Here is a 49,046-nt window from a genome sequence, read left to right as displayed (position 1 = left end):
AAGGCGCTCGGGAGGGGGGCTCTCCGAGTCTCGGGGCTACGCACCACGCCGGCCGAGCCTCTTCCTCATTGGGGGTGGGTGGGGCGCGCCTGCGTCCCATCGTCGCGCGGAACGGGAGGGGTCGATCGAGCAGCTTGTTTCCAACGACGCTTCCGTCGCCGTGGGGCCGCTCGCGGGGAAGACGGTCGCGGTGGTTCACGCCGCCTGGCATTCCTGCGGCAGCTATCAGGTCAATGTCAGCCAGCTCGAGGCCTATCGCGCGCTCGGAGCGCGGACGATTTCCGTCGCTCTGATGGACACGCCGGCCCCGCGGCCGCCGCGTGGGCCGCGCTGGGAGGCCTATTTCGCCGCCTCCGCCGATCTGCCGGCCGACAAGCGCTATTTCTGCGGGCCGAGCCGGCTCGCCGCTCTCTCGCCGTCCTTTCTCGCCCATGCGTGGTGGCGGCTGATCCATGGCGATCAGGCGACCTGGCTCGTCGAGCTCGCCAAGCTCGTCGCTCTTCCTCCCGGCCTCGCAGACGAGAATGTCGATCTCGTGCATGCGAATCATTACTTCACGCTGCCCTTTGTTGCTCGACTGCTTCGTGGAAGAAATGCGCCGGTCATGGTCGAGACGCAGGACATACAAGCGCGACAATATATTCTGCGCAATCAGGGCGGCTTTTTCCTGCCGCCCTACGTGACCTATGACGATATGTTGTCGGTAGAGCTCGAGTGGATGCGCGCGGCGGATCTCTGCATACATCTCAATGAGGAGGAGCGGGCGGAGTTTGTCCGTCTGCTGCCGCAGGCGCGTCATCGCCTCGTCTATCCCGCCATTGCGCCGGTTCCCTGCGGGCCGGGCGGCGATCGCATCATCATCGTCGCCAGCGACAATTACGGAAATTTCGTCAGCCTGCGCTGGTTCCTGCGCGAGGTCGCGCCGCTCGCGCCTAGCGTCGAGGTGGAGATCTACGGCAATATCGATTCGGGCGTGAAGCGCCTCGACAAATCGCTCTACGAGTCTCACCGCGCGCTGTTCAAGGGGCGCATCGACGACATCGGCGCCGTCTATGCGCAGGCCGCCTGCGTGCTGCTGCCGACGATCGAAGGGCATGGCCTCTCGGTGAAGGCGGTGGAGGCGATGGCGAGCGGCGCGCCACTCATCGCCACGCGCCGGGCGTTTCGCGGCATGGCCATCGATCCCGAGCGGCTCGGCAATGTCATTCTCGCCGATGAGGCCGCCGATTTCGCCGCCGCCCTGCGCGAGATCGGCCAGCGTCGCGACGCGGGCGCGCGCGAAGTCTCCGACACGCGCCGCCTCTATGACGATATGTTCAGCCCTGCGGCCTATGCGCGCGCCTTGCACGAGACGGCCGCGCCGTTGCTCGTGCGATGAACGACGCTCACGCAATGAAAGACACTGCTTCTCTGCCGCTCGCCGGGCGTCATGTCGCCATTGTGCATCCGGCCTGGCACTCCTGCGGCACATATCGCGTCGTGCTGGGGCAGGTCGCGGCCTATCGCGCGCTCGGCGCCCGCGTCGCGCCGGTCGCCATATGCGATCTGCCCGGCTTCACGCCGGAACGCGCCTGGCGCTGGCGCGCTTTCGTCGAGGCGACGCCCGAGCTATCGCGAGGCGAACGCTGGTTCGGCGGCGCGTCTTTCCACGCTTTCGCGGCGCCGCGCTTTCTGCGCGATGTTCTGTGGCCCTTTCTCCATGGCGATCAGGCGGTCATTCGCGCCGGCGTCGCCGAGCGCGCGGAGCTGCCGCTGGGCCTCATGGATCGCCGCTTCGATCTCGTGCATTGCAATCATTTCTTCCTGATGTCGGTGGCGAAGCGCCTCGCGCGCGGCGCGCCCATAATGCTCGACAGCCATGATCTGCAAGCACGCCAATTCGCGCTGATGAACGAGCGTGCGCCCTTGCTGCCGCCGCGCGTGACCTATGAGCAAATGCTCGCCCGCGAGCTCGATCTGATGCGCGGCGCCGATCTTCTGCTGCATCTCAATGCGCAGGAATATGATGATTTCCGCGCGCTGCTGCCTCAGAAGCAGCATGCGCTGCTCTATCCGAGCGCGCCGGAAGCGCCGCTCGGCCCCGGCGGCGAGGATATTCTGCTCGTCGCCAGCAACAATAGCGCCAATGTCGATAGCGTCTGCTGGTTCCTGCGCGAGGTTCTCGGCGATACGAAAATTCCGCATTTGCGCATCGTCGGCAATGTCGACGCCGGCGTGAAGGCGCGCGATCCCGCGCTCTATGCGGCGCATCGCGCGTGTTTCGTCGGCCGCGTCGACGATCCGGGCGCCGCTTATGCGACGGCGCGGCTCGTGCTGCTGCCGACGATCAGCGGCCATGGCCTCTCCATCAAGACGGTGGAGGCGCTGGCGAGCGGCCTGCCGCTCGTCTCGACGACCCACGCCTTTCGCGGAATGCATGTCGATCTCGCGCGCTTTACCGATGTGACGATTGCCGACAGCGCGGAAGATTTTGCGCGCGCGTTGAAGGCCGCGGCGGTCGACGCGCGCGTTCCGAGCGAGACGCAGCGCGCGGCGAGCGAGATGCGCCGCTTCTATGACGCGCATTTCTCGCTCGACGCCTATCGCGCCAATCTCGCCGCTCTGGCGCCGACGCTCATCGGCGCGCGTCACACATAGTCCAGCATAGATGCGAGATCGAAGCTCGAGCGCTTCCCCAGCGCATCGCCATTGCGCTCGAGAAACTCCTCTGCGCGGCGTCTTCCTTCCTCGCGCAGCATCAGCAGGAAATCCCATTCGGCGATCAGCTTGGAGGAGGCCGACAGCTCCGCGGCCATGTCCGTCGCGATGGCGTGAATGCGCATGGAGGCCCAGCGCGCGCCCTCGCTATGGCCGGGATCGGCGACCTCGCGCAGCAGCGCGATCATGCGCAGCTCTTTGAGCAATGGCGAGTTGAAGGAAATCTCGTTCAGCCGGTTCAAAATATCGATCGCGCTGCGCGGCGTCTCCTTGCGCTCGATCGGATTGACCTGCACCAAAATCGTGTCCTGCGACGCGCATTCTCGCACCAGCGGCGTGATGGTCGGATTGCCGGCGTAGCCGCCGTCCCAATAGGCCTCGCCGTCGATTTCTATCGCCTGGAACATTGTCGGCAGGCAGGCGGAGGCGAGCAGCGCCTCGGCGCTGAGATCGGCGTTGCGGAAAACGCGCGCGCGGCCGGTGCGCACATTGGTCGCCGTCACGAAGAGCTTGATCGGCGAACGCGCCAGACGCTCGAAATCGATGGTCTCGCACAATATGTCGCGCAGCGGATTGGCGCCGGCGGGGTTGAGGTCATAGGGCGAGACCAGCCGCGAGGTCATGTCCATGGCGACGAAGGCCGGCGAATTGTCCAGCGTCCAGCGGCCGAGCGCCATATCCAGCGGGCTGCGCTGCAGCGGGCTGAAGCGGGCTGCGGCGGCGACGCGCCGCCAGAACTCCTCCATCGTCGCACGGGCGCCCTCGACGCCGCCCTGCGAGAATCCATGGATGAGCGCGGCCGCGTTCATCGCCCCGGCGGAAGTTCCGGAGACCCCGTCTATGCGCAGCCAAGGCTCCTCGATCAGCCGATCGAGCACGCCCCAGGTGAAGGCGCCATGCGCGCCGCCGCCCTGCAAAGCCAGATCGACGAGGATTTCGTCTCGCATCGCGCCTGTCCCGCCCACAACCATATCCAGGAAAGATAGGGCGTCGGCTTCGCTCGCCATCCCGCGCTGCTGGCATTATATGCCAATAGGGGTTAGGATTTGGAAAAAAGGGAGCCGTCCATGCCGACCCGCAATGTCGTCCTCACGGAGAGGCAGGAAAGCCTGATCGAGGCGCTCGTCCAGAGCGGGCGCTATCAGAATGCGAGCGAGGTGTTGCGGGAAGGCCTGCGCCTCGTCGAGAGCCGTGAGATCGAGGAAGCGCGCAAGCTCGAAGCCCTGCGCAGCGCGGCGAGAGAAGGCGCTTCGGCTTTCGACCGGGCCGAGTTCAAAGAATTCGCCGACGCCTCCTCGCTTCTCGCGCATCTAGACGCGCTCGCCGCCTCCGGGGCCTCGGAAAAGTGACCGAGACGTCTTGGCGCATCCGCCTCGGCGCCGAGGCGGAGCGCGATTTTCTGCGTATCCTGCAATATACGGCCGAAACCTTCGGGCCGCGCCAGACCGCAATCTACAAAGCGACGCTCATGGACGCCCTCGCCGAGCTGACGCAAGGGCCGAATGTGGCGGGTAGCAGGGCGCGGGACGAAATCCTCCCCGGTGTTCGCACGCTCCACCTCGCACGGCGCGGCCGCCGAGGACGGCATTTCATCATGTATCGCGCGGCGGAGGGGAAGGTCGTCGAAGTGCTGCGCATCCTGCATGACGCCATGGACCTCGCTCGGCATATTCCGCCCGATATCGGTTGACGCTGTGGCCAGCTCGGCGCGGAGCGCCTATCTGAAATCCCTTCGCTCCTTCACGCAGACCGGGCTTGCACGTAGACCGGGCTTGACCCGCGCCGCCGAGGCGCCATTCTTCCGTCATGATCCGCATGGGCCATCCGATACCTCCCGCCGGCGCGCAGAGCTTCGCCAATCTCGGCGACCGGCCGCGCGAAATCTTTCGCCAGATCGTCGACACCTATCTGTCGAGCGGCGATCCCGTCGGCTCGCGCCAGCTCTCGCGGCTGCTGCCCATGGCGCTGTCGCCGGCCTCGGTGCGCAATGTGATGCAGGATTTGGAGGAGCTCGGACTCGTCTATGCGCCGCACACCAGCGCCGGCCGCATGCCCACAGAGCTCGGCCTGCGCTTTTTCGTCGATTCTCTGCTGCAGATCGGCGACGTCGCCGAGGATGAGCGCGCGCAGATCGAGGCGCAGGTCGAGGCCGCCTCCAAGGACCATGACCTCGAGGGCGTGCTGGCCGAGGCCACGAGCATGCTCTCCGGCCTCACCCGCGGCGCCGCCGTGGTGGTGACGAGCAAGGACAATGCGCGGCTGAAGCAGATCGAGTTCGTGCGCCTCGAGCCCGAGCGCGCGCTCGCCATTCTCGTGGGGGAGGATGGCTCGGTCGAAAATCGCGTGCTGCAGGTGCCGCGCGATCTGCCCGCCTCCTCGCTGATCGAGGCGGCCAATTATCTCAACGCCCGCATTCGCGGCCTCACCCTCGGCCAGGTCCGCTCGGAAATAGAGGATGCGCGCAAGGCGGCGCAGAACGAGCTCGACGAATTGACCGCCCGGCTCGTCGACGCCGGGCTCGCCAGCTGGGGCGGGGCGGGGGCGGAACATCGCCAGCTGATCGTGCGCGGACAGGCCAATCTGCTCGAGGATCTGACCGCTATGGCCGATCTCGACCGCATCCGCCTGCTGTTCTCCGACCTCGAGACCAAGACCGAGGTCATCGATCTCCTCGAGCGCGCCGAGACCGGCGAGGGCGTGCGCATCTTCATCGGCTCGGAGAATCGGCTGTTCTCGCTCTCCGGCTCCTCGATGATCGCCGCGCCGCTGCGCGACGGCAATAAGCGCATCGTCGGCGCGCTGGGCATCATCGGCCCGACGCGGCTCAATTACGCGCGCATCGTGCCCATGGTGGATTATACCGCGAAAGTGGTGGCGCGGGTCGTGGGCGGTTAGCGCTCGCGCGCCGATTTCGGATAGGGAATTTTCATGTCACGGCCCGACGACGCATTCGACGCGGCGGCGCATTTCGACGAGGCTTCCGCGACGCGATACGATCGGCGCATTCGATCGTTCTGTCCGAGCTATGACGCGTTGCATCACATGACGACGGCTTGGCTCTCGCGCCTGCCGGAGCGCGCCGAATTTCTCTCCGCCGGCGCTGGAACGGGCGCCGAGATTCTCGCTCTCGGCAGCCGTTTTCCCCTCTGGCGCTTCACCGCGGTCGAAGTCTCGATCGATATGATGACGGCTTGCCGGAACCGTGTCGCCGCCGCGGGCATGGCGGAGCGCGTCGCCTATTTCCAGGGGCGTGTGCAGGAGTTTCGATCAGCGACGTCCTTCGACGCCGCTTCGTCTATCTTCGTGTCCCACTTCATCGCGGGGCGGGAGGAGAAGCTCGCCTATTTCCGCGCGATCTCGTCGCTGCTGAAGCCTGGAGGATCATTCATCCTCGCCGACCTTTTCGGTGACAGAGCGTCGAGCGAATTCGGCGCGCTGCTGGACGCATGGCTGGCGTCCTACGCGTCCCATGGAGTCGCTGCGCCGGAACTGGAGAAGGATCGCGCCCATATCGAGAATGACATCGCCTTCGTTTCCGAGAGTGAATTGCTCGAATTGCTGCACGAGGCGGGCTTCGACGCGCCCATCCGCTTCTATCAGACCTTCCTCTTCGGCGGCTGGATGATGACGAAACGAGTCTGAGAGCGGTCACGCGTGTCGGCTCTTGCAAACAAAAACGGCGCCCCGTGGGGCGCCGTTCTGCGTTTCGCGAGACGAAGGTCTCAGTAGTTGTAGGCGCGCTCGCCGTGCTCGGCGATGTCGAGGCCCTCGCGCTCCTGATCCGGAGCGACGCGCAGGCCGATCACCACATCGACGATCTTGTAGAGGATCGCCGAGCCGATGCCCGAGTAGAGGATCGTCGCGCCGACGGCCGTCGCCTGCGAGATCATCTGCTGCGCCATGTCGTATTTGCCGGCGAAATTCTCGCCGATGTTGGTGTAGTCGGTGATGCCGACGCCGCCGAGGTCCGGGCTCACCAGAATGCCCGTGGCCAGAGCGCCGGTGATCCCGCCTATGGCGTGCACGCCGAACACGTCGAGCGAGTCGTCATAGCCGAAGAGGTTCTTCACCTTGGAGACGAAGAACAGGCTGATCGGCGAGACGATGAAGCCGAGCGCGATGGAGCCGATCGGACCGGCGTAGCCGGAAGCCGGCGTCACCGCGACGAGGCCGGCCACGGCGCCCGAGATCAGGCCGAGCAGCGACGGCTTGCCCTTCAGCGCCCATTCCGCCAGCAGCCAGGAGAGCGCCGCCGCGGCGGTCGCCACCATGGTGTTGACGAAGGCGAGCGCCGTCGTGCCATTGGCCTCGAGGTTGGAGCCGGCGTTGAAGCCGAACCAGCCCACCCACAGCAGCGAGGCGCCGACCATGGACAGCGTCAGCGAGTGAGGCGGCAGCGCCTCCTTGCCGTAGCCGATGCGCTTGCCGAGGATCAGCGCGCCGACAAAGCCGGCGATGCCCGCGTTGATGTGGACGACGGTGCCGCCCGCAAAGTCCAGAGCGCCCGTGCCGTGCATCCAAGGAGCGAGGCCGCCGGCGATCCAGCCGACAGAGCCGATCAGCGTGTCGATCTCGCCTTGAGCGGCGGTCTTGGCTTCATCCGTCGTCGCGGCGGCGAGCTTGGTGGCCGCATCGACGATGGCGTTCGGATCGGCGACGCCCCACACCCAATGCGCGACCGGGAAATAGATGAGCGTCACCCACAGCAGCACGAAGACGAAGGCCGCCGAGAATTTGATGCGCTCGGCGAAAGCGCCGATGATGAGAGCCGGCGTGATCATGGCGAAGGTCATCTGGAACACGAAATACGCGTATTCCGGAATCACATGGCCGGGGGTGAAGGTCGGCGCGTTGGAGGAGGCGTCGACGCCCTTCATGAGCAGCTTGTTGAAGCCGCCGATATAGGCGTTGAGCGAGCCGCCGTCGCCGAAGGCGAGCGAATAGCCGTAGAGCGTCCAGACGACGCCGACCAGCGCGACGATCGCGAAGGTCTGCGTGAGCACGGACAACATGTTCTTCGAGCGCACCAGGCCGCCGTAGAACAGAGCGAGGCCCGGGACGGACATCATCAGCACCAGCGCCGAGGAAATGAGCACCCAGGCCGTGTCGCCGGGATTGGGAACAGGCGCGTTGCCGGCGGCGAGCGCGGGGTCGGCGAGGCCCACGGCGATCGCCGCGCCGACGAGAGTCGAAGCCGCAGACAGGCTCCGAGGCAGACGAAGTCTCATTTGGAACTCCTGGTGATTTTTCGTGAGTGGGTCAGAGCGCGTCGGCGTCGCGCTCGCCGGTGCGGATGCGGATCGTCTGCTCGAGGGGAAGGACGAAAATCTTGCCGTCGCCGATCTGCCCGGTATGGGCGGCGGTCGTGATCGCTTCGATGGCCTTGGCGACGAGCTCGGACGTCACGGCGACCTCGATTTTCAGCTTCGGCAGGAAGCTGACGGCGTATTCCGCGCCGCGGTAGATCTCGGTATGACCCTTCTGGCGCCCGTATCCCTTGACTTCCGTCACGGTGAGACCGTGGACGCCGATGTTCGTCAGCGCGTCACGGACCTCATCGAGCTTGAAGGGCTTGATGATCGCTGTCACGATTTTCATCTGCCTATCCTGTTGTTCTAGACCTTCATGGCGGTGACTGCTCGCCTTGCGAGACGGCGCCCAATGCGGCGATGGCCATGATGAGCACCGTTGTGCTCATGCCGCGAACCTTCAAATGCCGTGCCAGCTCTCGCGCCGCCGCGCGGGGAGACACGCATTGGAAAAGAACTGCGAAGCAAATCAAATCCGTGGCGAAGCGACGCAGGCGACAGGAAGCGCGCTGCGCAAAGGGTTTGCGCCCGCGACCGTGAGGTGCGGCGAGAGGGCGGGGGAAAGCGTAGGCGCCTGCAAAAAGGCAGCAGGCGCCTACTAAACAGTCAATCAGCTGCTCGAGTTTCGGATGAATGATCGCGGATCAAGCCTTCCTGCGCCACAGAGGCGACGAGCCGTCCGTCCGAGGAGAAAATCATTCCCCGTGTGAGCGTGCGCGCGCCGGCGGCGGTCGGGCTGTCCTGCGTGTAGAGCAGCCATTCATCGGCGCGGAACGGGCGATGGAACCATAAGGCGTGATCGAGGCTCGCGACCTGCAGCCGCTCGTCGAAAATGGAGCGGCCGTGCCGCGCCAGCGCCGTGTTGAGCAGCGTCATGTCGGAAAGATAGGCGAGCAGCGCTTGATGAACGGCAATCTCGTCGCCGATGCGCTCGGCGATCTTGAACCAGATGAATTGCCGAGCATCCGCCTCAGGATTGTTCAAAAAAAAGGCGCTCGGATCGACCACGCGTATATCGACCGACGGCGATCCGGCGATGCATTCCGAGGCGGCGAGCGGCAGAAAATCGGCGAAGCGCTCGGCCAGCGCGTTTTTCGTCGGCAGCGTCTCGGGCGCCGGCGCTTCTGGCGCGGGAAGGGCGTGCTCGAGGCCAGGCTCCTCGATATGGAACGAGGCCTCCATCGAGAAGATCGTCCGCCCGCGCTGCTTGGCCTCGCAGCGCCGCGTCGTGAAGCTCTTGCCGTCACGCAGTCGCGTGACGAAGAAGTCGATCGGCTCGCGCGGGTCGCCGGCGAGGATGAAATAGGCGTGCAGCGAATGGGCGGGGCGGTCGGCCGGCACGCTGCGCTGCGCGGCGACCAGCGCCTGGCCCACCACCTGACCGCCATAGACGCGCGCATTCTTGCACCGGCTGTAGCCACGGTAGGCGTCCGGGCCGATCGGCTCGAGATCGAGAAGCGCGAGCAGCTCGCGCGTGCTGTTGTGCGCGTCCATCAGTCGACGGGCCGGGCCTCCTCCGGCAGCATGATGGGAATGCCGTCGCGGATCGGATAGGCGAGCCGGGCGGAGCGGGAGATCAGCTCCTGGCGCTCGGAGTCATATTCGAGCGTCGATTTGGTGAGCGGGCAGACCAAAATCTCGAGAAGGCGCGGATCGACCTTCGTCGCCTCGGATGCGTCCTCGCCCTCACGCGCGGGCTTATCGGATTTGTCGCTCATCGTGACGCCTTTCTGCTCTGCGAGCCATAGGGCTTCGGGGAGATCTGGGCTTCGGGGAGATCGCTGCGCGCAGTCTCGGCCGCCTCCTGGTAAAACTATCTCGCTATATGCCGCAGCGGCGGAAAAAGTCTCTAATGGAATTGCGGCGGATCGTCGCTGTTCTGCGCCAGATCGAGCTCGGCCAGCGCGACCAGAATCTCGGCGCGCGAGCGCAGATCGACCGCCTCCAGCAGCGCCTGCTTCTCGCTGGCGCCGAAGGGGCTCATCATGGCGAGCGCATTGACCAGCGCCTCATTGGGGGCGGCGTCTATGCTCGTCCAGTCGACGTCGAGCTGGGAGCCGTCGGCGAACTCGCGCAGCATGCGGATCATTCCGGTGCGATCGACATTGTCCTCGCCGGCGCCGGGCTCGAGATCGACGAGGAAATCGTCATAGCTGACCCGGCAGCTGCGATAGGCCAGAGTCGTCGGCAGCTCTTCTTCTATGCGGAAGCGCGCTATGCCGGTGAGGGAGATGAGATAGCGGCCGTCGCCGGTCTCGGAGAAGCGCGTGATGCGGCCGGCGCAGCCGATCTTGTGCAGCGCGGGGGTCTGCTCGCGCTCGTCCTGGCCGGGCAGCGGCTGAATCATGCCGATGACGCGCTGCGAGGCGATGGCGTCATCGACCATGGCCAGATAGCGCGGCTCGAATATGTTGAGCGGCAGCTCGCCGCGCGGCAGCAGCAGCGCGCGCGTCAGCGGAAATACCGGAATGACGACGGGCAGGTCGCTCGTGTCTTTATAGGGATGATTGACGCTCATGTCGGTCAGCGGCGGTCGCCGCTACTCCTCGAGAAAACGCGCTCGCATCATGAGAACAGCAGCGACGACAGGCGTCGCCTGGCGCCTATGGTCGCTTTGTCGAGCGGTCCCCAGGCGTCGAAGAACTGGATGAGCTGCTTCCTCGCCCCGTCGTCGCTCCAACTACGGTCCTTTCGGATGATGTCAAGGAGCGCGGTTGCGGCCTCGTCGCGCTTGCCTTTGGCGTTGAGCGCGAGGGCGAGATCGAAGCGCGCCTGCAGATCGTCGGGATCGAAGGCGACGCGCTTGTGCAGCTCGTCGATCTCGCCGAGATCGGAGGCTGCGAGCGCATTCTCCAGCGACGCCGCCGCAGCGGCGACCAGAGAGTCGGCGCGGATCGGGGCGGGCAGGCCGTCGAGCAGCGCTTGCGCGTCGGCGAGGCGCTCCTGCTCGACATAGAGGCGGGCGAGCTCGGCCGCCGCTTTCGTGTAAGGGGGCTGGCGCGCGACGAGCTGCAGCAGGATCGCCTCGGCGGCCTCGAGCTGGCCCTCGCCGATCAGCGCCTCGGCGGTGAGGAAGTCGTCGGTTCCCTCGTCCTCGAGCGGGCCGGCGAGGCGCTCGATGAAGCCGCGCAGCTGCTTCTCCGGCAGCGCGCCGACAAAGCCGTCGGCCGGCCGGCCGCGCTGGAAGGCGACGACCGCGGGAATGGATTTGACGCCGAGCTGTCCGGCGACCTCTGGATGCTGGTCGATGTTCATCTTGACGAGCTTCACGCGCCCGCCGGCGGCCTTTACGGCGCGCTCGAGGGCGGGGGCCAGCTGCTTGCAGGGCTCGCACCAGGGAGCCCAAAAATCGACGAGCACGGGCTGGCGCAGCGACGCCTCGAGGACGTCGGCGCGGAAGCTCTCCGTCGTCGTTTCGGTCGTTCGGGCGTCGTCTTGCGCCGTCAGTTCCGCCGCCATCGCACCATCTCCCGCACCGCCTGCCAGACCTTCGATCGGAAATCGCTCTCGAGAATCATTCGCCGGAGCCAATTCGATCGATCGCGATTCCATTCGACCGGAACGCGCTCTAGGCGTCGCTCGCTCCGTCGCCACGCCGCATGAACGTCAGATAGACCGGTTTGCGTCCGGCCGCCATCGCTTTCGCCTCGTATTTCGTCTGCGTCCAGCCCTGCCAGGGCGTGAGCCAGTCCTTAGAGGCCGCCGCGGTCCATGCAAAATCCGTGGACTCTCGGACGCGCGCCAGCGTCCAGCCGGCATAATCGTCGATATCCGTGGCGAAACGCAATTCCCCGCCGGGGCGCAGCACATGGGCGAGCGCCTCCAATGTCTCCTTCGAGACGAAGCGGCGTTTGCGATGTCGGCGCTTGGGCCAGGGGTCGGGATAGAAGAGGTAGGTGCGGCCGAGGCTCGCCTTCGGCAGCCAGCCGATCACCTCCGCCGCATCGCCCTGGTGGAGGCGGATATTGGCGAGGCCCAGCGCGTCGATCCTCGCGAGCAGCTTGGCCATTCCGTTGACGAAGGGCTCGCAGCCGATGAAGCCGACGTCGGGCCGGGCGGCCGCGGCGGCTATCAGATGCTCGCCGCCGCCGAAGCCGATCTCGAGACGCACCTCCGCGACCGCGGTCGGAAACAGGCCAGCGGCGGAAGGGCAGGGCTGCGAGAGATCGAGCGTCAGCCGCGGCAGCAGATCCTGCAGCAGCCGCGCCTGGCCGGCGCGCAAGGCCTTGCCCTTGCTGCGGCCGTAGAGGCGGCGCGCCACATGGGCCGCGCCGCCGTCGATCGCTTCTTCCAGGTCGCCGTCTCGTTCCATGGCTCAGTCTTTGGCGTCTTTGTCGCCGAAGATCGCCTGCGTCAGGAGAACTGCGCCTTCAGCGCGTCGACGAGATCGGCGCGCTCCCAGGAGAAGCCGCCTTCCTCGTCCGGCGTGCGGCCGAAATGGCCATAGGCCGAGGTGCGGGCGTAGATCGGTTTGTTGAGCTGCAGATGCTCGCGAATGCCGCGCGGCGACAGGCGCATGATCTGCGGCAGAATGGCCTCGAGCTTGTCCTCGGGAACCTGGCCCGTGCCGTGCAGATCGACATAGATCGACAGCGGCTCGGCCACGCCGATGGCGTAGGAGAGCTGCAGCGTGGCGCGATCGGCGAGGCCCGCCGCCACGATGTTCTTGGCCAGATAGCGGGCGGCGTAGGCGGCCGAGCGGTCCACCTTGGTCGGGTCCTTGCCGGAGAAGGCGCCGCCGCCATGCGGAGCCGCTCCGCCATAGGTGTCCACGATGATCTTGCGGCCGGTGAGGCCAGCGTCGCCGTCCGGGCCGCCGATGTGGAACTTGCCGGTCGGATTGACGTGCCAAACCGTCTCCTTGGTGACGAAGCCCGCGGGCAGCGCCTCGAGGATATAGGGCTCGACGATGGCGCGAACGTCCTGCGGCGTCAGATTCTCGTCGGTGTGCTGATGCGAGAGCACGATCTGCGTGGCCTCGACCGGCTTGCCGTTCTCATAGCGCAGCGTGACCTGGCTCTTGGCGTCCGGGCCGAGGCCCTTTTCCTTGCCGGTGTGGCGGGCGTGGGCGAGCTTCTCGAGAATCTTGTGGGCGTAATAGATCGGCGCCGGCAGCAGATCGGGCGTCTCGCGCACGGCGTAGCCGAACATGATGCCCTGATCGCCCGCGCCCTCGTCCTTATTGCCGGCGGCGTCGACGCCTTGCGCGATATCGGCCGACTGGGCGTGCAGCAGCACCTCGACATCGGCGTTCTGCCAATGGAAGCCGGCCTGCTCATAGCCGATGGACTTGATCGCCTTGCGGGCGACGTCGACGATCTGCTCCTTGGAAATCGCGGGGCCGCGCACCTCGCCGGCGATCACGACGCGATTGGTGGTGGCGAGCGTCTCCGCGGCGACGCGGATCTGATAGGGGTCGACGCCGAACTTGGCGCCCTCGCGAAAAAACAGATCGACGATTTCGTCTGAAATGCGGTCGCAGACCTTGTCGGGATGGCCTTCCGAAACCGACTCGCTGGTGAAAAGATAGTTCTGTCGCGTCACATCCAATCTCCGTCAATCGCCGCTCCGCCGTTCTCCGGCGGACAGACCTGTCCATTCGCCCAAATCAGTACAGGCGTCGTTCGTTTCGTCAAGCCGTATGTGCCAAAATGTTCTTTATAGAGAACTCGGTCGGGGTGAGCCGAGCTTCGGCCTATTTGTCGGCCGTATCGCCTATGCCCGGCTCCCGCGCGACTTCGTCCTGCTCGGCCAGCGTCGAGATGAGGTCGATGACACGCTTGCGCACCTTGGGGTCCTTGATGCGGGCGAAGGCGCGATTGAGATGCAGGCCTTCCGCCGTCGAGAGGAAATCGACGACATATTGCGAGGAGGATTCCTCCGCGAAGCCGTCGCCGGAGGCGGGCTGGGAGTTGGGGGCGCCCTCGAAGAAGAAGGAGGGCGGCACGTTCAGCGTCTTGGAAATCTGCTGCAGCCGACTGGCGCCGATGCGGTTTGTGCCTTTTTCGTATTTCTGCACTTGTTGGAATGTGAGGCCGAGCGCCTCGCCGAGTTTCTCCTGACTCATCTTCATAAGGATGCGTTGCATGCGCACGCGACTTCCGACATGCTTGTCGATCGGATCGGGCGCTTTTTTCACTGCGAATGCTTCCTTTTGCTCATCAGGTGCCGCCTTTTGTTCGAAGATGCTGATCTACAGTGGATTTCGCCCTTTCGATCGCTGGCGCGGACGTGCTCGCCACTGTGTCGAGGAGCGTGTCATCGCGCGCCCACACGACCGGAAGTCGAACCCGCGAGGCCGCGAAAGCGTCCGAACAGGGCGAAAATTATTGTGAAGAACCAAAGCGTTGAAGTCCAGCGAAAAGGATGGGCGGCAAAGGGAGGCGCGTCGGTCGCGCGCGGCAGGCGCGCATCGATGACGCCTTCGACGCCGAGCGGCAGGCGGTGGAGAATGCGGCCATAAGGATCGACGACCGCGGAAACGCCGGTGTTGGCGACGCGCGCCAGCGGCAGCCCTTCCTCAATGCTGCGCAGACGCGCCTGGGCGAAATGCTGATAGGGTCCGCTGGTCATGCCGAACCAGCCGTCATTGGTCACATTCAGCAGCCATTGCGGCCGCTCGCCGGCGGGCTCGACCGTCTCCCCGGGGAAGATCGCCTCATAGCAGACGAGGGGGGCGGCCAGCGGCAATCCCGGCGCAGCGAACCGTCGCGGCCCGGTTCCTTCGTCCCATGTTCCGGGGACCAGCTGCGAGACGCCGAGCGGCGCGAGAAGCTTGGAGAGTGGCAGATATTCGCCGAAGGGCACGAGGTGCGTCTTGTCATAGGCGGCGACGATGCGGCCGCCCTGAACGGCGAGGATCGAATTGAAAATCTTGGTGTGGCGCTTGCCGTCCTCGCGCCGCGCATCCTCCTCCGCGCGCGCCGCGCCGGTCAGCAGCACGGCCCCGCGCATGGTCGCGGCGATGCGCGCGAGCGCCTCCGGATCGCGCGAGAGGATGAAGGGGAAGGCCGATTCCGGCCAGATCAGATGCGTCGCATCGGCGACGCCGGAGCGGCCGGGCGCGACCGCGCGATCGGAGAGCTCGAGATAGCGGCGCAAAATCTCCGGGCCGTTCTCGGGCTTGAATTTCGCGTCCTGCGGGAGATTGGGCTGCATCAGCCGCAATTTGACGCCCTCGACATATTCCGTCTTGCCGGCGCCTAGCCGCAGCGCGCCATAGCCCGCCATGCCGACGGAAAGGACGAGCGCGACGATGATAGAGGGCGTGAGGCGGCGCGGGCCGTCGATGAGCGTTGCTGGCGCGGCGAACAGAATGACCGCGAGAATATCCAGCCCATGCAGTCCGACGATCGCGGCCGTCTGATCGAGGAAGGGAATGGCGGCGAGCGCCATGCCGAAATCATTCCAGGGAAAGCCGGTGAGGACGTAGCCGCGCAGAAACTCCGAGGCGCCGAGCCCGGCCGCGAGCGCGAAAATGCGCGCCGAGCCGCCCGACCACAACGCCCGCGCGAGCGCGAAGCCCAGCGCCGGAAACAGCGCGAGGACAGCGGGCGCGCCGATGACTGCCAGCGGCAGCGCCCAGGCGAATTGGTCCGGCTCCACCAGCATGGCCGCGCCGAGCCACCACAGCCCTGCGAGAAAATAGCCGAAGCCGAGCCACCAGCCGGCGCCCGCCGCGCGGCGCATGGAGCCGGCGAGATAGGAGAGGCCGCCGGCGCCGCGCGCGGACGCCGAGCCGTCGAGCAGCCACACGGAGACGCACATGGTCACGAGCATGGCCGGGGCGAGATCGAGGGGAGCCAGCGCCAGCGCGCCCACGGCGCCCGCCGCAAAGGCGATGGCGCGGCGCGTCCAGCCCTCGGCGAGGATGATGCGTTGCGGAAGTGTCGGTCCCGTCCGCGCGCCATCGGCGAAGGACCGGGTAAGAAATTGCTGCGCCATGTGCATCCGTTCGATTCGAATTGGCGTAACGACTTTATCCCGTCCAACGGCTACGCCCTAGAGCCGGCTCGAAAACGGCTCTCGCATTTCAATGGGATCGAATTGTGATCGCTCGCGCTATTTACGAGAATCGTTATCATTTTCGAGCGAGGCCGCGCTGTGCGGCGGCGCACGCGGCGATGGCCGCGAGAGACGAATCGAGAGACGAATTCGCCCGATGACCGCCAAGCGCCTTCTCATCCTCGCCCATGCGCCTTCGCCCAATACGGAGCGTCTGCGTGCGGCCGTTCTCGCCGGCGCGCGCGAGATCGCCGGCGTCGAGATCGCAATGCGCGCGCCGCTGGAGGCGACGCCGGAGGATGCGCTCGCCGCCGATGCGCTCATTCTGGGAACGACGGAAAATCTCGGCTATATGAGCGGCGCGCTGAAGGATTTCTTCGACCGCAGCTATTATCCCTGTCTCGACCGCATGCAGGGCCGGCCTTACGCGCTCTATATTCGCGCCGGAAACGACGGCGCCGGCGCGCGGCGCAGCGTCGAGAGCGTGGCGACCGGCCTGCGCTGGCGCGCCGTGCAGGAGCCGCTGATTTTTCGCGGGCCTTGGCGGGAAGAATTCGTCGAGGCGTGCCGCGAGCTCGGAATGGCGATGGCCGCGGGGCTGGAGGCGGGGGTGTTTTGACGTAGGCCGCGGTCAGTCGCGCGAGGCGTCGTCGATTCCGGCGCGCCTATCTTTCTTCGCGGTCTCTCGATATGTTTGCGTATCTATTTTTGAAAGGTGCGACTTTGCGCTCGGGATTTGTCATCGGCGGCGTCATTGCGTCGGCGCTGTTCCATTGCATCGCTTTTCTCCACGGTCGATGAGTCATGGCGGAGGAAGAGCCCGGCATCGAATTTTTCGGCCACGGTCTGGGGCCGAGACGCGCGGAGAGCCCGCGCAAGCGATCGCTTCGCGTCGAACGCAAAGGCATAGCGATCTATGGCCACGGCCTCGGACCGCGCCCGGCCCCGCCGCCTCGCCTAGAGGCGCCCGTCGGCGAATCTCTGCATCTGCCGTCAGAGCAAGCGTGGCCGCTCGCCATCGCGCTGATTGCGCTTGGCGCGATCTCGATCGGAATTTTCGCGCTGGCGCAGATCGTCGATCGTCAAATATGCGCGGCCGATCCGCGGCGCGATTGCGAACGCGGAAGCGACCCAGGAGGCGGGAGCGGCGGAGGTGGGGGCGGCAGTTTGTCGGGCTATCACGCCTATTACGGCGGATTCGGCGAAAGCGGCGGCTTTCACGCGGGCGGCTCGTGAGACGGCGTCTCGCGGCGCTTCTATCTTTCGTTCATCCGCTTTGCTAACCTCTTCGCGATTTTTACGAGAGGACCGACCTTGCCTGCAGATCTCGCATCCGGCCTTCTGTCCTTTGCGGCTTATTTTCTCGGGGCCATCGCCTATTGCGCCGCATTCTGCGTCGTCTACACGCGTTTGACCCCGCATTGCGAGTTCGATCTCATCGTCGATGAGCACAACGCCTCTGCGTCCATCGCCTTCGGCGGCAGCCTCATCGGCTTCGCCATCGCGCTCGCCGGCGCGGTGCACAACACGCAGACGGCGCTCGAATTCATCATTTGGGGCTTCGTCGCCTTCGCCACGCAGATCATCGCCTATCTTCTCGCGCGGCTCGCGCATCCGGGCCTTTCGCAGGCGATCGAGCAGAACGCCATAGCCGCGGCGGTGTGGCTCGGCGCCGTTTCCATTTCCGCCGGCGTGCTCAGCGCCGCCTGCATGAGTCCGTGAGAACCATGGCCGAGCCGCCTCGTAAGGAGTTCGGTCGCCGCGGGATGGCGCCGCCCGTCGTCACCCATGCGCCCAAAGGGCTTCCCGGCGGCGCCTCTCCGTCGCCCTTTCGCAAGCGCTCGCTCGCCATCGCCGTAATAGCGGTCGGCTCGCTGTCGATCGGCGCGCTGGCGCTGATGGAGAAGCCGCGGCGCGATTGTCCAGAGGGCGCCGATCCAGAGCGGCAGGATTGCAGCCATTCGAGCAGCCATTCCAGCAGCCATGGCGGCTCGGGCGGACATTCCTATTCCAGCGGCTCGTCGTCTTCCTCCTCGCATTCTTCCTCGGGCGAGAGCGCGTCCGGCCATGCGGGCGGCTCGTCTCTCGGGCATGCGGTGTCATTCAGCGGTTTCGGCGGCTCCGGCGCGGGGCATGGCGGCGGCTCATGAGGCGCGAGCTTTCGCCGCCGCGGCCGGACTTCGCCGAGGAGGCGCGCAAAATTGGATTTCAATACGCGCAGCCCGATGGCGAGCCCTATTGGGACGAGAGCGCGCGCTATGTTTTCTCCCTGCGCGAGATCGAGGACGATCTCGAGAAAGCGACGGCCGATCTTTCCGCGCTCAGCGAGGAGGTCGTCGCGCGCATCGTGCGCGACGAGCAGGCGCTGGAACGTCTGCGCATTCCGCGTCACGCATGGGGTCTCATCGCCGAGAGCCATGCGCGCCGCGATCCTTCGCTCTATGGGCGTTTCGACTTTTCCTATTGCGGGGAAGGGCCGCCGAAGCTGCTCGAATATAACGCCGACACGCCGACGAGCCTGTTCGAATCTTCCGTTGTGCAATGGTTCTGGCTCGAGCAGATGATCGCGCGCGGCCATTTGCCGACAGGCGCGGATCAGTTCAATTCGCTGCATGATCGCCTGATCGCGCGCTGGCGCGAGATCGCCGACGGCGGGGCTGTGCATTTCGCTTGCATGACGCAGAGCGTCGAGGATCGCGGCAATGTCGCCTATCTCTCCGATTGCGCGACGCAGGCCGGCTCCTGGACCGCGCGCATCGACATGCGCGACATCGGCCTCGCGGGCGAGATGTTCGTCGATCGCCTGGGGCGGCGCGTGGAGCGAATGTTCAAGCTCTATCCTTGGGAATGGATGTTCGCCGACGCTTTCGGCAAATCGGCGGCGATGGGCGCGACGCGTTTCGTCGAGCCGCCATGGAAAGCGATCGCGTCGAGCAAGGGATTTCTCGCCTATTTGTGGGAGGCTGCGCCTGGCCATCCCAATCTTCTTCCCTGCTTCTTCGAGGATGACGCGCGCGCTGCGTCTTTGACGCGATATGCGCGCAAGCCGCTCTACTCGCGCGAGGGCGCCAATGTCGCGCTCTACGACGGCGAGACTCTGCTCGCGCGCACGGGTGGCGACTATGGCGGCGAAGGCTTCGTGCGTCAGCAATTATGCGCGTTGCCGAGCTTCGGCGGACGTTATCCCGTGCTCGGCTGCTGGCTCGTCGGCGGCGAGCCGGCCGGCATGGGCGTGCGCGAGGATGCGTCATTGGTGACGACGGATCGCTCGCGCTTTTTGCCGCATGCGATCATCGATTGACGCATAATGAGTCGGGGCGTACGCTCTTCCCTGCAAATAAAAAAATAAGGGAGGACGGCCATGCCCGATGTCACCTTCTCCACCCCTCTTCTCCATAAAAATGTGACGGTCTATGCGGTCGCCGGCGACACGCACACGATACTCGCCGTCGCCGAGGCGAATAAGATTCCGATCCCGCATGATTGCAAGGACGGCGAATGCGGCTCCTGCCTCATCGAGGTGACGCCGCTCGACGACAAGACCATGGGCGCGACGCTCACCGAGAAGGAGAAAGCGCAGCTCAAATCCATGGGCAAGATCACAGCGGAGGAGATTTCCCGCGCGGTGGTCGACGACATTCCGCCCAAATATCGGCTCGCCTGCCAGTATGTGGTGCGTGACCAGGACATATTGGTGAAATTCACCGGAGAGCCCGGCGGCGCCTGACGCTAGCCTGAGCGCGACGATCCAGAGCCGCAGGCCGGCTCTGGATCAGACGCGCGGGCGCGCCCTCGAGCGGGCGCCGCGCTATATCGATCCTCGGCGATTTTCCCGCCGCGTCCGCCTCATGGCCGTGGCGAAGCCGGCTTCGGCGCGGGCGGCGCCGGGGGGAACTGGCCTTGCGTGCTCGCGCATGCTAACAGCGGCCTCCGCGCCCGGAACCTCCGGCGCCCACGCGACAGGAGCGGTCATGTCCGACATTTTCCATGAGGTCGACGAAGACGTCCGCCGGGACAAGGCGGCCAACCTCTGGAAGCGCTATCAGACGCCGGTGTTCGTCGGCGCTTTTCTGGTCGTCGTCGCGACGGGCGTCTATAGCTTCTTCGAGACCAATCGCTTGAAGACGGCCGAGGGCGCCAATGTCCGCTTCGACGCGGCCGCCGCTTTGGCGACCGGCGGCAAGGACGCCGAGGCGGTCGCCGCCTTCGAGGCGCTGGCCAAGGATTCGCCGCGGGGCTACGCCACTCTGGCGCGCATGCGCGCCGCCGAGGGGCTGGCCAAGAGCGACAAGGCCAAGGCTGTCGCCGCCTTCGACGCCATCGCCGAGGACAAGGGCGTCGACAAGCTCACCCAGCAAGTCGCCAAGCTGCGCGCCGGCGTGCTGATGCTCGAGCAGGGCGACCGCCAGAAGATGGTGGACCGGCTCGGCGAGCTCGTCACCGCCAATGGCCCGTTCCGCTACACGGCGCAGGAGCTCATCGGGCTCGACGCGCTGCAGGACAGCGATTTCGACGAGGCCGAGCGCGCCTTCAAGGTCATTCTCAATGATCAGGAGGCGCCGCACGCCATGCGCCAGCGCGCCAGCGCCTATAAGGCGCTGCTGGACGCCGCGCGCGGCTCCTCGCCGCCGCCGGCCGCCAAAGAGCCGGCCGCTCCCGCACCCGCTCCCGCCAAGTAAGCGTGAGCCTCACAGGCGACGTCGCCGCGACGTTGGACCAAAGGGCCACAATGTCCTTCACGCTCGCCATCATCGGCCGGCCGAATGTCGGCAAGTCGACCTTATTCAACCGGCTCGTCGGCAAGAAGCTCGCGCTCGTCGACGACCGGCCCGGCGTTACGCGCGACCGCCGCGAGGGCGAGGCGCGCCTCGCCGATCTGCGCTTCACCATCATCGACACGGCCGGCCTCGAGGAAGGCGCCTCCGCCACGCTGGAAGGCCGCATGCGCGCGCAGACCGAGGCGGCGATCGAGACCGCCGACGCCATTCTGTTCATGATCGACGCGCGCGTCGGCGTGACGCCGGACGACAAATATTTCGCCGATCTGGTGCGCCGCGCCGGCAAGCCGGTCATCCTCGCCGCCAATAAGTCGGAAGGGCGCAAGGGCGAGGCCGGTGTGGTCGAGGCTTATGAGCTCGGCCTCGGCGATCCCGTGCCGCTCTCCGCCGAGCATGGCGAGGGCCTCGGCGAATTCTACGACGCGCTGCGGGAGGCGCTGCCGGAGGCGACCGCGGTTTGGGAGGAGGATGAAGAGGCGGCGACCGACATCGCCGTCTCGGCGGATGAGGACGGCAGCGAGGTCGATCCGACCAAGCCGCTGCGCATCGCCGTGGTCGGGCGGCCCAACGCCGGCAAATCGACGCTGATCAATCGCCTGCTCGGCGAGGACCGCTTGCTCACCGGGCCGGAGGCGGGCATCACCCGCGACAGCATCTCCGTGCCTTTCCGCTGGCGCGACCGCGATATGAAGCTCTTCGACACCGCCGGCCTGCGCAAGCGCGCCAAGGTCGTCGACAAGCTGGAGAAGCTCGCCGGAGCCGACGCGCTGCGCGCCGTGCGCTTCTCGGAGGTCGTCGTGCTGCTGCTCGACTCGGCCATTCCGTTCGAGAAGCAGGATTTGACCATCGCCGATCTCGCCGCGCGCGAGGGCAGGGCGGTGGTCATGGCGCTCGGCAAATGGGATGCGGTGGACGATCCGGGAACGCGATTCGCCAAGCTGCGCGAGGAGGCCGAGCGCCTGCTGCCGCAGATCAAGGGCGCGCCGGTGGTCGCCGTCTCTGGCGTGACCGGCTATGGGCTCGACAAGCTCATGCACGCCATTCTCGATGCGCATGAAGTCTGGAACCGCCGCATCTCGACGGCGCGGCTCAATCGCTGGCTGGAGAGCGCGATCGACGAGACGCCGCCGCCGGCGGTCTCCGGCCGGCGCATCAAGATCCGCTATATGACGCAGGCCAAGGCGCGGCCGCCGCATTTCATCCTGTTCGGCAATCAGCTCGACGAGCTGCCGGCGAGCTATCTGCGCTTTCTCACCAATGGATTGCGCCGCTCCTTCGATCTGCCGGGCACGCCGATCCGCATCTCCACGCGCTCGGGGGAGAATCCGTTCGACAAGGGGAGGAAGTAGGCGGGCAGCTTCATTCGCCGCGCTTCTTTGTCGCGAGAGGAGACTTCGCCGGCGCCTCGACGATCAGCTCGGTCGTCTGTTCTCTCCTGAATTGCTCGGGTCGCGTGATGGGGGTCAGCGTAGGCCAAAAATCATAGGCGCCCGGCTTGGTCGGATCGGCGGAGCCCCGGTTGCGACGCTCCGAGCGGCCGATCGGCAGCAGGGTGAGCAGCGCGCCGAAAAGGGCGAGCGTCAAATCGAGCTCGCTCAGCAGAATGGCGGAAATGATGCGGGCGTGCCTTCGGAAAAAGCGCATGTTCGGCTCCGTGCTTTCAGCGCCCACTCTCTGAAATGTCCCTTTTGACGAAATGTTTTTCGATGAGCTGCACGATAATGGCCGCGCCGACGGCGAGGGCGGCGTAGTAGTTTTCTTCCGGCGAGCCGGAGAGCAGCGTTGCGCCGACCACGACGGAAAACAGGACATAGCCCGGGTTGCGAATGATAGCGCTGAGGGTGCGTCCGAGTTTTCGATATGGGGGCGCACCATCGATTATCGAAGCTGCCGTTCCGACGTTCTCCGCGCCGCGTGCTGCTTCGATGCGCGCCGCTATGATCTCCACGAGCTTCGCCGTGTCTATGTCGAGGGGCATAGCGGGCAGGAAAATTTCTTGCGGCACTTGGCGATCACATCGGGCGATCCAGTTCAAGAAATCTTTGCGAAGAAGGCATCGCGTCGCGGTAGGCGTCAGTCGCAGCGTCCACCATTCGCGCCCGCCATGCTTTGTCTTGGATATCGTTTCGAAGTCCCGCCAGGGCAGCGGCGCGGCGGACGCCGAGGGATAGACAAGGCCCTCCGCCTCGAGGATCAAGACGGGAGACCGTCTGAACAGCTTCCCCAGCGCCGAAAACGTCGCTGCGCCGCAAAGAAGCGCGCCGATCGCCGCCAGCGTCATGACGACGAGACCGAAACGCCCCGAGAACAGCACGGAGACGCTGGCGATGGTCAATCCAGCGGCGAGCAGAACGCGGCCCCAAAGGTTGCCGCCGCGCAAATATCGCGCTTCGATCCTGCAATGATTTGTCGTCTGCCCCATCGCCGCCTCCGGGACTTGCGATGGAGGCAGACTACAACGATCACTGCTTTCCGGGAACGGAAATCGGTCGCCCGCGCTTCCTCAGCTCGCCCCTTCGAACTGCGCCAGCAGCGCGTCGCGCGCCTCGGCGATGCGGCGGTAATCCTCCGCGCTGCCGCCGGCGTCGGGATGCGCGGTCTTGGCGAGGCGGCGGAAGGCGGATTTGATCTCGGCCGGCTCCAGCGCGCCTTCCAGAGGCAATTCCAGCGTCTCGCGATGCTCCTGATTGTCGTCCTCGTCGAAATTGAACATCTTCTGGAAGGCGGCGCGCTGCTTGCGGCCTTCTAAGCGCAGCTCGACCTGATCCTCCTTCCAGCGTTGGAGCGACATCACGAAGCAGGCGCCGAAGGCGATGCGGCCCTGCGTCTCCAATTCGTCCAGGCTGAACGGCCCCACCACATCATAGGGCGGCGCGAGACAGGCCATGCGGACGCCGTCGACGATCTCCACGCGGCCGATCGTGACCTTGTCGGATACGCCGAGCGAGCCGTTCCAGACGACCCAGTCCAATTGATCCGCCGATGTGTCCGTCACGCAGCCCGCTCTCATGCCGTCGGGCGCCCCGTCGCTTTTGTGCGAAAGGGGCCGCCGCATTCGTACAATCTCACGTTACATGCAGTTTCGAAGCCAATTTTGCGCTGCAGCACGGTTTTGAGGCTCCGTCCCCAGCCAAACGCCCTATTGGCGCTTGGCAAGCGGCAATTTCAAATTATTCTAAACAAGGGCGTTCCGACTGGCCGTCGGGACAGCGGGCGTCCCCATGAGAGTACATCCAAGGAGCTTTAGTCATGGCTACGCTCAAGGGCACCAAGACCGAACAGAATCTGAAGGATGCGTTTGCCGGCGAGTCTCAGGCGAACCGCCGCTATCTCTATTTCGCTCAAAAGGCCGATATCGAAGGCCATAATGACGTCGCGACCGTGTTTCGCTCCACCGCCGAGGGCGAGACGGGCCACGCCCATGGCCATCTCGAATTTCTCGAGGTGGTGGGCGACCCTGCGACTGGTCTGCCGATCGGCAAGACCGAGGACAATCTGAAGGCCGCCGTCGCCGGCGAGACGCATGAATATACGGATATGTATCCGGGCTTCGCGCGCTCCGCCCGCGAGGAGGGCTTCGAGGAGATCGCCGACTGGTTCGAGACGCTGGCCAAGGCCGAGCGCTCGCACGCCGGCCGTTTCCAGAAGGCGCTCGACGAGCTGAAGTAAGCGCGCGACCCGATTTCCGGCTGATCCTTCGCGCGGCCTTCGCCGCCTTCCTTCTCCCCGCTTGCGGGGAGAAGGTGCGGATGAGGGGCCGGGGCGTTTTCCGTCTATGGCTCACGCCCCGAGCCCCTCACCCCGGCCCTCTCCCCGCGCGGAGAGAGGGAGAAAACGCATGAGCCGATCGGAATAATTCGACCAGGGCAAAGCGATGAGAGAAGGCGGGCTCGAGGCGCCCTTCCGGCGTCCATTGGATTGGGAAAATCCAGATTTCTACGACGAGGCGAAGCTCGACGCCGAAATGCGCCGCGTGCTCGATATTTGCCATGGCTGCCGGCGCTGCTTCAATCTCTGCGATTCCTTTCCGCGCCTGTTCGATCTCGTCGACGAGTCGGCGAAAGGCGAAATCGAGACCGTCGCCAGCGTGGATTTCAAAAAGGTCGTGGACGCCTGCACGCTCTGCGACATGTGCTTTCTGACCAAATGCCCCTATGTGCCGCCACATGAGTTCGATCTCGACTTCCCGCATCTGATGCTGCGCTATCGCGCTGTCGAGGCGAAGAAGAATGGCGTCGGTTTCGCGGATCGCCAGCTCGCCGAGACCGACCGCAATGGCGCATTGGCGACGAAGATCGCGCCGCTCGCCAATTGGGCGACCGACTGCTCGCATCATGCCGCGCGCAATGCGCTGGAGAAGGTCGCCGGCCTGCATCACGAGGCTGTGCTGCCGAAATATTCGAAGAAGAGCTTGGAGGCGCTCGCGAAGGAGACGCCGGTCGAGGTGAACAGAGAGGCGCCGGGCTTCGGCCGCAAGGCGGTGATCTACGCCACCTGCTTCGGCGAATATAATGATCCCAGCGTCGGGCTTGCGGCGCGCGCGGTGCTCGCCAAGAATGGCGTCGAGACGGAGATTCTGCACCCGCATTGCTGCGGAATGCCATTGCTCGAGCAGGGGCTCATCGGCGAGGTCGCGGCCTCGGCAAAGCAAGTGGCGGCCGCCTTCGAGCCCTGGATCGACAAAGGCTATGACATTATCGCGCTGGTTCCCTCCTGCGCGCTGATGCTGAAATTCGAATGGCCGCTGATCGTCACCGATGATCCAAAAGTGAAGCGCCTCGCCGCCTCGACCTATGATCTCAGCGAATATGTCGTCGGCATCTCGCGCAAGGAGGGGCTGGCGGAAGGGCTCTCGCCGATCGAGGGCGGCGTCGCCTTTCATGTCTCCTGCCATTCGCGCGCGCAGAATATCGGGCGGAAAGGCGCGGAGCTGCTGGGTCTCGTCCCGCAGGCGGATGTCGCCGTCATCGAGCGCTGCTCGGGCCATGGCGGCGCCTGGGGCTATAAGACGGCGAATTTCGAGACGGCGCTGAAAGTCGGCAAGCCGGTGGCGCGGCAGGCGCAATCGTCGGGCAAAGCCTATATCGTCTCCGAATGTCCGCTCTCCGGCCCGCATATCGTGCAGGGAATGGAGCGGCTGGACGCGGAAGCGAAAAAGCCCGCGCTTCTCGCGCATCCGATCGAGATTCTCGCGCGGGCCTATGGGGTGAAGTGACGGCGTCGCGCCCTTCCGCCGTCATTGCGAGGAGCGAGGCGACGAAGCAATCCAGAGTCGAGGGCGGCTCCTCGATTGCTTCGCTTTGCTCGCAATGACGCCCGAGGCGGCGCGTTCGTCCCGCCATCGAACCGACCGAGAAGAAACTGGAGCGATCCAAAATGGCGCAAAAGCACCACATCACCGTCGCCGATCTTCTTCCGCCGGACGAATACGCCAAGGTCCGCGTCGAGAGCCGCCGCCGTATCGCCGCGCGCAAGCGCAATCGCCGCGTCGAGGTCGGGCCTTTCGTGACCTTTTATTTCGAGGATTTCGAGACGATCTGGCTGCAGATCCAGGAGATGATCCACATCGAAAAGGGGACGCTCGAGCAGGCGCCGAGCGAGATCGCGGCCTATGAGCCGCTGATCCCCAAGGGCCGCGAATTGGTCGCCACCTTCATGATCGAGATCGACGATCCGCTGCGCAGAAAGCGCGTGCTGGACACGCTGGGCGCGATCGAGGAGACCGCCTTCATCGAATTGGGCGGCTCGCGTATCGCCGGCGTCGCTGAAGCCGATCAGGACCGCACCAGGGCGGACGGCAAGGCCTCCGCCGTGCAATTCGTGCATTTCCCCTTCACCGACGCGCAGGCGGCGGCCTTCCGGGAGCCCGGGGCGCGCCCGTTGATCGGCTTCGCGCACCAGAATTACGGGCATATCGCCGTCATGCCGGAGGCGGTGCGGGCGGAGCTTGCGGGGGATTTCGCGTAACGTCTCCAGCTTCGGCGGAGGAGGTCGCTCTGGCCTTATCCGCCGATTGCCCTTAAAGGGCGTGGCGAACCCGCCACTTTCCAGCGAGCCTCAGCCTTGACCAGCCCACAGCCGAGCGACCCCGTCTCGCGGCGGCGCACCTTCGCCATCATCTCCCACCCGGACGCGGGCAAGACCACGCTCACCGAGAAGCTTCTGCTGTTCGGCGGCGCGATTCAGCTCGCCGGCGCGGTGAAGGCCAAGCGCAACGCGCAGCAGACGCGCTCCGACTGGATGAGCATAGAACGCGAGCGCGGCATTTCCGTCGTCACCTCGGTGATGACCTTCGAATATGGCGATTGCGTCTTCAACCTGCTCGACACGCCGGGCCATGAGGACTTTTCGGAAGACACCTATCGCACGCTCTCCGCCGTGGACGCGGCGGTGATGGTAATCGACGCCGCCAAGGGCATAGAGGCGCGCACGCGAAAACTCTTCGAAGTGTGCCGCCTGCGCGATATTCCGATCGTCACCTTCATCAATAAGCTCGATCGCGATGGCCGCGATCCGTTCTCGCTGCTGGACGAGATCGAGAAGACGCTGGCGCTCGACACCGCGCCGGTCACCTGGCCGATCGGCTCGGGCCGCAGCTTCGCCGGCACCTACTGCTTCGCGACCAAATCCGTGCGCAAGATCGACGCCGATACGGAGCCGATGACCGTCTCCGGCCTCGACGATCCGGCGCTGCTCGCATTGCTGCCGGCGCATGAGGCGGACGCCTGGCTGGAAGAGGCCATGCTCGCCGAGGAAGGCTGCAAGAAGTTCGAGCTCGCGGCGTTTCGCGAGGGGCATTTGACGCCGGTCTTCTTCGGCAGCGCGCTGCGCAATTTCGGCGTGCGCGATCTCATCGACGCAATGGCAGAATATGCGCCCTCGCCGCGCGGGCAGGACGCCGACAAGCGCCATGTCGAGGCCAAGGAGCCGAAGATGGCCGGCTTCGTGTTCAAGATTCAGGCGAATATGGACCCGAACCATCGCGACCGCATCGCCTTCATGCGCGTCTGCTCGGGCAAGCTTTCGCGCGGCATGAAGGCGAAGATCGTGCGCACCGGCAAGACCATCTCGCTCAATGCGCCGCAATTCTTCTTCGCGCGCGACCGCTCCATCGCCGATGAAGCCTATGCGGGCGATGTGGTGGGCATTCCCAATCACGGCATTTTGCGCATCGGCGACACGCTCACCGAGGGTGAGGAGATTTCCTTCCGCGGCGTGCCGAGCTTCGCGCCGGAAATTCTGCGCCGCATCGTCATCTCAGACGCCATGAAGGCCAAGAAGCTGCGCGAGGCGCTGCGCCAGCTCGCGGAGGAGGGCGTGGTGCAGCTGTTTCTGCCCAATGACGGCTCCGGCGCTCTGGTCGGCGTCGTCGGCGCGCTGCAGCTCGATGTGCTGGCGACACGGCTCGAGGCCGAATATGGGCTGGAGACGAAATACGAGACCTCGCGCTTCGGGATCTGCCGCTGGATAACCTCGCAGGACCCGATCGCGCTGAAGAGCTTCATCGAATCGCATGGCTCCTCCATGGCGGAGGATATAGACGGCGCGCCCGTGTTCATGTCGTCGAGCGAGTTCCAGCTGCGCTATGACGCGGAGCGGCATTCTTCCATCGTGTTCTCGGATGTGAAGGATTATCAGAAGAGTGGGGCGGGGAAGGGGTGACGAGCGTTCTGGCGATTCGCCGGGAAAGGGCTATAATTTCTCTATAGCGAGGAGCGCCATCATGTCCGACGAAGCGCGCATTATTCTCGACCCCGCCGTGCTCGCAGGAAAGCCCGTTGTGCGCGGCACGCGGCTTTCAGTCGAATTCATCATCGGGCTGATGGCCGATGGCTGGAGCGAAGCCGATATTCGACGCAACTATCCCGTTCTCGAGCGGGAGGATATCGTGGCTTGCCTCGGATATGCGCGTGATGCGCTTCGATCGGAAAAATTTTTCCCCAGCGCCGTGTAGATGCGATTTCTCGCTGACGAGAATTTTCCGGGCGACGCAGTGTCGGCCTTGCGAGCCGCCGGTCACGATGTTTCCTCTTTGAGCGAGAGGTCGCCGGGCGCCCGGGACGTGGACGTTCTCGTCATGGCGGAGACGGAGCTACGCATTCTTCTGACCTTCGACAAGGATTTCGGCGAACTCGCTTGGAGCGCGGGGCTTCCGGCTTCCTGCGGGATAATCCTCTTTCGAATGCCGACGCCGCCCGCCGCCGCAATTGGGGAGGCGCTCCTCGCTCGCATCGAAGAACGCAGCGACTGGGCGGGCCATTTCTCGGTCATCGAGACCGGCCGCGTGCGAATGCGCTCGTTGCGCCCGGCCTGACGAGGCTCGCCGCGGCGAAGCGAGACAATTCTTTCGCCTTCGCCTATGCTGCCCGATCGCAAGAGCAAAGGAGAACCGACCCATGTCCGAGGCGTCGTCCGGCCTCAATCTCGATCCGATCGGCGAGGATTTCATCCTGAGCCGGAAAGGCGACGATGGCGTGACGGCTAGAATCGTCCTCACCGCCGCCGATATTCTCGAGCTGACCCGCTCCGCCCTCGCGCTGCGCGAGAAGGGCCTCGCCCAGCGGCAGCCGGCCAGCGGCGAGGTCGAGGCGGTGCTGGCGACGCCGGTCGAGTCGATCGCCGTGCATCGGGAGATGATCGGCGACAATCTGCTGCTCACGCTCGTCTCGCCGGACGGCAATCGGCTCGCCTTCGCTCTTCCCTCGGCGGTCGCGGGCGATCTCGTGGAGCGGCTGGTGGGCGTTCTCGAGACGCGAGGGGCCGCGCCGGCCCGGCAGTGAGCCTCTCGCCCTCAGGGCGAGACGCGATATTCCTCGGTGAGGTCGCCGCGGATCAGCGTGACGATCTTCTCCGTTCCCGAGCGGACCCAGCGCGCGTGACAGATCTTCGGCCCGCACAGCACCTCTGGAAAGCGATAGAGCGGCTTGCCGGAGGGGAGCTTGAGGCCGAAGCCGGCGTCCGGCCTCCAGCCTTGGGCGGTGAGCTGGTCGCGAAACTCCCGATAGATCGGCAATTGCGAGAAATCGGCGTCCTGCGCGACCGCCGCTCCCGACAGGAAAACGAAGAGCGAGCCGGCGCAGGCGAGCATCGCGCGCCGACCGGAGCTGGAGGAATTCATCTTGTCGAGCCCCCTCTGCGGCGCGGGCGAACGGGCCGGCGCCGCGGGCTTCATCGCATGATCGCGCGGCTCTGAAAAGTTCGACGCGACTTTCGGAACCGAATGCGAGACCCGCAACGAAAACGGCCCCACTCGCGCGGGGCCGTTTCCTTGGCGGTCGCGTCGCTCAGCGCTCGGCGGCTTCCAGCGCCCGCGCGAGGCTGTGGACCTCCGCATCGCGCGAGGCGAGCGGGGCGAGATGGTAGCGCTCCTCGATCAGCTTCAGGATCGAGGTCGTGTCGTAATTCGCATGATCCACCCCGGAGCGATCGAAGCGCTTGGAGATCAGCAGCGCCGGAATGCGCGTGCCGGGACCCCAGCGATCATGCGCGCCGCCGCCGGCGTGATGGTCGTGGCCGTGATGATGCTCTCTTTCGGCCACATGCTCGCTCTGATAGGGCGGCGGCGGCACATGGTCCCAGGAGCCGCCGAACTCGTCATAGGTGACGATGATGAGCGTCTCGCGCCCGTCCGGGCCGTTGACGATGGAGGCGATCAGATCGACGAGATGCGAGCTGCCATCCGCCTCGCTGGCGTAGCCGGGATGCTCGTTCTCCGCGCCGATCAGCTTCACGAAGCTGACGGGCTTGAGCCGGCCGGTCTTGGCGAGCTGGACGAACTCCGCCTCGTCGCGCAGATGATCGCGGCGCGCCGCCGCGCCCGGCGCATAGGCCTTGAAATAGTTGAACGGCTGATGGTGGAACTGGAACAGCTTGTCCGGGCAGTTCGGAAAGGTCGCCGTCGCCATCGCGTTCGGATCGGCGCAGCTGGTCCCGTTTCCATTGGTCCAGCCGGGCGCGCCGATGTCGCCATTGGCGTTGGACCAGCCGCCCGAATACCAGGCCCAGTCGATCCCGCGCGCGGAAAGACGGTCGCCGATCGTCGCATTTTCCAGCGGCGGCAGGCGCTTCGCATCCGCCGTTCCGGGCGCGTAGGGCTGATAATAAGGCTGGATCGTATTGATCGCGAAATCGCCACAGGCGACATTCTCCGGCGTCGCCGGACGTCCCGAGGGCGGATTGCAGGAGGCGGTCAGCTGCGCGTCCTTGGCGGAGGAGCCGAGCAGATTCGTATAGAGCGTGGTGCTCGCCGCCATGCCATTGGCGTCAACCACGGAATGGAGGTCGTTCGCGCTCGCGTCATTGAGCGCATTGGCGAACACCGGCGTCGCCGCGGCGACGAGCCATTGGTGATTGAGGAAGGAGCCGCCGAAGGCCGATTGGAAGAAATGATCGGCGATGACGTAATGCGGCGCGCCATGCTTGTGGAGCGCGGCATAGATCGGCAGCTTGGTCGTGTCGTAATAGCCCATGGAGAGGCCGGCGGCGTCGCTGCCCGTCACATAGCGATTCTGCTTGCCGCCATTGATCTGGAACTGCTCGCTGTAATAGCGATGCACGAGATCGCGCGTGCAGCCGCCCGTGAGGGCGCCGGCGGCATTCTTCAGCACGCCGTTCGCAGCGGAGACGCCCGGCGCGGGACAGGTCTTGTCGGCCGCGGCGATATAATTGTCGATCTCGAAGGGCTTGTTCTGGAAGGCGCTGACGAAAGAGGTCGCGCCGGTCGCATCCGTGCAGCTCGTCGCCAGCGGCGACGGCGAGGCGAGATTCACATCATTCTGCAGCAGGCAGGAATAGGCGGTGGTCCCATCGGCGCGGACCTGCTTGGTGTGCGCCGGATCGGCGAAGGGTAGGCCCTGCACTGGCTCGCCATTCACCGCGCCCCACAGGCCGAACAAATTGTCGAAGCTGTGATTTTCCTGGTAGATGACGACAATATGGTGAAATTCGCGCAGAGATTCTGAGCTGGCGGGAGTAGCCGACGCCGCGCAGGCGAGGGCCGCGAGGCCGCCGATCGAATGCTTCAGGAACATTTTGTAGCCCCCTAATATTGGCGGGGCGGACGCTAGCGAGGCAACATATCCGGTCGATGACAGTCGCGGCGCCGCTTCTATCGCCCGCGACGCGCCGGAAACGGGAGCGAATTGGCCGGCGCCGCGACAAACTCCGTCCCCGCGTCGGTTGCGCCTCTTTTCGTCCCTGCGAGAGCGTGATAAGCGAACCCTCACACCGATGCGCGAGCGCGCATTCTGCGGGCGGATTTCGATCGGCCGAAAGAGTTTTGCGCTGAAAACGGGAGCTCGAGGCCGTTTCGGGATCGCCGTTTCCGGCGACCCTGAGCGAAACCTCGCTTCCCGCGAACGGCTCCGCCCGAAGGCGCGGGCGAGCCGGGAGCCGCCGTCACTTGCCGCGCCTTGTCTCGATAGAGGATGCTAAATGAGCCAATCCGCTTTCTTCACTGCCTCGCTCGCCGATTCGGATCCTGATCTCGCCAAGGCCATCGGCCTCGAGCTCGGCCGTCAGCGCGACGAGATCGAGCTCATCGCCTCCGAGAACATCGTGTCCAAGGCGGTTCTGGAAGCGCAGGGCTCCGTCCTCACCAACAAATATGCCGAAGGCTATCCGGGCAAGCGCTATTACGGCGGCTGCCAGTTCGTCGACATCGCCGAGAATCTGGCGATCGAGCGCGCCAAGCAGCTGTTCGGCTGCGGATTCGCCAATGTGCAGCCGAATTCCGGCAGCCAGGCCAATCAGTCGGTCTTCCTCGCTCTGGCGACGCCGGGCGACACGTTCATGGGCCTCGATCTCGCCGCGGGCGGCCATCTGACCCATGGCTCGCCGGTCAATCTCTCCGGCAAATGGTTCAAGCCAGTTCCCTATACGGTGCGCAAAGACGATCAGCGCATCGACATGGAGCAGGTCGCCGCGCTCGCCGCCGAGCACAAGCCGAAGATCATCATCGCGGGCGGCTCCGGCTATTCGCGCATTTGGGACTTCGAGGCCTTCCGCAAGATCGCGGATAGCGTCGGCGCCTATTTCATGGTCGATATGGCGCATTTTGCCGGTCTGGTGGCGGCGGGCCTGCATCCGTCGCCCTTCCCGCACGCCCATATCGTCACCACCACCACGCATAAGACGCTGCGCGGCCCGCGCGGCGGCATGGTGCTGACCAATGACGAGGACATCGCCAAGAAGATCAATTCGGCGGTCTTCCCGGGCCTGCAGGGCGGCCCGCTGATGCATGTCATCGCCGGCAAGGCGGCCGCCTTCGGCGAGGCGCTGAAGCCCGAGTTCAAGGCCTATCAGCAGCAGGTCAAGGACAACGCCCAGACGCTGGCCCAGACGCTGGTCGACGCCGGCCTCGCCATCGTCTCCGGCGGCACCGACAATCATCTGATGCTGGTCGATCTGCGTCCGAAGAAGCTGACCGGCAAAGCCGCGGAAGCCGCGCTCGGCCGCTCGCACATCACCTGCAACAAGAACGGCATCCCCTTCGATCCGGAGAAGCCCTTCGTCACCTCTGGCATCCGTCTCGGCTCGCCGGCCGCCACTTCGCGCGGCTTCGGCACGGCGGAGTTCAAGCTCGTCGGCGGCTATATCGTCGAGGTGCTGGACGGCCTCGCCGCCAAGGGCGAGGCGGATAACGCCGCGACCGAAGCCGCGGTGAAGGAGAAGGTCCACGCGCTGACGGCGAAGTTCCCGATCTATTGATCGGGTTATCGCAGGGCGCCTTCCGTCCCTTCTCCCCGCTCGCGGGGAGAAGGTGAGGATGAGGGGCCGGGGGCTTTTCCCGCTGGGGAACTACGCCCCGAGTCCCTCTTCCCACGACGGGGAGAGGGAGCAGCATCGGCGGTAAGGTGAGTCCATGCGCTGTCCCTATTGCGGCTCGCCCGACACGCAGGTGAAAGACTCCCGGCCGGCCGAGGATTCCTCCTCGATCCGGCGTCGGCGCGTCTGTCCCGGCTGCGGCGGCCGTTTCACCACTTTCGAGCGCGTGCAGCTGCGCGAGCTGATCGTGGTGAAGAAATCGGGCCGCCGCGTGCCTTTCGATCGCGACAAGCTGATGCGCTCGCTGGAAATCGCGCTGCGCAAGCGGCCCATCGATCCCGAGCGCGTCGAGCGCATGGTCAATGGCGTCGTGCGCCAGCTCGAGAGCTCCGGCGATACGGAGATCGAGAGCACGCAGATCGGCGAATTGGTGATTCAGGGCCTCAAAACGCTCGATGACGTGGCCTATGTGCGTTTCGCCTCCGTTTATCGCGATTTTCGCGAGGTCGGCGATTTCCATGCGCTGATCGACGAATTGTCGCATAGCGAGGGCGAGCAGCGCGCGGATACGGTGGTGGACCCCGAAACCGCGCCGGGCGGGAGATGACCGCGACGAAGCCGCAATCCGAGTCTCAGACCATCATAGACGACGCCTTCATGGCGGCGGCGCTGGCGATCGGCCGGCGCAATCTCGGCCGCACCGGGCCTAATCCCGCCGTTGGCGCGATCATCGTCAAGGACGGCGTCGTCATCGCCCGCGGCTATACGGCGCTGGGCGGGCGCCCGCACGCCGAGGCGGTCGCCGTGGCCGCCGCCGGCGAGGCGGCGCGCGGGGCGACGCTCTACGCCACGCTGGAGCCGTGCTCCCATCACGGCGCGACACCGCCTTGCGTGGACACGATCATCGCCGCTGGAATCGCCCGCGTCGTCTCCGCGCTCGAGGACCCGGACGATCGCGTCGCCGGCCGCGGCCACGCCCGGCTGCGCGAGGCCGGCGTGGAGGTGACGACCGGCGTGCGCGCCGCGCAGGCCCGCGCCGATCATCTCGGCCATATATTGCGGGTGACGCAGGGCCGGCCCATGGTCACTCTCAAGCTCGCCCAGACGGCGGACGGCTACGCCGCCGGGGCCGAGCACGACCCGCGTCTCTTCATCACTGGCGCGCTCGCCGATAGCGTCACCCATATCGAGCGCGCGCTGCACAGCGCGATCATGATCGGCTATGGCACCGCCTCGGTCGATGATCCGCTGCTCACCGTGCGCCTTCCCGGCCTCGAGGCTTTCAAGCCGCTGCGCGTGGTGCTGGACGCGCGGCTGCGCCTGTCGCGCAGCTCCCGCCTCGCCGCCACAGCGCGCGAGACGCCGACTCTCGTCATCGTCGGGGAGGGCGTCGCCGAGGCCGAGGCGCAGGATTTCGCCGCCGCCACCGGAATCGAGGTCACACGCGCCGGCGTGGACGCCGCCGGCCGTCTCGCTCTGCGCGAGGCGCTGGGCGAGCTGGCGCGGCGCGGCATCACGCGCGTCTTCAGCGAGGGCGGCCCGCGCGTCGCCGAGAGCCTGCTCGTCGCCGCGCTTGCCGATGATGTCGTCCTTCATACCGGGCTGAGGCCGCTGGGCCGTCAGGGCCGGCTCGCGCTCACCGCGACGGCGCGCGCCATTCTCGAGGATGAGAGCCGCTATCGTCTCGCCGATACGTCCATGCTCGGCGTCGATCGCATGACACGCTACGAGAGGATCGGCTGAAATGTTCACGGGCCTCGTCACCGACGTCGGCGAAATTCTCTTCGTGGAGACGCGCGGCGAATTGCGCCGCATCGCCATCGCCTGCGCCTATCCGCTGGAGAGCATCGCCCTCGGGGCCTCCATCGCCTGCTCCGGCCCTTGCCTGACGGCGGTGGGCCTGCGCCGCGAGGGCGCCCGCACCGTGTTCGAGGTGGACGCCGCCGCCGAGACTTTGGCGCGCACCACGGCCGACGAATGGGTCGTCGGCCGCCGCATAAATCTCGAGCGCTCGCTGAAGATCGGCGACGAGCTCGGCGGCCATATCGTCACCGGCCATGTGGACGGGGTGGCGACGATCGTCTCGCGAGATGATTTCGACGGCATGTCGCGCTTCTCTATCGAGGCGCCGCATGACTACGCCCGCTTCATCGCCGAGAAAGGCTCTGTGGCGCTGGACGGAACCTCGCTCACCGTGAATGCGGTGGAGGGCGACCGATTCTCCGTTCTCATCATCCCGCACACGCTCGCGGTGACGACATGGGGCGGCTACAGGGCAGGGGACCGCCTCAACCTCGAGGTCGATCTGATGGCGAGATACGCCGCCCGGCTGACGGAAGCGGGGAAGTAGGGTCATCGCTCGGCTCGCGACGACGGCGTTTTCGTCGTCTTGCAAAACGCCGTCCTGGCTGGGCTTGTCCATCCTGAGACATCGCAGGCTATTGAGGCGATTGGTGTTGTCTTTTCGTGTCGGACAGACCGTCGAGCGGCGCTCTAACCTGGATGATGCTGTGGATCCGTAATTTTCAAAGGTTCGTGAAATTGCTGAATTTAAAGTATGAGGATTCCTCTCCGACGAGACGCTCGAACTCATCAGTGAATTTCTTCAAATCTTCATAATAGAGAAAATAGCTGCAACGACCCCCAAAACCTAGTCCTTTTTTCCAATATTCAGGGTGTGGTGTAAACGCTCTGACATTCATAACCAAAAGTCCGGATGTCTTTAATTGAGACACAGAAATATAGAAGTTCTCGTTAACGATATTATCGCCAGCGTCATCAAGATATCCTCCAGATATAAATGGCTCTCCGATCAATGGAAAATCGCGAAGCGCAGACACAAAAATTTTGAGCTCCGCGACGCTGAAAAATGCCGCTCCGCGCGCACAAAAACCTTCACCGAACGCTCGTATTGCCAACTCGACAGAGTCGTCGGCTCTCTCTTTAGCGGACAAAGAGATGTGCTGCGCTCCCGTCTCAGACGAACTCGAGATAGACATTCAGTCCTCCTCGTCGGTCGAAAAATAATTGATTACGAGCCGATAGCGATCGGCGCAAATATGTGTCCGCCGACATTCGCGAGCTGTAGGCTTTCCCCGAAAAAATGTGTATCCATCGCCGCTTCGTTTCATAGAGCGTCGCGCGCCCCCTCCCCAACCCTCCCCCGCTTCGCGGGAGAGGGAGCAGGTTGCGCACTTCATAGAGAGTTCGCGGGACGCTCGCCGCATCCCTCTCCCGCATGGCGGGGAGGGTGAGGGAGGGGTGCGCCCCTCCGCCCATGGAGTCGTGAATGGCAGGGTCTTACCGCGCCGATGACGATGATCTCGCGCCTGTCGAAGGCGCGCGCATTCTCGTCGTCGAATCGCATTTCAACGAAGATATCGTCGAGCTTCTGCACGAGGGCGCCGTCCATGCGCTGGAAGAGCTCGGCTGTGACGTCACCACCATCACCGTTCCCGGCGCGCTCGAGCTGGCGGCCGGCGCGGCCATCGCGCTGGACGCGGCGGAGGCCGCCGGCGCGCCATATGAGGGCGTGGTGGCGCTCGGCTGCGTCATTCGCGGCGACACCTATCATTTCGAGATCGTCGCCAATGAGAGCGCGCGCGCTCTCACCGATCTCTCGGTCTCGCGGCGCCTGCCGCTCGGCAATGGCGTCTTGACCGTGGACAATGAGGAGCAGGCCGTGGTGCGCGCCGATCCCAAGCAGGGCGGGGCCGACAAGGGCGGCGACGCGGCGCTGGCGGCGCTCGCTCTGGTGCGCTTGAAGCGCAAGCTCGGGGGCCGCTCGTGAGCGTCGAGGAGAGATCGGCGGCGCGGCTCGCCATCGTGCAGGCGCTCTACCAGATGGAGGTCGCCGGCAAGGGACTGAACGAGATCTATGCCGAATTCGAGTCGCATTGGATCGGCCGCGAGATCGAGGGCGTCCAATATAAGCCGGCCGAGCTGCAGTTCTTCCGCGATATCGTGAAAGGCGTGCTCGACAATCAGGAGACCATCGACCGCGCGCTCGATGGCGCTCTGCAGGGCGGCTGGCCGCTGCAGCGCATAGAGTCGGTGATGCGCGCGATTTTGCGCGCCGGCGGCTATGAGCTGGGGTTTCGGCGCGACATACCTGTCAAAGTGGTCATCAAGGAATATGTGGACGTCGCCGGCGCCTTCTTCGGCGCGACCGAATCCGGCATGATCAACGCCGTGCTGGATCGCTTGGCGCGACAGGCGCGGCCGGAGCATTTCGCCGAGAAGTGAGGCGTGCGATCCAAAACCCCGCGCCCTCATCCTGAGGCGCTTTTTGCGGAACGCAAAAAGCCTCGAAGGATGCTCCAGAAGGCGCGGCGGCCCATCCTTCGAGACGGCCCCTCCGGGGGCCTCCTCAGGATGAGGGGATTGGTTCGTCTAGGATGATGCGAACGGAAAGGCTCTTCCGAGAGAGACCGCATGACAGAGCGCCGCTTCAGCGAGGACGAGCTGATCGCCGAAATCTTCGCTCCGCTTGCGGGGGAGGGCGCCTTCGGCCTGCGCGACGACGCCGCTCTGCTGCCGCTGCGTGGGGCGCAGGAGATCGTCGTCACCACTGATGCGCTGGTCGCCGGCGTGCATTTCTTCCCCGACGATCCGCCCGGCCTCGTCGCCAAGAAGGCCTTGCGCGTAAACCTCTCCGATCTCGCGGCCAAGGCGGCGGAGCCTCTCGGCTTTCTGCTCACTCTGGCGCTGCCGCCCGATTGGACCAATGATTGGGCGCGCAGCTTCGCCGCCGGCCTCGCCGAGGATGCGCGCGCCTTCGCCTGTCCGCTGCTCGGCGGCGACACGACAGCGACGCCCGGACCTCTGACCATCTCCATCACCGCCTTCGGCCGCGCGCCGCGCTTCGTCTCGCGTGCGGGCGCGCGGCCGGGGGATCGCATTTTCGTTTCCGGAACCATAGGCGACGCGGCTCTCGGCCTCGGCGTCGCGCGCGGCGAGGCTTTCGCCTCGCGGCTGGGGCATGGGGCGCGGGCGACGTTGCTCGAGCGCTATCGTCTGCCGCAGCCGCGCCTGCCGCTGATTGCGGCGCTGCGGGACCATGCGGGCGCCGCGATGGACGTTTCTGATGGTCTCGTTGGCGATCTCGCCAAGCTGCTTCGTGCGAGCGGGGCGAGCGCGCAGGTGGAGGTCGCCAAGGTTCCGCTCTCGGCTGCCGCGCGCGAGGCGATCGCGCTCGAGCCGGAGCTGCTCTCTCGCGCGGTCACGGGCGGGGACGATTACGAGATCCTCTGCTGCGCCTCCGCCGACGCCGCCAGCGCACTGGCGCTCGCGGCGGGGGAGGCGGGGGTCGCTCTCGTCGAGATCGGCGTCGTCACAGCCGGCGCCGAGCCGCCACAATTCTACAATTCATCTGGAACTATTTTAAAATTCAGTCGTCTATCCTTCAGTCACTTCTAACCGCGCGGCGGCGCGCGACCTTTGCCGCCATTGCCGAAAACCGGCGTTTCTGGCATGACTGGCGCGCTATTCCCCGGCGCCGCAGCCGTACGATTCGACTGTGGTCGGAATATCGTTGTCGCCGGGACGAAAACTGCCGCAAGCGCGGGCCACGAGAACAAATCAGCGCGCGCGGCCGAGGAACGGAGAGGGCGCAATCGTCATGGTATTGTTTCTCAGCATCGTCTTCGGACTATTGTCTGTCGCCTATGGCGTCAAGACTTGGCAAGAACTCGAGAAGGCGGACGCCGGCTCTGCGCGCATGCAGGAAATATCCGGCGCCGTCGCGGAGGGCGCGCAGGCCTATCTGAAACGCCAATATACGACGATCGGCTATGTCGGCGGCGTCATCTTCGTGCTGCTCGTCATTCTGCTCGGCTGGGCGGTGGCCTTCGGCTTCCTCATCGGCGCGCTGCTCTCGGGCGCGGCCGGCTTCATCGGCATGAATGTCTCCGTGCGCGCCAATGTCCGCACCGCGCAGGCGGCGACCATCTCGCTCGCCGGCGGCCTCGACATCGCCTTCAAGGCGGGCGCGATCACCGGCCTTCTGGTCGCCGGCCTCGCCCTGCTCGGCGTCGCGATCTATTACTTCATCCTCACCATCTTCGCGGGCTATGCGCCTTCCGACCGCACCGTCGTGGATGCGCTGGTCGCGCTCGGCTTCGGCGGCTCGCTGATCTCCATCTTCGCGCGTCTGGGCGGCGGCATCTTCACCAAGGGCGCCGATGTCGGCGCCGATCTTGTCGGCAAGGTCGAGGTCGGCATTCCGGAGGATGATCCGCGCAATCCCGCCACCATCGCCGACAATGTCGGCGACAATGTCGGCGATTGCGCCGGCATGGCGGCCGATCTCTTCGAGACCTATGTCGTAACCATTGTCGCGACCATGGTGCTGGCGTCGATCTTCTTCGCCGGACAGGCGGGACTCTATTCGGCCATGGTCTATCCGCTGGCGATCGGCGGCCTTTCCATCGTCACCTCCATCGCCGGCACCTATTTCGTGAAGCTCGGCGCCGATGATTCCGAGCTCGGCAAGATCGCCAGCCCGCTGTTCGAGAAGATCGGCGTGCCGGACACGATCATGGGCGCTCTCTACAAGGGCCTCATCGCCGCCGGCGTGCTGTCGATCGGCGGCCTCTTCCTCGCCACCACCTTCACGGTCGGCTGGGGCGAGATCGGCAAGGCCAATGGCGAGGCGATCCATGGCTATGGCCTGTTCTTCGCCGGCCTCATCGGCCTGCTGGTGACGGGCCTCATCGTCTACATCACCGAATATTACACCGGCACGGGCAAGCGTCCCGTGGTGTCGATCGCCCAGGCCTCGGTGACGGGCCATGGCACGAATGTCATTCAGGGCCTCGCCGTCTCGCTGGAAGCGACGGCGGCGCCGGCGATCGTCATCGCGCTCGGCATCATCTTCGCCTTCCAGGCCGGCGGCCTCTATGGCGTCGCCATTGCGGTGACGACCATGCTCGGCCTCGCCGGCATCATCGTCGCGCTCGACGCCTTCGGCCCCGTCACCGATAATGCCGGCGGCATTGCGGAGATGGCCGGCCTGCCCAAGGAAGTGCGCCACAATACCGACGCGCTGGACGCCGTCGGCAACACCACCAAAGCCGTCACCAAGGGCTACGCCATCGGCTCCGCCGGTCTCGGCGCGCTGGTGCTGTTCGCCGCCTATTCCAATGATCTGCGGCACTTCACCGAGAGCGGCGTCCCCTACTTCAAGGATATCGGCAAGGTCGATTTCGATCTCGCCAATCCTTATGTCGTCGCCGGCCTCATCCTCGGCGGCCTCATCCCCTATCTCTTCGGCGGCATCGCCATGACGGCGGTCGGCCGCGCGGCGGGCTCCGTGGTGGAAGAGGTGCGCCGGCAGTTCAAGGAGAAGCCCGGCATCATGGACGGCACGCAGCGGCCCGATTATGGCCGCGCGGTCGATCTGCTGACGCAGGCGGCGATCAAGGAGATGATCATCCCCTCGCTGCTGCCGGTGCTGGCGCCGATCGTCGTCTATTTCGGCGTGACGCTCATCTCCGGCTCCAAGGCCAATGGCTTTGCGGCGCTGGGCGCGGCGCTGCTCGGCGTCATCGTCAACGGCCTCTTCGTCGCCGTGTCGATGACCTCCGGCGGCGGCGCCTGGGACAACGCCAAGAAGAGCTTCGAAGACGGCTTTGTCGATAAGGACGGCGTCACCCATTACAAGGGCGGCGACGCGCACAAAGCCTCGGTGACCGGCGACACGGTCGGCGACCCCTATAAGGATACCGCCGGCCCGGCCGTGAATCCGGCGATCAAGATCACCAACATTGTGGCGCTGCTGCTGCTGGCGATTTTGGCGCGGTGAGGCGAGGCGAATAGCGAGTAGCGAATAGAGGCGGGGGAGACCCCGCCTTTTTTCATGTCGGCTTCGGTTCTTGATTTATCTTGATGCTTCTTGATAGTGGCCGGTATTTGCTTTCGAGGGAGAGCGCGATGGCCGTCGTTCGGGAGAAATTCGCCACGCAGTTGGATCGCGACATGTTGGCGGCGATCCGAAAAATCGCCAAGGAAGAGGGGCGTCAGCTTCAGTCGATCGTGGAGGAGGCTCTCGGCGCCTATGTTGAAAAACATGACAATGCGCGACCGCGGGCGCATGTCATGTCCGCCTATGAGTCCAGTCTCGAGCGTTTCGGATCGCTCTATGAGACGCTGTCCATTCTCGATGGCATGGAGTGAGTGATGACGATCAAGCTCTACGGCTATGGTCTTTTAAATGGAAAAAATTTAATAGAGCTACGAGAGGTCACAATATGTGTCGATCAACCCAAAGCTCTCGCCCTGAGAGATTTCTTTGCTCGATGTGCAGAGCAAATGCAATTGAACCCTAAGTGGGAGCATGAACATTTCCAGGGTGACGAATCAGCAGACATCATCGTTTTCAACCGCAGCAAATTGATATAAAAGTAATCCATTGGAGCAGCTCGAGGCGGCGCTGTTCCGGCCGCAGTCAGGATATTATTCGGACTTGATCGCTCAGGCGGCGGCGCTGTGGGAAAGCTTATCGCAAAATCATGCCTTCGTGGACGGCAATAAACGCACCGCTTTTGCCGTCATGTTCACGTTCCTGGCGATAAATGGCGTTCGACTGACCGCTGACGCCGATGACACATGGGCCTTTCTATCTCGTCTCTACGAAGCCGGCTCTTTTCGTTTCGATGCGCTCGACCAATGGCTAAGGCAGAACACGGCTCCTTGATCGTGGGTCAACTCTCGTCAGGGCGCCAACCTCACCTTCGCGTCGGCCCCACGCCCTCATTCCGAGCAACCCATTGTCGAAATTGCCCGAAATCCATCTCTGGCGAGGAGGAGTCTCGCGTCTCCCTGCGGGCTGTCGTTACGCGCGATGTGATCTGGATGGCCTCTAGCAACTCGTCGACGGCGTCGGCGATGGAGCGATCGGCTTCCGATGGCGAAGTCTCCAGCCGAATGGAGATCGAACCACAATCGTCGCTCGCCAGCGCCACGACAATGTCGTGGCTCCTGCGTCCGTCTTCCTGTAAAGCTTCGAAGTGGCGTCGCCATCCGACAAAATTCGAGAAGCGCACCGAATGCGCCTTGCCTATCGGTCTCGCGCGCGCGTAGGAGGTCAAGAACCAAGGAATAAAGGCAGGGTCGACGATGTCTCGCGATACGGATTGGTCATCCAAACGCTTTTTGATCCCCGTCAACCAGACGTGCGCGCGAATGACCGCTCCCGCCTCGCAATGCGCGCATTCGATCACCGCCGTCGTATGATAGCCGAAAGGCTGCAATTCCCAGCGAGAGTTGGCGCTCGACATTGTATAGGCGATCTCGTTTCCGTCGCCATTTCGAACGACGGTGAAAGGATAGCCTCGCCAAACGAGTTCGCATCCGAACTCTTCGGCTCGGACCTCTCGGACAAAAATCGAGACGATAAAAATCATGATGAACGCGCGAAGCATCGTCATGCTCCAATTTTTCTGTAAATGAGACGCGGCTACCTCACCCCACCCTATCCCCGAACAAAAACTCCATCGCCCGATCCAGCCGAATATGCGGCAAGGGCAAAGGCTCCTTGTCGCGGCCGAGGGAGGCGATCGGCGGGCGGAACTTCAAAAAGCGGAAATCGGCGTCCTCCTCGGCCAGCGCCAGAGCGTCGCCGCGGAAGACATGGCGCGGATCGGCCGGCAATTCGCCGGGGAAGATCGCGCCCTCCGCCACGCCGTCGAATACGTCGTCGCCGATGCGCTCGCCCTCGATCGGCGTGCCGACGATGGCCGCGAGCGATTCGCCGTCATGCTTGACGATGGCCTCACGCGTCGCGCGCACGGCGGCGAGCGCGATCACGTCTATGGTCGCGCCGACGCCCTCGGCCCGCTCGATCGCGCGCGAGGTGAGATGCCGCAGCACGGCCTCGAGCCGATCATGGCTCGTATGGTGGAGATGATCGGCCTTGGTGGCCGCGAAGAGGATGCGGTCGATCTTCGGGCGGAAGATCGTCGAGAGCAGATTGGAGCGGCCGGTGCGAAAGGCGGTCAGCACATCGGCGAGCGCGGTCTCCAGATCGCGCACGGCGGCGGGGCCGGAGTTCAGCGCCGCGAGCGCGTCCACCAGCACGATCTGCCGATCGAGCCGGGCGAAATGATCGCGGAAGAAGGGCCGCACCACATGGGTCTTATAGGCCTCGTAGCGGCGCTCCATCATCGCCGCGAGGCTCCCGGACGGAGGCGCCGAGCCTTCCTCCACCGGCAGCGGCGCGAAGGTCAGCGCCGGCGAGCCCTCGAGCTCGCCCGGCATCAGAAAGCGCCCCGGCGGCAAGGTGGAGAGGGCGAAGCGCTCCGTCTTGGCGGCGCGCAGATAATTGGTGAATAGCGCCGCGAGCTTGCGCGCCACATCCTCGGAGGCGGGCTCCTGCGGCTCGACGCCCGCCGTCGCGCCGCGCCAATCGGCGGCGATGGTCGCGCGCGCCGCGGCCGAGGCGGCCTCCAGCGTCTCGCGCGACCATTGCGCATAGGATTTTTCCAGGAGCGGCAGGTCGAGCAGCCATTCGCCGGGATAATCGACGATGTCTATGTCCAGCCGCGCCGGACCGGGCCGGAAGCTCGACAGCAGCCCGGCGGATTTGCGGTCATATTCCAGCGTGACGCGCAGCTCGGAGATGCGCCGAGTCGATTGCGGCCAATGGCGATCGGCGCCGGTCAGCGCGGAAAGATGCTCCTCATAGGAGAAGCGCGGCACGGCGTCGTCCGGCTGCGGATCGAGATGGGCGCTGCGCAAGCGATTCTCGGCGGCGACGCGGAAGACGGGAAGCTGATTCTTGCGGCCATGCGCGGCGACAGCGCGCGTTAGATGATGCACCAGCGAGGTGATGAACACCGTCTTGCCGGAGCGCGACAGGCCGGTGACACCGAGCCGCAAGCGCCCGCCCGCCAGAAAATCCTTGAGGCTGGCGGCGGCGACGGTGGTGTCGAAGAGAAGATCGGAAATCTGCGACAAGGTGGCGGCTTCGGCTGGATGGGAGAGGACAGCCTCATCTAGCTCCTGGCCGAGACTTTGGGTAGTCGATCGAAGCGCAGTTCCTCGGACTCGTCGTCGACTTCGGCCCGATATCCGCCCTTCCTCGGGCTTCGCGCCTCCGCCCTATCAGGCCGGGGGCTCGTCGATAGGGATCGGCCTCCCAATGGATCGCATCAGGCGCGCAAGCTCAGAATTAGCGAAAGAATGACTTTTCGTGATGCAAAGAGGCTTTTCAGACATGGCCAGCTCATCGATCGCCGGCACGAAAACCTGTATCGTTTCGCCCTTGAAGTAACTCGACGCCTCGAGTCCGATCACGCCATCTTCTATGACGACCACATAGTGACATCCATCGTCAGGCGTGTTGTGCGAACGAAATTTATCTCCGAACTCGGCATCCAAATAGGGGCGTAAATCTTTTTCTTGCTCCTTCCGGTTGAGAGCAAGTGTCGTCAGCAGCTCCGCTTTCTGCTCTTCGGAGCGCGTTTCGAGAACGGACTGCCAATGGCACAGCGTTTTATTCCAATCGAATTCCTTTCCTTTGCAAGACGAGATCAGCAACTCCTGTTCGGAACTCCCGTCTCGGGGCGTAAACCAGACGGTGCGCTCGTACATGAAATGCACGCGCACCCTTGCCTCGATCTTCTGAACCCATTCGAGCCAGCCGACCATATCGGGCCTCACATCAATGAACAAAGGTGACCGAATGCAACAATGCGTCCGCACCCCTCAGTCCGGCTCGTCGGCGACGCCGCCGCGCAGATCGCCAGGCGTCACGAAACGCTCGAGATGGCCGGCGCCTTCGCCGACCATCGCCCAATCCTCGGCGTCGAAATCCAGCACAGCCAGCGCCGCGGTCGGATATTTGGAGCGCATGCGGGTGAGCGCCTCCGGCTCGCCATCGGAGGCGAGGGCCGAGGCGAGCTCGGCAAAGCCGGGATTATGCCCGATGGCGAGCAGAGTGGATATTTCTGCCGGCGTCTGACGCACGGCGTCCAGCAGCCGATCGGGCGTCGCGAGATAGAATTCGTCGTCCAGCCGGCGCTCGACCTCCTTGGGGAAGGCCTCGAGCGTCAGATCCAGCGTCCGCTTGGCCCGACGCGCGTCGGAGGCGACGGCGAGATCAGGCGCCAGCCCGGCCTCGGCCAGATAGCGGCCGACGGAGCGGGCGTCCTCCTCGCCGCGCTTCGTCAGCGGGCGCTGGCGGTCGCCCCCCGCGGAATGGGCGTCGGCTTTGGCGTGGCGCAGCAGGATGAGACGTCGCATCATTCTTTCGGCCCGATCGCTAGACGGCGGCCCGGAGCGGAAGCGCCCCGAGCGACATTTTTTCGTAAAAGGCGCCCGCAGGCGCGCCGGAGCCTGTCCGGCCGGAAATCACTCTTTGCCGATCATAGCGAAAGTTTCGCGACGCGGCGCGCCCATATGCGTGGCGCCGCCCGCCGGTCCCGCGAGCGAAATGCCGCGCTGATCCGCTCGCGCGCGAGGTTTTCGAAGCGCCTCGGTTGCGCTATAGCAATTTCCCCAATGGCGGCCAGCCGCCGTTCCGCGCGCCCGAGGACGGAAATCTCTTGCGCGCGGCGGACTTTGTCGATTGGCGGCGCTCGCGCCGTGGGAACTGGGGGAAGGGAACGCATGATCCGCGAATTCCAATATCGTGGCGAAACTTTCAGGGTCAACGCGCATGGCGTCGCCGGGCACGAGGAGGTGTTCATCATGCACCTCGTCGAGGGCGAGGAAGAGGGCGAGATCTCCATCGATCGCATGACCGAGGAGAACGACACCAGCGCGCCGATCGACGCCATCTGCGTGATGCTGTGTGACAAGCTCATCATCGAGAACAGCATCGCCGTCGCCGATCCGGACGGAGCCTTCGCCTGGGTCGAGATGAAGACGCTGCGCGACGTGCTGCCCACCCGCGACGACTGGGCCGCGCACTGAGACGGCGCCGGCCCGCCGCGAGCGTGGGCCGGCGGCGAGTATTCTTTGTCGAGAGGCCGCTTTGTGCGGCTTCTCGACGAAAAGCGGCGCCGGAGCGCGCCACGGATTTTTACGCATGAGCTCCGACCCCGCCGCGCCCGCGGCCGAACGGATCGATTTTACGCATTTTTCGGCCGTCGATATTCGCATCGGCACGATCGTCGCCGCCCATGTCTTTCCCGAGGCGCGCAAGCCCGCCTATAAGCTCGAGATCGATTTCGGCCCTGGCCTCGGCGTGAAGCGCTCCAGCGCGCAGATCACGGTGCATTACGATGTTTCGACGCTGGTCGGGCGTCAGGTGGCGGCGGTGGTGAATTTCCCGCCGCGGCAGATCGGCAAATTCATGTCCGAGGTGCTGGTGCTGGGCTTTCCCGACGAAAATGGCGATGTGGTGCTGGTCGCGCCGGAGCGGGCGGCGCCGAATGGGGCGCGGTTGTATTGAGGATCTACTTAATTAAACTAAAATAATGATGCTAAGTCGAAGTAAAATCAGTTTATGTTAAAATCTACAGAGTCCTCAATGGCGCTTTTGACGCACGTTCTTGAAAGTCGAAAGCCATCAACAATTGTTGACTTCTGTTCAATTATGATAGTATGCCCATCTGATCGAAAGGTCCCAAGGACTCGTATAGCTTTCTCATTCAGGTATCTAACATCCAGCACGCGTGTTTTTTGGCGATCAAAAACAATAATTGTGCTTCTGTCTGGTCGTTCTATACTATAATAGTTATTTGTGTTAATAGAAAATGAGTTTTTTATTATAGAAACAATTTTTCTCCCATCAGCGCTTTCTATATCAAGATCAATATAAATGTTTCCATTTTCATTCATATTGAAAATTGCAACTGATTTCCCATTTATTCTTGCGATTGAATGCGGGAATTTGCTAGCGATGGATGCGCTGCTGCCGTATAGGAGCACAACAGAATTTTCTGTTATATTTCCGCAGGGGTTTTCCGGGATATCATCTTGGGCTGGAATTAGATATCCGCTATTTATTTCCTTTTTCGCTTCTGATTCTACAAATTTTTTTGTTAAAATTTCAAATATTTTCAACTTGCATTCTCTGACCTCGCGTAGCGTGGTTGGAAGTTCAGATTGAATCACATTCTCATAGCTGGTTGTGCTAAAATTTCCTTTTGCAGAAAATCCCAAATTGGCCAGCTTTTTTGCTAGGCCATCTAATTCTGCCTTTATTTCAGCATTGGCATTAGCGCTGATTGACTGCCCTGACGTGGTTACTATGCCACATATCCGATCAGCGGTATTTGTAATTTCGCTCATTGCAAGCTTGTTGTCGTCTGTATGAGCAGTTACGCAAGTCGAGATGAGGATCATTGCCCAGCACAAAATAAATATTAATTGCATCGCTATTCTGCTCTCCAGAACGATGACCTAATTTTCTTGGGTACGATTAACATAGAAATTCATCGTCAACAAGGTGCTGTGCTAACTGCGCTCTTGGCCTTCAGAGGCGACAGATCACGTCTGCCCCGGCCGCAGCCGATAGAAGATATGATTGCCGATCTTATCCATCTTCTTCACCGCCTTGGCCCTGCGTGGCTTCGCATAATTTGCATGGTAATGCATCGAGCGGCCGACGCTCGCGCATTGCCTGGCGCGCCCCTCTATCGGCTGATGGGGATCAAGCTCCGTAGGCGATCGCTCCTCAAATAGAGAGCGCCCCAGAGCGCTATGCCCACATAGACGCCGAACAGCGTGTGGCTGAAAAGCGGGCTGCCGATACGCATATGTGTCGCGACGGCGCCGCCGAGATATGCCGTGAGCAATATGGCCCCGAGAATGGATGTTCTCGGCATCGCGTACAACGCTGTGCTTATCAGCAAGACGAGCCCGAGCGGGACGACGGTCGCCGTCGGCCAGCCGAGCTGCGCCGTCGTTTCCAACACGACGGGAAGCTGCGCGAGCTTCATGGCCACGTCCATCATCATGAACAGGCTCACGAGTCCGGTGACGCCATAGCCGGTCCATCGCATCCAGTTTCGAGTCGCGGCCGCGTCCGATCGTGTCATATGCGCGTTCCTTGGTTCGAGGCTCGCAGAGTCGTTGCTTTCGATATGCGCCGCTATTCGGGGAGCGATGGTCTCCCGCCCTTGAGCACAGCGTAAATTGCCATGGCGTGGCCGTGACCGAGCCCGAAATCCTCTTTGAGCCACTTGACGATCTCGCCGGCCTTGACGCCTTTCTCGAGCGTTCCTCGTCGCGTGAAGCCCTTCTCCTCGGCGAGCGTCCTGAAGTCGTCGGCGTCCTTGCCCGTCTTCGCTTTGATGTTGTCGAGATAGGCTTGGAACGTCATGGTCGATCTCTTGGAGATACACATATTGAATATAGTGATATATATCTAAAATGGCGGCGAGTGGCAAGCGGCGATATGCATCAGCGCTTCGGAGCCGATCCGCCGAGGCGACGAAGACGCGCGTTCTCGACGCTGCGAAGGAGCTGTTCACGAATCAGGGCATAGACGGGGTGACGATCGCCCGGATCGCCGAAACAGCGGGCGTCGCCGCGGCGACCGTTT

The 49,046-nt window shown here is 64.3% G+C and carries 59 protein-coding genes and 1 pseudogene; 35 read left to right on the top strand and 25 right to left on the bottom strand.

From position 1 onward, the window contains the following. Nucleotides 1–160: 160 nt before the first annotated feature. Nucleotides 161–1,378, top strand: a complete 1,218-nt coding sequence (locus A1351_RS10835; RefSeq protein WP_024879354.1) for a glycosyltransferase — start codon at nt 161–163, stop codon at nt 1,376–1,378. Between the two features lie 14 nt (nt 1,379–1,392). After that, complete coding sequence (locus tag A1351_RS10830; RefSeq protein WP_024879355.1) at nt 1,393–2,637, top strand: glycosyltransferase; 1,245 nt, start codon at nt 1,393–1,395, stop codon at nt 2,635–2,637. Here the strand turns inward: A1351_RS10830 and A1351_RS10825 are convergent. Continuing rightward, on the bottom strand, nt 2,628–3,668 hold the full coding sequence (locus A1351_RS10825) for a patatin-like phospholipase family protein (RefSeq protein WP_024879356.1): 1,041 nt from the start codon (nt 3,666–3,668) through the stop codon (nt 2,628–2,630). The genes A1351_RS10830 and A1351_RS10825 overlap by 10 nt on opposite strands. A gap of 96 nt (nt 3,669–3,764) precedes the next feature. Here A1351_RS10825 and A1351_RS10820 point away from each other — a divergent pair, with 96 nt between their 5' ends. The 4 genes from A1351_RS10820 to A1351_RS10805 all read left to right on the top strand — a co-directional run bounded on the left by A1351_RS10820 (nt 3,765) and on the right by A1351_RS10805 (nt 6,339). Beyond that, nucleotides 3,765–4,046 carry a type II toxin-antitoxin system ParD family antitoxin gene (locus A1351_RS10820; RefSeq protein WP_024879357.1) on the top strand — a complete coding sequence of 94 codons (282 nt, stop codon included), beginning with the start codon at nt 3,765–3,767 and terminating at the stop codon, nt 4,044–4,046. Next, the gene (locus tag A1351_RS10815; RefSeq protein ID WP_024879358.1) at nt 4,043–4,387 is read left to right on the top strand and encodes a type II toxin-antitoxin system RelE/ParE family toxin; all 345 of its coding nucleotides are present in this window, start codon (nt 4,043–4,045) and stop codon (nt 4,385–4,387) included. The genes A1351_RS10820 and A1351_RS10815 overlap by 4 nt, the downstream gene beginning before the upstream one ends. Before the next feature lie 116 nt (nt 4,388–4,503). Next, on the top strand, nt 4,504–5,592 hold the full coding sequence (gene hrcA / locus A1351_RS10810; RefSeq protein WP_024879359.1) for a heat-inducible transcriptional repressor HrcA: 1,089 nt from the start codon (nt 4,504–4,506) through the stop codon (nt 5,590–5,592). 33 nt (nt 5,593–5,625) lie between these two features. Next, the gene (locus A1351_RS10805) at nt 5,626–6,339 is read left to right on the top strand and encodes a class I SAM-dependent methyltransferase (RefSeq protein ID WP_024879360.1); all 714 of its coding nucleotides are present in this window, start codon (nt 5,626–5,628) and stop codon (nt 6,337–6,339) included. 80 nt (nt 6,340–6,419) lie between these two features. Here A1351_RS10805 and A1351_RS10800 read toward each other — a convergent pair whose 3' ends face one another. From A1351_RS10800 to lnt, 10 genes are all read right to left on the bottom strand, one after another. Next, complete coding sequence (locus tag A1351_RS10800) at nt 6,420–7,925, bottom strand: ammonium transporter (protein ID WP_024879361.1); 1,506 nt, start codon at nt 7,923–7,925, stop codon at nt 6,420–6,422. Nucleotides 7,926–7,956: 31 nt separating this feature from the next. Continuing rightward, nucleotides 7,957–8,295, bottom strand: a complete 339-nt coding sequence (locus A1351_RS10795; protein ID WP_003610684.1) for a P-II family nitrogen regulator — start codon at nt 8,293–8,295, stop codon at nt 7,957–7,959. Nucleotides 8,296–8,612: 317 nt separating this feature from the next. Beyond that, complete coding sequence (locus A1351_RS10790; protein WP_024879362.1) at nt 8,613–9,500, bottom strand: acyl-CoA thioesterase II; 888 nt, start codon at nt 9,498–9,500, stop codon at nt 8,613–8,615. Next, complete coding sequence (locus tag A1351_RS10785) at nt 9,500–9,724, bottom strand: Trm112 family protein (protein ID WP_024879363.1); 225 nt, start codon at nt 9,722–9,724, stop codon at nt 9,500–9,502. The genes A1351_RS10790 and A1351_RS10785 overlap by 1 nt, the downstream gene beginning before the upstream one ends. Nucleotides 9,725–9,855: 131 nt before the next feature. Continuing rightward, nucleotides 9,856–10,524, bottom strand: a complete 669-nt coding sequence (locus tag A1351_RS10780) for an LON peptidase substrate-binding domain-containing protein (protein WP_024879364.1) — start codon at nt 10,522–10,524, stop codon at nt 9,856–9,858. Nucleotides 10,525–10,571: 47 nt separating this feature from the next. Then, on the bottom strand, nt 10,572–11,465 hold the full coding sequence (locus A1351_RS10775) for a co-chaperone YbbN (protein WP_024879365.1): 894 nt from the start codon (nt 11,463–11,465) through the stop codon (nt 10,572–10,574). Nucleotides 11,466–11,574: 109 nt separating this feature from the next. Next, complete coding sequence (gene trmB, locus A1351_RS10770; protein ID WP_245267248.1) at nt 11,575–12,318, bottom strand: tRNA (guanosine(46)-N7)-methyltransferase TrmB; 744 nt, start codon at nt 12,316–12,318, stop codon at nt 11,575–11,577. Nucleotides 12,319–12,359: 41 nt separating this feature from the next. After that, complete coding sequence (gene metK / locus A1351_RS10765) at nt 12,360–13,550, bottom strand: methionine adenosyltransferase (protein WP_024879367.1); 1,191 nt, start codon at nt 13,548–13,550, stop codon at nt 12,360–12,362. 151 nt (nt 13,551–13,701) lie between these two features. Continuing rightward, nucleotides 13,702–14,145: a helix-turn-helix domain-containing protein gene (locus A1351_RS10760; protein WP_024879368.1), complete on the bottom strand. Its 444-nt coding sequence runs from the start codon at nt 14,143–14,145 to the stop codon at nt 13,702–13,704. Between the two features lie 119 nt (nt 14,146–14,264). Continuing rightward, on the bottom strand, nt 14,265–15,950 hold the full coding sequence (lnt, locus tag A1351_RS10755; protein WP_024879369.1) for an apolipoprotein N-acyltransferase: 1,686 nt from the start codon (nt 15,948–15,950) through the stop codon (nt 14,265–14,267). A 217-nt stretch (nt 15,951–16,167) separates the two neighbouring features. Here lnt and A1351_RS10750 point away from each other — a divergent pair, with 217 nt between their 5' ends. The 8 genes from A1351_RS10750 to der all read left to right on the top strand — a co-directional run bounded on the left by A1351_RS10750 (nt 16,168) and on the right by der (nt 22,137). Next, on the top strand, nt 16,168–16,629 hold the full coding sequence (locus A1351_RS10750; protein ID WP_024879370.1) for a flavodoxin family protein: 462 nt from the start codon (nt 16,168–16,170) through the stop codon (nt 16,627–16,629). A gap of 185 nt (nt 16,630–16,814) precedes the next feature. Continuing rightward, nucleotides 16,815–17,246: a hypothetical protein gene (locus A1351_RS10745; RefSeq protein WP_024879371.1), complete on the top strand. Its 432-nt coding sequence runs from the start codon at nt 16,815–16,817 to the stop codon at nt 17,244–17,246. A gap of 78 nt (nt 17,247–17,324) precedes the next feature. Next, on the top strand, nt 17,325–17,732 hold the full coding sequence (locus tag A1351_RS10740) for a DUF350 domain-containing protein (RefSeq protein WP_024879372.1): 408 nt from the start codon (nt 17,325–17,327) through the stop codon (nt 17,730–17,732). Nucleotides 17,733–17,737: 5 nt separating this feature from the next. Beyond that, a complete protein-coding gene (locus tag A1351_RS10735; RefSeq protein WP_157096253.1) occupies nt 17,738–18,160 on the top strand; it encodes a hypothetical protein in 423 nt (140 codons plus the stop codon). After that, the gene (locus A1351_RS10730; protein ID WP_064032956.1) at nt 18,157–19,311 is read left to right on the top strand and encodes a glutathionylspermidine synthase family protein; all 1,155 of its coding nucleotides are present in this window, start codon (nt 18,157–18,159) and stop codon (nt 19,309–19,311) included. Before A1351_RS10735 ends, A1351_RS10730 begins: the two co-directional genes overlap by 4 nt. Nucleotides 19,312–19,371: 60 nt before the next feature. Continuing rightward, nucleotides 19,372–19,737 (top strand): 2Fe-2S iron-sulfur cluster-binding protein, encoded by a 366-nt coding sequence (locus tag A1351_RS10725; protein ID WP_024879375.1) that lies wholly within the window; start codon nt 19,372–19,374, stop codon nt 19,735–19,737. Between the two features lie 244 nt (nt 19,738–19,981). After that, nucleotides 19,982–20,689 (top strand): tetratricopeptide repeat protein, encoded by a 708-nt coding sequence (locus A1351_RS10720; protein ID WP_064032955.1) that lies wholly within the window; start codon nt 19,982–19,984, stop codon nt 20,687–20,689. Between the two features lie 50 nt (nt 20,690–20,739). Then, nucleotides 20,740–22,137 (top strand): ribosome biogenesis GTPase Der, encoded by a 1,398-nt coding sequence (gene der / locus A1351_RS10715; protein WP_024879377.1) that lies wholly within the window; start codon nt 20,740–20,742, stop codon nt 22,135–22,137. Between the two features lie 10 nt (nt 22,138–22,147). Here the strand turns inward: der and A1351_RS10710 are convergent, their stop codons facing one another. From A1351_RS10710 to A1351_RS10700, 3 genes are all read right to left on the bottom strand, one after another. Beyond that, the gene (locus A1351_RS10710; RefSeq protein ID WP_157096252.1) at nt 22,148–22,432 is read right to left on the bottom strand and encodes a hypothetical protein; all 285 of its coding nucleotides are present in this window, start codon (nt 22,430–22,432) and stop codon (nt 22,148–22,150) included. 16 nt (nt 22,433–22,448) lie between these two features. Further along, a complete protein-coding gene (locus A1351_RS10705) occupies nt 22,449–23,069 on the bottom strand; it encodes a hypothetical protein (RefSeq protein WP_157096251.1) in 621 nt (206 codons plus the stop codon). Nucleotides 23,070–23,291: 222 nt separating this feature from the next. After that, a complete protein-coding gene (locus A1351_RS10700; RefSeq protein ID WP_371441476.1) occupies nt 23,292–23,783 on the bottom strand; it encodes a J domain-containing protein in 492 nt (163 codons plus the stop codon). A gap of 254 nt (nt 23,784–24,037) precedes the next feature. Here A1351_RS10700 and A1351_RS10695 point away from each other — a divergent pair, with 254 nt between their 5' ends. The 7 genes from A1351_RS10695 to A1351_RS10665 all read left to right on the top strand — a co-directional run bounded on the left by A1351_RS10695 (nt 24,038) and on the right by A1351_RS10665 (nt 29,568). Beyond that, a complete protein-coding gene (locus A1351_RS10695) occupies nt 24,038–24,457 on the top strand; it encodes a rubrerythrin family protein (RefSeq protein ID WP_018264950.1) in 420 nt (139 codons plus the stop codon). Nucleotides 24,458–24,662: 205 nt separating this feature from the next. Then, the gene (locus A1351_RS10690) at nt 24,663–26,003 is read left to right on the top strand and encodes a heterodisulfide reductase-related iron-sulfur binding cluster (protein WP_024879381.1); all 1,341 of its coding nucleotides are present in this window, start codon (nt 24,663–24,665) and stop codon (nt 26,001–26,003) included. A gap of 161 nt (nt 26,004–26,164) precedes the next feature. After that, the gene (locus A1351_RS10685; protein WP_064032954.1) at nt 26,165–26,755 is read left to right on the top strand and encodes a DUF3501 family protein; all 591 of its coding nucleotides are present in this window, start codon (nt 26,165–26,167) and stop codon (nt 26,753–26,755) included. Nucleotides 26,756–26,851: 96 nt separating this feature from the next. Beyond that, complete coding sequence (locus tag A1351_RS10680; protein WP_064032953.1) at nt 26,852–28,450, top strand: peptide chain release factor 3; 1,599 nt, start codon at nt 26,852–26,854, stop codon at nt 28,448–28,450. Between the two features lie 61 nt (nt 28,451–28,511). Then, the gene (locus A1351_RS10675; RefSeq protein WP_024879385.1) at nt 28,512–28,742 is read left to right on the top strand and encodes a DUF433 domain-containing protein; all 231 of its coding nucleotides are present in this window, start codon (nt 28,512–28,514) and stop codon (nt 28,740–28,742) included. Continuing rightward, nucleotides 28,743–29,102, top strand: coding sequence for a DUF5615 family PIN-like protein (locus A1351_RS10670; RefSeq protein WP_024879386.1), 360 nt, complete (start codon nt 28,743–28,745; stop codon nt 29,100–29,102). A gap of 82 nt (nt 29,103–29,184) precedes the next feature. Continuing rightward, nucleotides 29,185–29,568, top strand: a complete 384-nt coding sequence (locus tag A1351_RS10665; RefSeq protein WP_024879387.1) for a hypothetical protein — start codon at nt 29,185–29,187, stop codon at nt 29,566–29,568. Between the two features lie 11 nt (nt 29,569–29,579). On the opposite strand, the gene A1351_RS10660 is transcribed toward A1351_RS10665, so the two are convergent. Together A1351_RS10660 and A1351_RS10655 are read right to left on the bottom strand one after the other, a co-directional pair. Further along, entirely contained in the window at nt 29,580–29,906 is a 327-nt protein-coding gene (locus tag A1351_RS10660; protein ID WP_245291633.1) for a hypothetical protein, read from the bottom strand. 166 nt (nt 29,907–30,072) lie between these two features. Beyond that, nucleotides 30,073–31,818 (bottom strand): alkaline phosphatase family protein, encoded by a 1,746-nt coding sequence (locus A1351_RS10655; RefSeq protein ID WP_064032951.1) that lies wholly within the window; start codon nt 31,816–31,818, stop codon nt 30,073–30,075. Nucleotides 31,819–32,221: 403 nt separating this feature from the next. Here A1351_RS10655 and glyA point away from each other — a divergent pair, with 403 nt between their 5' ends. The 4 genes from glyA (at nt 32,222) to A1351_RS10635 (ending at nt 35,903) form a co-directional block, all read left to right on the top strand. Then, nucleotides 32,222–33,496, top strand: a complete 1,275-nt coding sequence (gene glyA / locus A1351_RS10650) for a serine hydroxymethyltransferase (protein WP_024879390.1) — start codon at nt 32,222–32,224, stop codon at nt 33,494–33,496. A gap of 154 nt (nt 33,497–33,650) precedes the next feature. After that, nucleotides 33,651–34,160 (top strand): transcriptional regulator NrdR, encoded by a 510-nt coding sequence (gene nrdR / locus A1351_RS10645; RefSeq protein WP_024879391.1) that lies wholly within the window; start codon nt 33,651–33,653, stop codon nt 34,158–34,160. Continuing rightward, nucleotides 34,157–35,296 carry a bifunctional diaminohydroxyphosphoribosylaminopyrimidine deaminase/5-amino-6-(5-phosphoribosylamino)uracil reductase RibD gene (gene ribD / locus A1351_RS10640; RefSeq protein ID WP_024879392.1) on the top strand — a complete coding sequence of 380 codons (1,140 nt, stop codon included), beginning with the start codon at nt 34,157–34,159 and terminating at the stop codon, nt 35,294–35,296. The genes nrdR and ribD overlap by 4 nt, the downstream gene beginning before the upstream one ends. Nucleotide 35,297: 1 nt before the next feature. Next, entirely contained in the window at nt 35,298–35,903 is a 606-nt protein-coding gene (locus A1351_RS10635; protein ID WP_064032950.1) for a riboflavin synthase, read from the top strand. 175 nt (nt 35,904–36,078) lie between these two features. Here the strand turns inward: A1351_RS10635 and A1351_RS24690 are convergent, their stop codons facing one another. Further along, entirely contained in the window at nt 36,079–36,552 is a 474-nt protein-coding gene (locus A1351_RS24690) for a hypothetical protein (RefSeq protein WP_157096250.1), read from the bottom strand. Nucleotides 36,553–36,842: 290 nt separating this feature from the next. Here A1351_RS24690 and ribH point away from each other — a divergent pair, with 290 nt between their 5' ends. From ribH to A1351_RS10605, 7 genes are all read left to right on the top strand, one after another. Continuing rightward, on the top strand, nt 36,843–37,343 hold the full coding sequence (gene ribH / locus A1351_RS10630) for a 6,7-dimethyl-8-ribityllumazine synthase (RefSeq protein ID WP_064032949.1): 501 nt from the start codon (nt 36,843–36,845) through the stop codon (nt 37,341–37,343). Further along, the gene (nusB, locus tag A1351_RS10625; protein WP_024879395.1) at nt 37,340–37,798 is read left to right on the top strand and encodes a transcription antitermination factor NusB; all 459 of its coding nucleotides are present in this window, start codon (nt 37,340–37,342) and stop codon (nt 37,796–37,798) included. The genes ribH and nusB overlap by 4 nt, the downstream gene beginning before the upstream one ends. A 189-nt stretch (nt 37,799–37,987) precedes the next feature. After that, nucleotides 37,988–38,971 (top strand): thiamine-phosphate kinase, encoded by a 984-nt coding sequence (gene thiL, locus A1351_RS10620; protein ID WP_064032948.1) that lies wholly within the window; start codon nt 37,988–37,990, stop codon nt 38,969–38,971. Nucleotides 38,972–39,173: 202 nt separating this feature from the next. Further along, nucleotides 39,174–41,357, top strand: a complete 2,184-nt coding sequence (locus tag A1351_RS10615; RefSeq protein ID WP_064032947.1) for a sodium-translocating pyrophosphatase — start codon at nt 39,174–39,176, stop codon at nt 41,355–41,357. A 128-nt stretch (nt 41,358–41,485) separates the two neighbouring features. Further along, complete coding sequence (locus A1351_RS10610; RefSeq protein WP_064032946.1) at nt 41,486–41,728, top strand: hypothetical protein; 243 nt, start codon at nt 41,486–41,488, stop codon at nt 41,726–41,728. A gap of 3 nt (nt 41,729–41,731) precedes the next feature. Next, the gene (locus tag A1351_RS24685; protein ID WP_157096249.1) at nt 41,732–41,953 is read left to right on the top strand and encodes a hypothetical protein; all 222 of its coding nucleotides are present in this window, start codon (nt 41,732–41,734) and stop codon (nt 41,951–41,953) included. A 10-nt stretch (nt 41,954–41,963) separates the two neighbouring features. Beyond that, nucleotides 41,964–42,248 (top strand): type II toxin-antitoxin system death-on-curing family toxin, encoded by a 285-nt coding sequence (locus tag A1351_RS10605; RefSeq protein WP_064032945.1) that lies wholly within the window; start codon nt 41,964–41,966, stop codon nt 42,246–42,248. 31 nt (nt 42,249–42,279) lie between these two features. On the opposite strand, the gene A1351_RS10600 is transcribed toward A1351_RS10605, so the two are convergent. From A1351_RS10600 to A1351_RS10585, 4 genes are all read right to left on the bottom strand, one after another. Next, nucleotides 42,280–42,774, bottom strand: coding sequence for a hypothetical protein (locus A1351_RS10600; protein WP_157096248.1), 495 nt, complete (start codon nt 42,772–42,774; stop codon nt 42,280–42,282). A gap of 241 nt (nt 42,775–43,015) precedes the next feature. Next, nucleotides 43,016–44,509: a YcjX family protein gene (locus A1351_RS10595; protein WP_026598130.1), complete on the bottom strand. Its 1,494-nt coding sequence runs from the start codon at nt 44,507–44,509 to the stop codon at nt 43,016–43,018. A 147-nt stretch (nt 44,510–44,656) separates the two neighbouring features. Next, complete coding sequence (locus tag A1351_RS10590) at nt 44,657–45,202, bottom strand: hypothetical protein (protein ID WP_026598131.1); 546 nt, start codon at nt 45,200–45,202, stop codon at nt 44,657–44,659. A gap of 57 nt (nt 45,203–45,259) precedes the next feature. Then, a complete protein-coding gene (locus A1351_RS10585; RefSeq protein WP_348630681.1) occupies nt 45,260–45,799 on the bottom strand; it encodes a histidine phosphatase family protein in 540 nt (179 codons plus the stop codon). A 363-nt stretch (nt 45,800–46,162) separates the two neighbouring features. Between A1351_RS10585 and A1351_RS10575 the strand changes: the two genes are divergently transcribed. Together A1351_RS10575 and A1351_RS10570 are read left to right on the top strand one after the other, a co-directional pair. Beyond that, nucleotides 46,163–46,468, top strand: a complete 306-nt coding sequence (locus A1351_RS10575; protein WP_064032942.1) for a hypothetical protein — start codon at nt 46,163–46,165, stop codon at nt 46,466–46,468. Nucleotides 46,469–46,583: 115 nt separating this feature from the next. Further along, the gene (locus A1351_RS10570) at nt 46,584–46,949 is read left to right on the top strand and encodes a tRNA-binding protein (protein ID WP_064032957.1); all 366 of its coding nucleotides are present in this window, start codon (nt 46,584–46,586) and stop codon (nt 46,947–46,949) included. A gap of 47 nt (nt 46,950–46,996) precedes the next feature. Here A1351_RS10570 and A1351_RS24680 read toward each other — a convergent pair whose 3' ends face one another. The 4 genes and pseudogenes from A1351_RS24680 to A1351_RS10560 form a co-directional block, all read right to left on the bottom strand. Continuing rightward, nucleotides 46,997–47,791 (bottom strand): hypothetical protein, encoded by a 795-nt coding sequence (locus tag A1351_RS24680; protein WP_157096247.1) that lies wholly within the window; start codon nt 47,789–47,791, stop codon nt 46,997–46,999. Between the two features lie 198 nt (nt 47,792–47,989). Continuing rightward, a pseudogene (locus A1351_RS24675) lies at nt 47,990–48,115 on the bottom strand (cell wall hydrolase); the annotation flags it as partial. A gap of 20 nt (nt 48,116–48,135) precedes the next feature. Then, on the bottom strand, nt 48,136–48,540 hold the full coding sequence (locus A1351_RS10565) for a DoxX family protein (protein ID WP_064032941.1): 405 nt from the start codon (nt 48,538–48,540) through the stop codon (nt 48,136–48,138). 53 nt (nt 48,541–48,593) lie between these two features. After that, nucleotides 48,594–48,824 (bottom strand): DUF4287 domain-containing protein, encoded by a 231-nt coding sequence (locus tag A1351_RS10560; protein ID WP_064032940.1) that lies wholly within the window; start codon nt 48,822–48,824, stop codon nt 48,594–48,596. A 50-nt stretch (nt 48,825–48,874) separates the two neighbouring features. Between A1351_RS10560 and A1351_RS23920 the strand changes: the two genes are divergently transcribed. Continuing rightward, a partial coding sequence (locus A1351_RS23920) for a TetR family transcriptional regulator (RefSeq protein WP_157096246.1) occupies nt 48,875–49,046 on the top strand: 172 nt, incomplete at its 3' end.

It is taken from the genome of Methylosinus sp. R-45379 (assembly GCF_001644125.1).
Lineage (GTDB): Bacteria > Pseudomonadota > Alphaproteobacteria > Rhizobiales > Beijerinckiaceae > Methylosinus.
Note: the sequence above shows the minus strand (reverse complement) of the source record. Positions and strands in the feature narration are given on the sequence as shown.

What these genes read in the sequence shown, in the direction of transcription:
- A1351_RS10830 (WP_024879355.1), top strand. Translation starts at nt 1,393, where the DNA reads ATGAAAGACACTGCTTCTCTGCCGCTCGCCGGGCGTCATGTCGCCATT.
- A1351_RS10825 (WP_024879356.1), bottom strand. Translation starts at nt 3,668, where the DNA reads ATGGTTGTGGGCGGGACAGGCGCGATGCGAGACGAAATCCTCGTCGAT.
- A1351_RS10820 (WP_024879357.1), top strand. Translation starts at nt 3,765, where the DNA reads ATGCCGACCCGCAATGTCGTCCTCACGGAGAGGCAGGAAAGCCTGATC.
- hrcA (WP_024879359.1), top strand. Translation starts at nt 4,504, where the DNA reads ATGATCCGCATGGGCCATCCGATACCTCCCGCCGGCGCGCAGAGCTTC.
- A1351_RS10805 (WP_024879360.1), top strand. Translation starts at nt 5,626, where the DNA reads ATGTCACGGCCCGACGACGCATTCGACGCGGCGGCGCATTTCGACGAG.
- A1351_RS10800 (WP_024879361.1), bottom strand. Translation starts at nt 7,925, where the DNA reads ATGAGACTTCGTCTGCCTCGGAGCCTGTCTGCGGCTTCGACTCTCGTC.
- A1351_RS10795 (WP_003610684.1), bottom strand. Translation starts at nt 8,295, where the DNA reads ATGAAAATCGTGACAGCGATCATCAAGCCCTTCAAGCTCGATGAGGTC.
- A1351_RS10790 (WP_024879362.1), bottom strand. Translation starts at nt 9,500, where the DNA reads ATGGACGCGCACAACAGCACGCGCGAGCTGCTCGCGCTTCTCGATCTC.
- A1351_RS10785 (WP_024879363.1), bottom strand. Translation starts at nt 9,724, where the DNA reads ATGAGCGACAAATCCGATAAGCCCGCGCGTGAGGGCGAGGACGCATCC.
- A1351_RS10780 (WP_024879364.1), bottom strand. Translation starts at nt 10,524, where the DNA reads ATGAGCGTCAATCATCCCTATAAAGACACGAGCGACCTGCCCGTCGTC.
- A1351_RS10775 (WP_024879365.1), bottom strand. Translation starts at nt 11,465, where the DNA reads ATGGCGGCGGAACTGACGGCGCAAGACGACGCCCGAACGACCGAAACG.
- trmB (WP_245267248.1), bottom strand. Translation starts at nt 12,318, where the DNA reads ATGGAACGAGACGGCGACCTGGAAGAAGCGATCGACGGCGGCGCGGCC.
- lnt (WP_024879369.1), bottom strand. Translation starts at nt 15,950, where the DNA reads ATGGCGCAGCAATTTCTTACCCGGTCCTTCGCCGATGGCGCGCGGACG.
- A1351_RS10750 (WP_024879370.1), top strand. Translation starts at nt 16,168, where the DNA reads ATGACCGCCAAGCGCCTTCTCATCCTCGCCCATGCGCCTTCGCCCAAT.
- A1351_RS10745 (WP_024879371.1), top strand. Translation starts at nt 16,815, where the DNA reads ATGGCGGAGGAAGAGCCCGGCATCGAATTTTTCGGCCACGGTCTGGGG.
- A1351_RS10735 (WP_157096253.1), top strand. Translation starts at nt 17,738, where the DNA reads ATGGCCGAGCCGCCTCGTAAGGAGTTCGGTCGCCGCGGGATGGCGCCG.
- A1351_RS10730 (WP_064032956.1), top strand. Translation starts at nt 18,157, where the DNA reads ATGAGGCGCGAGCTTTCGCCGCCGCGGCCGGACTTCGCCGAGGAGGCG.
- A1351_RS10725 (WP_024879375.1), top strand. Translation starts at nt 19,372, where the DNA reads ATGCCCGATGTCACCTTCTCCACCCCTCTTCTCCATAAAAATGTGACG.
- A1351_RS10720 (WP_064032955.1), top strand. Translation starts at nt 19,982, where the DNA reads ATGTCCGACATTTTCCATGAGGTCGACGAAGACGTCCGCCGGGACAAG.
- der (WP_024879377.1), top strand. Translation starts at nt 20,740, where the DNA reads ATGTCCTTCACGCTCGCCATCATCGGCCGGCCGAATGTCGGCAAGTCG.
- A1351_RS10710 (WP_157096252.1), bottom strand. Translation starts at nt 22,432, where the DNA reads ATGCGCTTTTTCCGAAGGCACGCCCGCATCATTTCCGCCATTCTGCTG.
- A1351_RS10705 (WP_157096251.1), bottom strand. Translation starts at nt 23,069, where the DNA reads ATGACGCTGGCGGCGATCGGCGCGCTTCTTTGCGGCGCAGCGACGTTT.
- A1351_RS10695 (WP_018264950.1), top strand. Translation starts at nt 24,038, where the DNA reads ATGGCTACGCTCAAGGGCACCAAGACCGAACAGAATCTGAAGGATGCG.
- A1351_RS10690 (WP_024879381.1), top strand. Translation starts at nt 24,663, where the DNA reads ATGAGAGAAGGCGGGCTCGAGGCGCCCTTCCGGCGTCCATTGGATTGG.
- A1351_RS10685 (WP_064032954.1), top strand. Translation starts at nt 26,165, where the DNA reads ATGGCGCAAAAGCACCACATCACCGTCGCCGATCTTCTTCCGCCGGAC.
- A1351_RS10675 (WP_024879385.1), top strand. Translation starts at nt 28,512, where the DNA reads ATGTCCGACGAAGCGCGCATTATTCTCGACCCCGCCGTGCTCGCAGGA.
- A1351_RS10670 (WP_024879386.1), top strand. Translation starts at nt 28,743, where the DNA reads ATGCGATTTCTCGCTGACGAGAATTTTCCGGGCGACGCAGTGTCGGCC.
- A1351_RS10665 (WP_024879387.1), top strand. Translation starts at nt 29,185, where the DNA reads ATGTCCGAGGCGTCGTCCGGCCTCAATCTCGATCCGATCGGCGAGGAT.
- A1351_RS10660 (WP_245291633.1), bottom strand. Translation starts at nt 29,906, where the DNA reads ATGAATTCCTCCAGCTCCGGTCGGCGCGCGATGCTCGCCTGCGCCGGC.
- A1351_RS10655 (WP_064032951.1), bottom strand. Translation starts at nt 31,818, where the DNA reads ATGTTCCTGAAGCATTCGATCGGCGGCCTCGCGGCCCTCGCCTGCGCG.
- glyA (WP_024879390.1), top strand. Translation starts at nt 32,222, where the DNA reads ATGAGCCAATCCGCTTTCTTCACTGCCTCGCTCGCCGATTCGGATCCT.
- nrdR (WP_024879391.1), top strand. Translation starts at nt 33,651, where the DNA reads ATGCGCTGTCCCTATTGCGGCTCGCCCGACACGCAGGTGAAAGACTCC.
- ribD (WP_024879392.1), top strand. Translation starts at nt 34,157, where the DNA reads ATGACCGCGACGAAGCCGCAATCCGAGTCTCAGACCATCATAGACGAC.
- A1351_RS10635 (WP_064032950.1), top strand. Translation starts at nt 35,298, where the DNA reads ATGTTCACGGGCCTCGTCACCGACGTCGGCGAAATTCTCTTCGTGGAG.
- A1351_RS24690 (WP_157096250.1), bottom strand. Translation starts at nt 36,552, where the DNA reads ATGTCTATCTCGAGTTCGTCTGAGACGGGAGCGCAGCACATCTCTTTG.
- ribH (WP_064032949.1), top strand. Translation starts at nt 36,843, where the DNA reads ATGGCAGGGTCTTACCGCGCCGATGACGATGATCTCGCGCCTGTCGAA.
- thiL (WP_064032948.1), top strand. Translation starts at nt 37,988, where the DNA reads ATGACAGAGCGCCGCTTCAGCGAGGACGAGCTGATCGCCGAAATCTTC.
- A1351_RS10615 (WP_064032947.1), top strand. Translation starts at nt 39,174, where the DNA reads ATGGTATTGTTTCTCAGCATCGTCTTCGGACTATTGTCTGTCGCCTAT.
- A1351_RS10610 (WP_064032946.1), top strand. Translation starts at nt 41,486, where the DNA reads ATGGCCGTCGTTCGGGAGAAATTCGCCACGCAGTTGGATCGCGACATG.
- A1351_RS24685 (WP_157096249.1), top strand. Translation starts at nt 41,732, where the DNA reads ATGACGATCAAGCTCTACGGCTATGGTCTTTTAAATGGAAAAAATTTA.
- A1351_RS10590 (WP_026598131.1), bottom strand. Translation starts at nt 45,202, where the DNA reads ATGGTCGGCTGGCTCGAATGGGTTCAGAAGATCGAGGCAAGGGTGCGC.
- A1351_RS10585 (WP_348630681.1), bottom strand. Translation starts at nt 45,799, where the DNA reads ATGATGCGACGTCTCATCCTGCTGCGCCACGCCAAAGCCGACGCCCAT.
- A1351_RS10575 (WP_064032942.1), top strand. Translation starts at nt 46,163, where the DNA reads ATGATCCGCGAATTCCAATATCGTGGCGAAACTTTCAGGGTCAACGCG.
- A1351_RS10570 (WP_064032957.1), top strand. Translation starts at nt 46,584, where the DNA reads ATGAGCTCCGACCCCGCCGCGCCCGCGGCCGAACGGATCGATTTTACG.
- A1351_RS24680 (WP_157096247.1), bottom strand. Translation starts at nt 47,791, where the DNA reads ATGAGCGAAATTACAAATACCGCTGATCGGATATGTGGCATAGTAACC.
- A1351_RS10565 (WP_064032941.1), bottom strand. Translation starts at nt 48,540, where the DNA reads ATGACACGATCGGACGCGGCCGCGACTCGAAACTGGATGCGATGGACC.
- A1351_RS10560 (WP_064032940.1), bottom strand. Translation starts at nt 48,824, where the DNA reads ATGACGTTCCAAGCCTATCTCGACAACATCAAAGCGAAGACGGGCAAG.